Genomic DNA, 56,937 nt, shown 5'->3' on the forward strand with positions numbered 1-56,937 from the left:
TACAAGCCGCCAGCACCGCCCGCCGTGCTCTGGCCGGCTGCACAAACCCAACCCACTTCACGGGCCATCTCAACCGTGGCCGCCAAGCCCACCATGCATTAGATTAAAACTGGGCCACCTGATGGGGGCAGGCCATGGGCCTGATAGCCCGCGATGTGATAAGCTCGCCTAGCAGGTATGATCCCCCCACTGAATTGGTCCACCTTCAAGTATGTCTTGAGGCAAACAGAAGGACCAGAATGCCGAAGAAGCGTCATAAGCCCGAAGAGGTCGTCGCGAAGCTGCGGCAGGTCGATGTACTGATCTCGCAGGGCCAGCCCGTGGCGGACGCGATCCGCTCGGTCGGTGTGACGGAAGTTAGTTACTATCGCTGGCGCTGTGAGTTTGGCGGCCTGAAGACGGATCAGGTGAAGCGGATGACGGAGCTCGAGGCCGAGAATGCCCGGTTGTGCCGCGCTGTCGCCGACCTGACACTCGATAAGCTCATCCCGAAGGAAGCCGCGTCGGGAAACTGGTTCTCTAGTCGGGATCATAGGTTAACTCCCTTGCGTGCGCATCCTGGATCGGCGCGTGAACGGTCTGCGGAGCTCTTGCTTCTCTCCGAGGTCACTCGCTGAAGCGAAAAACGTCGTCGAAAGCTGGCGGCGGCACTTCAGCTCCTGCGCCTCATGGTTCGCTCGGCTACATGGCCACCAGCGCTGGAGTCCTTCGTGCCCGCTCTTACCGCGCGGGCGGCTGCGCAATCCAAGCCGGCCCCGCCGCCCGCGCTGGCGCCGAGGCCGATCTTTCACTATCAATCGGCTCCGACCTCTCGGTGGGGCGCATCAGATGGCGTCGGCGTGACGGATTAGCCCTGCGAAACCAGTACATCGGCCTGACGCAGCTTCGCGACGATCTCTTCGGGTTTATGACGCTTCTTCGGCATTGCGGTCCTCCTGCCGCCAAAAGACCTGCTTCAGGTGGACCAATTCAACGAGGGTGTTGGCGGGTATCGGCGAATGCTCCTTGATAAGAGGTGCTTTATGCCGCTTGCACAACCAAGATCGGGTCGATCGCTTTGCGCAGACCGTCACAGCAGTCAATCATAGAAATCTATCGGCGACCCTGAACCGGGAGCCAGAGAATCAGCCATTTTGCCCCGCTCTTAAAGCCTGTTTGGAAATTCATGGATGGGCGTTTCTTCGCATGAGGTTTGCGCCCATCGCGACGAGGATCATGGTTTTTGAGACGTCGATGCGCCGCTCGTAGTCTCGCACGAGGCGGCGCCAGCGGATCATCCACCCGAAGGTTCGCTCGACGACCCAGCGCCGGGGCAGGACCTCGAAGTCTTTGGCGCCGTCACGGCGACGGATGATCTCGACGACGAAGTCGAGCCATGCGGCCTTGTCCATCAGCTTGAGACGGTCGTAGCGGCATCGGCGACGAGATATTTCACCCAGAGGGCCAGCGGTTGCGGATCGCGTCGAGGATGGTCAGTGCGCCGGCCCTGTCGGAGATGTCGGCGGGCCTCAGATTGACCATCAGCAGGCGCCCATCGGTGTCGACCGCGATATGGCGCTTGCGCCCGACGGATCCTCTTGTTCGCGTCGTAACCCCTTGTCGCGGCGTGCGGAGCCTTGATCTACTGGCTGTCGATGGCCGCGGCTGTCGGGCTCGCCTCACGGCCGGCCCGCTCGCGATCCAGCATCAGTTCGATGTCGTGGATCGTCTGGAACAGGAAGCGCCGCGCAAGCTCCCGGAACCAGACATAGACCGTGCGCCAATGCCCGAAATGAACCGGCAGCATCCGCCAGCCACAGCCCGAACGAACCAGATAGCGTACAGCGTTGATCACCTCGCGGAGCTCGACCTCCGGCGGACGGCCACGCCGTCCGGGCTTCGGCATCAGCGGCGCCAGCCGATCCCATTCCTCGTCCGTCAGGTTAGACGGATAACGCTTCGTCTTTCGGGCGATCTCGGCCATCCGCCTGCGATGCTCTGCCGTCCACATCCACAGCTTGGATCACAGCCAGTCGATCCGAGGAATCCCAAAACTCGAATTTCCAAACAGGCTCTGACAAGCCAATGTTGGAATGAACGAGATTGTGTAGCACTTGACCGGATCGTCCTTTCATTTCATGCAATTCGTCGATTGCTGTGTCACGATTTCATTTTCCCCAGACAAGGACTGATCATATTCAGCAAGTGCTGTCTGAGCGATATTGAGTCCATCAATAAGAAGCGCTTCGGCGTCACTCCGCTCCACCGCTTCAACGTAAACACGTAATTCCGGCGCGTTGCCCGATGCGCGGAAATATACCGTCGTGCCGTCGCCGAGCGTGAGACGCAGCCCATCGCGTCTGTCGCGAGCAGCGACTCCACCACGTGCGGCGAAGACTGCATCGCGATAGGCCGAGTCTCCGGCGTCGAGCCTTGCGATCAGCGCCGCGGTCTTCTCCTGCGGCACCTCCTGCAAACGGTTCGACAGAGCGACGGCGAATTTCTGCTCGGCAGCGAGTTGGCTGAGCGGCTTTTTTGCGCGCACCGCGGATGTCAGTGTGGCCAGGATCGGCAGCATCGCGTCGCGCGTCGGCAGGGCAGCGAGCTTGCGCCCTTCCCGATTGACATCCGAGCCGAGCAGCACGCCGCCATTGGCCTCGAAGCCGACGACGAGCCGTGCACCCTCAGCCCTCGCCGCCGCCATGCCGGCAATGACATAGGGAGAACCGACCCTGGTGCGCACGACCTGCCGGAACAACCCAGGACGTTCCAGCGCCGAGTTCGAGGTCACGGGGGTCACGATCGCGTCTGCGCCCAGGAAGGCTGCCGTCAGCGCGCCGACGAGATCGCCGCGCAGGAACAGGCCCGACTCGTCCGCGACCAGCGGTCGGTCGGCGTCGCCATCGGTCGAAACGATGGCGTCCAGCGGCTGGCTGCTGGCCCAATCTCTTGCAAGCGTCGCGTCCTCCGGGCGCAGCGCCTCGGTGTCGACCGGAATGAAGCGTTCGGCACGCCCGAGCGCGACAGGCTGGGCACCGAGCGCGGCCAGCAGGTCGCAGATCACGTCGCGCCCGACCGAGGAATGCTGGTAAACGCCGACCGTCAGGCCGCGCAGCGCATCGGGGCCGAAGAAGTCGAGATAGCGCGCCCGATACGCCACCAGTGCATCATATACGCGCGCCGGGGCCGGTTCGGTGGGGAGGGCGGACAGAGCGAGGTTCTCATGCCAGGCAAGGATGCGCGCCTCGTCGGCTTTGTCGATCTCACCCTGGCTGCGATAGAATTTCAGCCCGTTGCGGTCGTCCGGGATGTGGCTGCCCGTAACCATGATGGCCGGCGCGGTCACCTGCACGGCGGCCAGGGCCAAGGCTGGCGTCGGCACGTCGCCGCAATCCACCGGGACGAGCCCGGCATCGGCGATGGCGCGGGCACATTGTGCAGCGATCAGGGGGCTCGACGAGCGCAGATCCTGCCCAATCAGCACCTCGCCGCCGGGTCCGGCTGCGCCATCTTCATCGATCATCGCGCAGAAGGCGCGAGCATGACTGTACACCGGCAGCCCGACCAGATCGGTCACGAGCCCGCGCAGGCCAGAGGTTCCAAATTTGAGACTTGTCATCTCATGACCGCCTGTAAATGTCTTCGATGCGGATGATGTCGTCCTCCCCCAGATAGGAGCCGACCTGAACCTCGATGATTTCGAGCGGAATCCTGCCGGGATTGGCCATGCGGTGGACACATCCGATCGGGAGATAGATCGACTCGTTCTCGTGCACGACGATGGTTTCCTCGTTGCGCGTCACCTCGGCGGTACCGCGGACCACGACCCAGTGCTCGGCGCGATGAAAATGCTTTTGGAGGGAGAGAACGCCGCCGGGCTTGACCGTGATACGCTTGACCTGATGGCGTATGCCAAGATCGATCGACAGGTATCTGCCCCAGGGTCGCTGGACCTCGCGGTGGGCTCCGGCTTCCGATTCGCCTTTGGCGGTGATGAGCGCGACCATGTCCTTGACCTTGTCGGCCTTGGACTTGGGCGTCACCAGCACGGCGTCGCGCGTCGAGATCACGGCGATATCGTCGAGGCCGATCACGGCCACGAGTGCTTCCTCCGAGCGGATGAGATTGTTGGAGCCATCGAGCACATAGCCGCGCCCGTCGATGGCGTTGCCGTTCTCCTTCTTGTCCGACAGATCCCAGACGGCGGCCCAGCCTCCGACATCGGACCAGCCGAAGTGGCCGGCGACGACGGCCGCTTTCTGCGTCCGTTCCATCACGGCATAGTCGATGGAGATCTTCTTCGCCGTGGCGAATGACTCAGCATCGAGAAGCAGGAAGTCGAGGTCCCGCTTGGCCTTCGCAACGGCCTCCGCCACGGGCGCGACGATCCCGGGCTCGAACGCTTCGAGCTCGGCGCGCATCGTCGCGGCGTCGAAGATGAAATTGCCGGAATTCCAGAGATAGCCATCGAGCAGATATTGGGCGGCGCGCACCGCGTCCGGCTTCTCGACGAAGGCAGCGACCTGCCGCGCTCCGTCGCCAAGGTCCATGCCCGGACGGATATAGCCATAGCCCGTGGCCGGATTGGTCGGCGGAATGCCGATGGTGACGATGCGCCCCTGCGCCGCGACCACGCCTGCCTGTCGGCACGTCTCGACGAAAAGCGCGCCGTCCTGGACCACTTGATCGGCGGCGAAGACGCCGACGATCGCGCCATCGTCGCGTGCAAGGGCCAGCTCCGTCGCCGTGGCGACCGCAGCCGCGGAATCGCGACGCGTGGGTTCGAGCACGATCTCCGCCGCGATCCCGATCGCCTGCAGCTGGTCCAGCACGGTGAAGCGATATTCGGCGTTGGTGACGACAATGGCATGGCCGAAAACGGATGCATCCGACAACAGTCGGATCGTGCGCTGGAAGGTCGACTCCTGCCTCAGCAACGGGATGAACTGCTTGGGCATCGTGTCGCGCGACACCGGCCACAGCCGCGTACCCGCACCGCCGCACATCACGACAGGGATGATCTTGGATGACATCGGTCAACGGCTCCTAGCCTCAGGGTTCTTAGGCTAACGATGCTGTTGAAAGCAACGGCCGGGGCGAAGCGGCTTCAACGGCGTGGCAAGCCCTTTTCGTTGCAAGAAGCCGGGATGACCGGTCCAAGCCCTTGCCACGGCCCAAAACTGAGTGTCACGGGTTCGGCTCCGGTGCCGCGGCTCGTGTTGTTCCAGCGCGCCTTACCATGTTGTCGTCGCGTCTTTGCCGCTGCGTTCTGCCGCGACCGACTGCAGACATATGCCCACCCTCCAAGCGAGATTACGATCTCGATTTTTCGCGAAACGGACTTGTCTGCACTGCATTACGGAGCTAATCGTCTACCTATTGAAGAATATGTATGTATAAATTCCCAAGAACAACTGCATCGATGGGATCAGATTTCGCTCAGTGTTCAAAAATTCACCTTCAAAGTATACATTCAGAACTCACTACTCGACCCGCACCAGGTTACGGCACCGCAATAAAATGATGCACCTTAGAACTGCACTCAAACTCGATACCTTCAGCATTTCCTCCCTGTCCGCCACCTCAGCCTTTGCAACCGGTGATCCCACTGCCCATTTTTAGGCTCTAACAGCCCCCTTTCGCCTTGGCTAAGCAGCCAAAACCACCCGCTTAGCCGCTCGTTTTGACACGCACAAACTGATTTCCCCCTCGCCCGGATCAGCCCGGAGCGAGATCGACGATGCGCGCCTGTTTTCCACCTTTGGCCTGACATGGAGAGACCAATGACGCGATTAGCCCGCAGCAACCGCCTGATTGAGGCGCCCTCGCCCATCCCGCCACCGGCACTGAGCTTGTTAAGCGCCGCATTGGCCCGCGGCGCCGATGGCGAGATGCTGGAGCGCCTGATCGGCTTCCACGAACGCTCGCAAGCTCTTGAGGCGCGCAAAGCCTTCGAGAAGGCGCTCGCTGCAGCCAAGGCCAAGATCCCGGTGATTGTCAAAAACCGCCAGGCGATGGTGGGCCGACAGCCCTATCGCCATGAGGATCTGGCCGAGATCGTCCGCACGATCACACCGATACTGGCCCGGAACGGGCTGTCCTATCGCTTCCGTTCGCAAACCACAGGCGCCCTCGTCACGGTGGTCTGCGTGATCTCGCATCGCGACGGCCATAGCGAAGAGAACAGCCTTTCAGCGAGCCCCGATGAGAGCGGCGAGAAGAATAGCATCCAGGCGATTGGCTCGGCCCTGACCTACCTGCAGCGGATGACGTTGAAGGCGGCCCTGGGTCTTGCCGCCTCCGATGACGATGATGGTCAGGCCGCAGGCTCATCCGCGCTGATCTCACGCCAGCAGGCGCGCGAACTGCTCGACCTGATCGAGGAAATCGGCGCCGACAAGAATGCCCTGCTGCAGTTCTTTCAGATCAAGGGCGTCACCGACCTGCCGGCAGCGCGGTTTCGGCAGGCGCTCACCATGCTCAACTCCAGGAGGAGCAACTGATGAGCAACCAGCTCGAGATCATCGCTTGCGAGCAAGGCTCGCCCGAATGGATCCAAAGCCGCCTCGGTATCGCGACGGCCTCCGAGTTCGCCACGATCCTGACTAAAGGACGCGGCGGCGCCGAGAGCAGGACCCGCCTCAGCTATCTCTACAAGCTCGCCGGCGAACGCCTCACCGGCGAGCCGATGGACACGATCAGCACCTTCCACATGGAACGCGGCAAGCTGATGGAGGATGAAGCCCGCAGCGTCTACGCTTTCGTCACCGGGGCGGTTTGTGAGCGTGTCGGCTTCCTGCGCCGCGGGCGTGCCGGCGCCTCCCCCGATGCGCTGATCGGCCACGACGGCTTGCTTGAGATCAAGACCAAGCTGCCGCATCTAATGATCGAGACCATCCTGCGCGGCGAGTTCCCGCCTGAGCATAAGGCGCAATGCCAGGCGCAACTCTGGATCGCGGGACGCGAATGGATCGACATCGCGGTCTATTGGCCTGGCCTGCCGATCTTCATCACCCGCGCCCACCGGGACGAGAGCTATATCCGCGAGCTGGCTGAGGCGGTCGACACCTTCAACGCCGAACTCGATCTAATCGTCGACAGGGTCAAATTCTATGGCCTGGCCAAGGCGGCATGATGCCGATCCGCTCGGGACCGATCCATCCATGCGGAGCGGGTCTGGACCCGAAGCGCTCCGCCACACGGCGCGAGCTCTCGCGTGCTCAGAAGGTTGCGATGATCAAGCGTGCCATGACCGGAGCAGGTCGGATCCTCTGCGAAGGCTGCGGGCTCAATATCACCGGCAAGGCGCTCGAGTTCGATCACATCATCCCGGAAGCCCTGATCCTCGAAGAGCGCGGAGCTCGACATCTCGGACGGCCGCGTCCTCGGGCGCGACTGTTGTCACCGCCGGCCCGGCGGCAAGACGGCCACCGACCTCGCCGACATCGCTGAGGCCAAGCGGCGGGAAGCGAAGCATTTGGGCATCCGCTCCAAGCCGCGGCTGACGGGGCCAAGCTTTGTCCTGTCAGAACCCCAGCGCTCCGCCTCCCGGCCACTTAGCAAGCCAGCGGCCTGGCGCCGCGACGATCTGTGACCCCCATTCTTCAGGAACCCATCACGATGACGACCTTCTATCCCGCCATGCCTTACAAAGCCTTCGCTCAGCGGTGGCGGCACGTTGTTGGCGCGGTTCTGTTGAGCGTGGCGATCCCCGCCTGCACGACGCGGTCCGTGATGAACTTCAACCGCTTCGATGGCCGCACCGATCAGGCGGCTGCGGCCCAGTTCCAGCAGGACGATGCGATCTGCAAGGGTGAAGTCGCCAAGGCGCAAGCCATGGCCGCGCCGATCTATATGGGACACAGTCTGGCGGACGCGATGGAAGCGGGCATGCTGGAAGGTCAACGCACCAATGCGCTGAGGCAGATCATGGTCGGCTGCATGGCGCAGCGCGGCTATTCGGTGACGATGGTGACGGTGCCCAGTTGAACGCCCCGCTGGACGACAGGATCGATGCTCATCGTCCACCTCCAGGCACCTCGTCCGGGCCGGCTACGCGCCGGCCCCCCGAAACCGCGACTGCGGCCGTACGATCTTCTGTGGCCTAACGGGAACCACCGGCGTGCGGGCAGTCAGATACTTCAGCGCCTGGCTGGTGGCATCGACCTGGTCATCATGGCGTCCCGTCGGAAAGGCCAGCAGCTCGGAAAGGTAATCGGCAAGCCATTCGGCCTCTTGCGGCAAGAACACCTGCCCGGCCTCGAACCGCGCCGCCTGTGCCAGCAACCGCGCCGTCTTGTCGAACCGTGCGCGCTGCAGCAGCGGATAGAGCTGATGGGTCCGGCGCAGGTCCTGCGACAGCGCCCGGCCGAGCTCGGTATCCTCGATCAGCGTCGCATCGACCTCATGCTCCTCGGCAACCGCGATCATCTTGCGCCTGAGCTCTGGGCTCTCCCAACGTCCGCGCACCACGTCCAACAGATAGTATTGCTGGCCTCGCGCGCCCCAGACGGTGCCGACCGACCAATCCGAGGTCTCCGCCAGCGTCGAGGCGGTATCCCAGGATGCGATCACCATCTCGAACCCTTCGGGCCGGTGCTCGTAAGAACGGATCCAGTCACGCTTGATCGCATTGCCTTCCGCCGGCAGCGGGTTCTGCTGGTACTGGGCTGAGAAGTTCAGGGTCCCTAAATTTCGTTTGGTCGCCTCTAACCAGGCGATGGATTCGCGCCCCGGATGCAGGATCTCGCCTGCCCTGCGACGATAGACCCCGTCCTGTCCCTCCCCGATGCGATAGCTCATATCCTCCATGGCGATCGCGGGGATCGACAGGACCTCCCACTCTTCCTTCTCCAGGACGTGACCGACGAGGTCGTCCTGGTGAAGCCGCTGCATCACGATGATGATGGCGCCGTTGATCCGGTCGTTCAGGCGCGAATACAGCGTCGCATCATAAAACTCGGTCACGCGGCGGCGCTCAGCCGCCGAGAGGACCGCGTCGAGTCCGTTGATGGGATCATCGATGACGATGAGATCGGCGCCGCGCCCGAGCACAGCGCCCCCGACCGAACCGGCAAAGCGCGAACCACGTTCGCTGGTCTCGATTTCGTTCTTGCGGCTGGTCTTGATTTTGAAGCCGGGAAAGAGCCGCCGGAACCAGGGGCTGATCACCACGCTGCGGAAATCCGCAGCGTGCTTGAGCGAGAGCTCGTTAGCATAGCTGACCGCCATGATCCGCTTGCGCGGATCATGGCCCATCACCCAGGCGGTATATGCGATCGTGACACAGATCGACTTGGCCGAGCGTGGCGGCACATTGATGATGAGCCGCTTGCACTCGCCGCGCCAGACCCGCATCAACTGATAGGCAATCGCATCGATATGCCAGTTCGGCAGATAGGGCGTTCCCGGATCCAGTGTCATGAAGCTGCGCGCAATGAAGCTCGACAGATCCTGACGCAGGATCGCATTAAGCAGCAGCCGGTCACGCATCCCAGCCTCCACCGGACCTGCGTTCGCGCGCGAGGAAGCGCGCGATCAGCTGTGCCTCCTCCTCGCTTGTGATCTCCGGCGTGGCTGCCTCGGAAACGGACGTCATCAAGCCGAGCAACTTGATGACATCCTTTCGCGCCGCTGCATCGCCCTTGAGTGCGGCCTCGGTCGTCTTCTGCAGGAAGGCTTCGAGGACCGAAACTGTCCGCAGTTTGCCCTTCTTCATCATCTGGATCGGTTCGGACATCAGCTTGGCGAACTCATCGGCCAAATTGAGTTGTGGCTTGACCTTACGGCGACCAGAGGGATTGCCGCTTCGGCCTTTCTGAAAACGGCTGTGCTGCGGCGGGTTCTTGTACCCGACAGGGGGCTGATCGTTGTTGCGAGACATATTCGCCTCCCACCATCACTGCCCGACCGCCGGCGAGCTGTGCCCACGCTGCATCGCCATCTCTGCAAAACTCTGTCCCGTCTCGGCGTGGCGCGCCTCGCGCTTGAACAGCTTCTCCCAGCGCCGGATCGCCACATCGACATAAAGCGGGTCGAGCTCCATCAAATAGCCCCGCCGCTTGGTTTTGGCCGCCGCGATCAGCGTCGTGCCGGAACCGCCGAACGGATCGAGCACGATACCTTTCAGCTTCGAACCATCCTTGATCGCATCCATGACCATGGTGCAGGGCTTGACCGTCGGGTGAGCGGCCAGGTCCTCCATCCGTCCCCGGCCAAAGCCATTGGCACCGGCATAGCTCCAAAGCGTGGTGCGGTACCGGCCGTGGCGGCCGAGCTCGATGTTGTTGATGTGCGGCACCTTACCCTTCTTCCAGAGCGGGATCAGCTCGGTCTGCGACCGATAGAGCGAGCCCATCCCTGCATTGGTCTTGGCCCAGGTGATCACCGCCTTCAGCTCGTCGAAAGCGGCGTATCCGGCGTTGAGCATCTCGTGGAGATGCGGGCCGTCGATGCAGGTGAAGATCAGAGCTCCGTCCTGGGAAGCGGCGGCAATTTCACCGCAGACGCCCGTCAGGAACCCCCCGTACTCGGGCTTGCTCATCTCGCCCGAGGCCATCGGGAACGGGCGGTGCTTGATCTTGCCGAGCCCGCTGACATGGCCATCGATCCGAACATTGTAGGGCGGATCCGTGAAGCTCATCTGGGCGAACTCGCCGCCCATCAGCCTCTCATAGTCGGCGCGTTCGCGGGCATCGCCGCAGAGGATCCGGTGGTCGCCGAGCAGCCAGAGATCACCACGCTGCGTCACCGCTTCCGCACCGGTCGGCCCGACCGCATCAGCCGGATCGGCCTTCGGAGCCAGCGCCTCATCCGCGCTCAGGATCAGGTCGATCTGGGGCGTCTCGAACCCGGTCAGATCGACCAGGAAATCGATCTCGATCAGCGCACCCAGCTCGATCCGGAGGATATCCTGATCCCAGCCCGCGAGCTCGGCCAGGCGGTTATCAGCCAACGCGAAAGCCCGAACCTGATTGGCGTCGAGGTGGTCCAGGGAAATCGTCGGAACCGCCGACAAGCCCAGGAGCTTGGCGGCTTCAAATCGCCCGTGGCCGGCCACAATGACGCTGTCCCTGTCGACCAGGACAGGTGTCACAAAGCCGAACGCGCTGATGCTCCCAGCGATCTGATGAATCTGCTTTTTGGAATGCGTGCGAGCGTTGCGCGGCGAAGGCGTCAGCTCGCCGAGCGGCCGCTCAACGATTTTTGCTGCGAAGCACGCCACAGCGCTCGTCAACTGGGCGGCCGAGCGCTGAACAACCGTCGAGGCGGGAGGTCGGCAGCGGTGACGCACTTGAGCCGGGATGGTGGAAGTAGCATTCGAGGTCATGATCGACTCCATCTGGAAATCGATCGGATCAACGAGCACCCGCGTTACTCCTCTCCCACAGCGCGGTACGCCGTAGGTTGGGGGAGCAACGAGGGCTGCTCACTGATGTGAAATGCCTCGTTAGATGCCTCGACCCGATCAGGGTTGGGGGCTGAAGTTCGCGACGAATCGCGAACAATCTACATTTAGAAGATGCGCGCGAAGATTGCAATGCGAGAATCAAGGTCGTAAACGGACGCTGTTTTTGTCAGCTGCCGCGTTCTTGCCCGAGCACAAGCCCTTGCTGGATGTTTCGCTGCCAGGCTCATCGATCCCTGTTTCCAAGGTCGAAATTCCCTGCCAATGCAAAATTCCTTCCCTGCTCAACGCAACAGAGTTAATGCAGCCTGAACAGCCGCGCCTTGGTTTAACTATGTGCAAACGCACAGAATGTTTGGCCCACGGCAGCGCGTCCGCCATGGGCGGATTGGGGAATTCCGCTGATCATTCCCTGATCAATCCCTGATACCAGGGATTGAGGAGCTTCCGCGTCGGAGGCCGCTATCCTGGCAGCTCACCTGTGAACCGCCAGCGCTTCATCCTGCGGAACGCCCCCCATCAAGCGTGGGTTGGAAATCATCTACTTTGCCAATCCGGGTGCCTACTCCGGTAAGTCCTATTGTCACCCGACTTGCTTGAGGTCGCACCGCACCGGCAGGCTCCCCTCTCTGCCGTATCATTCATTGCCGGGATGCAGACGGCATGTTGTGCCCGATCCGCCGGCGCTACGATGATGCAGCGCAGGCTCGGGCCGCGCGCGATATAGGCCAGAACAATGAGCGGCCCGCCCTGTCGCGCGACAGGCGCCGGTCGACAGTTACCGCTGTTTCTGGCCTTGCCGGTGAGCAGCTTGTAGGCATGACGCCTTCAAGGCCGCACGAACAGGCCATCGAGGGAGGATCGGGATTCTTGGCGACCGGACGCATCTTTACGACCGCACAAATGGCCGGCGCCGCCCGCAGGCGGCTGCCGCGGGCGATCTTCGACTTCATCGAGGGAGGGGCGGGGGCCGAGATCGCGATCGCGCGCAATCGGTCCCGCTTCGAGCAGATCGCGCTGATGCCGCAGGCGCTGCGCGACTGCGCGGCGGCGAGTGCCGAGGTGACGATCTTCGGCCGCCGCTATGCGGCGCCCTTCGGCGTCGCCCCGATGGGATTTGCCGATCTGGTTCGCCCCGGAACCGACTGCGCCCTGGCTCGCACAGCCAAGGCGCAGAACATTCCCTATGTCCTCTCCACGGCGGCGACGACATCGATCGAGACGATCCAGCCCATTGCGCAGGACAATCTCTGGTTCCAGCTCTACCCGGGAGCCGATGAAGCCATCGCCGCCGGCCTGATCGAGCGCGCGCTCAAGGCCGGCGTCACCACGCTGGTGGTGACCATCGACATCCCCGTTCCGGCCAAGCGCGTTCGCGATCTGAGCAACGGTCTCGCCATCCCCTTGCGGCCTTCGCTGCGCACGATCCTCGATGTCAGCCGGCATCCCGCCTGGCTTCTGCGGGCGGCTTTGGGCGGGCGGCCGGGCATGGCGAATTTCATCGGCGACAAGGGCTCGATGAGCGGCCTGGCCCATGCCGAGTTCGTCTCCCGGCAGCTCTCCTGCCCGGCGCTGGACTGGGGTCGGATCGAGCGCATCCGCAAGGCGTGGCCGCATCATCTGGTGATCAAGGGCATCCTCAATCCGAGCGACGCCCTGGCCGCAGCCCGGATCGGCGCTGACGGCATCGTCGTCTCCAATCATGGCGGCCGCCAGCTCGATGCGGCGCCCGCTCCGATCGAGGTCCTGCCCGTCATCCGTGAGGCCTGCGGCGATAGCCTGACGCTCCTGCTCGACAGCGGCGTGCGCACAGGCGACGACATCGCGCGCAGCCTCGCCAGCGGAGCCGATTTCGTGCTGCTGGGCCGGTCGTTCCTGTTTGCGGTTGCCGCCCTCGGCCTGTCGCAGGGGCCAACGGCGATCATCGACATGCTGAAGGCCGAGCTGGTCAACACCATGATCCATCTCGGCTGCTCCGATCCTGCCGAGCTTGGCCAGGATTTCCTGTGGCCGCAGCCGAGTCTGGGAGCAAACCGATGAAGATCGCAGTCATGGGAGCCGGTGCAGTCGGCTGCTATTACGGTGCCATGCTGGCGCGCGCCGGTCATCAGGTCACGCTCGTTGCGCGGCCGCCGCATGTGCAGGCAATCGCGGCCCGTGGCCTGGTCCTCGAGACGAAGGATTTCACCGAAACCCTGCCGGCGACGGCGACGCCCGATCCTTCGGGCGTGGCGGGAGCCGACCTCGTGCTGTTCTGCGTGAAGTCCGGCGATACCGCGGCGGCCGGCGCGGCCATCGCGCCGCATCTCGCATCGGGAGCCGCGATCCTGAGCCTTCAGAACGGCGTCGACAACGCCGAACGCCTGCAGGAGATCCTCGGGCGTCCGGTGATCGCGACGGCGGTCTATGTCGCGGCCGAGATGTCGCAGCCGGGCCATGTCAGGCATCACGGCCGCGGCGAGCTGGTTTTGGGCGCCAGCCCGGCGAGCCCGGCGCTCGTTGAGCTCTTCGCACAGGCCGGGATCGCAGCCGAGATTTCCGACAATGTCGTCGGCACGCTCTGGAACAAGCTGATCGTCAACTGCGCCTACAACGCGTTTTCGGCGATCCCACAGCTGCCCTATGGCCGGATGGTCGCGGTGGAGGGCGTCGAGGCCTGCATGAGAGATATTGTGGCCGAATGCCTCGCCGTCGCGAAGGCCAGCGCGGTCCGCGTCGACGAAGGCATCCTGGAGAAGGTCATGGCCCTGGCCTCGGCGATGCCGGATCAGTCCTCCTCGACCGCTCAGGATCTTGCGCGCGGCAAGCGTACCGAGATCGATCATCTCAACGGCTATGTCGTGAGGGCAGGCGCGAAGCTCGGCATCGCCACGCCCGCCAACCGCCTGCTGACGACGGTCGTCAAGCTGATGGAGGAGAGCAGCCGGCGCTGAGGAAAGGCGGAGTTCCCGCCTGCTGCCCGGTCCGCTTATGCGGCCCCGTGTTCCTTGTCCTGCCCGAACACCACGTGCCATCCTGTCCGCAAGCCGACCACGGTAACCAAGAAACGGGCAGGAAACGATTTCATGAAGCGCAGAGCATTCCTCAAGGGCGCCGGCGTCGGCGCGGCAGCCGGCATCGCCTCCCCGGCGATCGCCCAGAGCACGCCGTCCATCACCTGGCGCCTGGCTTCGAGCTATCCGAAGTCGCTCGATACGCTTTATGGCGCCTGCAGCTATCTGTCGGATGCCGTCTCGGCGGTGACGGACGGCAAGTTCAAGATCCAGGTCTTCGCCACCGGCGAGATCGTGCCGGCTCTCCAGGTTGCGGATGCGGTCACCACCGGGACCGTCGAGATGGGTCATTCCGGCTCGTATTTCTACACCGGCAAGGACACGGCCTTCGCCTTTGGAACGATCGTTCCCTGGGGGCCGAACAGCCGGCAGATGCAGGCCTGGCTGTTTCATGCCGGCGGGCTGGAGCTGCTCAACGAGTTCTATGCCAAGTTCAACATCTACAACCTGCCGGCCGGCAATACCGGCGCGCAGATGGGCGGCTGGTTCCGTAAGGAGCTGAAATCGGCAGCGGATCTGCAGGGCCTCAAGATGCGGATCGGCGGCCTCGGCGGCAACGTCCTGCAGAAGATGGGCGTGGTGCCGCAGCAGCTTGGAGCCGGCGACATCTACCCGGCGCTGGAGCGCGGCGTCCTCGATGCTGTGGAGTTCGTCGGGCCCTATGACGACGAGAAGCTCGGCTTCGCCAAGGTCGCTCCATATTACTATTATCCCGGCTTCTGGGATGGCAGCGCCGAACTCAGCTTCTTCATCAATCTGGAGAAATGGCAGAGCCTGCCGAAGGTCTACCAGCACGCGCTGAAGACCTGCGCCATGGCGGCGGGGCACGACATGCAGGCGAAATACGACGTCCTGAATCCGGCGTCCCTGAAGCGGCTCGTCGCCGGCGGCGCCCAGCTTCGACCCTTGCCCAACGACATCCTCAAGACCAGCTACAAGGTCACCAAGGACCTCTATGCCGAGATGTCGGCCGCCAATCCCAGCTTCAAGAAGATCTACGACCACCTCTGGGCCTTCCAGCAGGACAGCCTGCGCTACTGGGCGATCTCGGATCTTTCCTACGACTACATGTCGGTCACTGCGCTCCAACAGCGTTGGGCTGACGGCTGATCGACGCTCCTCCAGGCCACGGCCTGCGGCGCGGAGGCCGCTTTCGGCTGCGGTGCCGGCGCGCTATCATGGGTCCATGACGGAAGCGCCGGATCATCGCGATTTCGAGGCTCCGGCGCCATCGCGCCTGGGCATTGCCTTGCTCGCTGGTGGCGCCTCCCTGCTGCTGCTGACCGGCCTGCTGCTCTGGTGGCGCGAGGGCGACCGTCTCTTCACCGACGGCCTGATCGCCGCCATCGTCGCTTGCTTCTGAACATGCCAGCCGGCCTGTCCCCGCGCGAGCCGCAACCAGGACTCCTCCCGTGAACCGCCGCCTCATCCTGCCCGTCCTCGTCTTCCTCATCGGCGCGCTCGCGCTCGCCGCGGCAGCGATCCTGACCTTTGCGCCGGCCCGCCAGGGGCAGTCCGGCACGGCAAGCGTCGGCGGACCGTTCACGCTGACCACGCAGGACGGCAAGCCGCTGACCGACAAGGACCTTCGCGGTGCGCCCTTCCTCGTCTTCTTCGGCTTCACCCATTGCCCGGACATCTGTCCGACCAAGCTGTTCGAGATCTCGGAGGTGCTGCGCGCCGCCGGTCCGAAGGGCGAGAAGCTGCGCGCCCTCTTCGTGACGGTCGATCCCGAGCGCGACACGGCCGAGGTCATGAAGAGCTATATCGGCTCCTTCGACCCGCGCATCGTCGGCCTGACCGGTGACAGGGCCGCGATCGACGCCGTGGTCAAGGCCTATCGCGCCTATGCCCGCAAGGTGCCGCTGAAGGACGACGACTATACCATGGACCACACCGCGCTGGTCTATCTGATGGGCAAGGACGGCAGCTTCGTCGGCGCCTTCAATATCGAGCAGCCGCCGGCCCAGGCGGCGCAGGAATGGCTTCGGCATCTGTGAGGCCTGCCCCCGGGGCGTGCCCCGGGCGCTGCTGGGCTACGCCATGCGTCGTCTTGTTCCAGGAGAAGCGGCGCGCCCGATATTCGTGCAGCGCCATCCAGGCGGCGATGCAGACGAGCCCGTAATAGAGCGGCAGCCAGGGCAGCAGCCTGAGCAGGCGCGGCTGCCCACGCCGCAGTGCCCCGACCGCGGGCGGCAGGAACAGCGCGATCGCCCCGAATATCCATACGACCGCCGCCAGCGTCGAGGAGACGCTGAAGAAGCCGGTAGCAGCGAAGAGCGTGCCCTCGCAGCAGGCCAGGAAGGCGACGATCGCGAAGACGGGATAGGCCAGCGCACTGACCACCGTGCCGAAGCCGAGCGTCAGGAAGGTGAAGGTCGCTGGCAGCCCGGCCTCGCGGACCAGCCGGACCGGATGGCGTGAATGCGTCACCAGCGTCTGCATGTAGCCCTTGATCCAGCGCGAGCGCTGCTTCAGCCAGGCGCGCAGCGTCAGAGGCGCCTCCTCGTAGGTGTCCGACGGCAGGTCGCCCATGCGATAGCCGGCCCGCGCCAGCCGCAAGCCTAGATCGGCATCCTCGGTGACGTTCCAGGCGTCCCAGCCGCCGACCGCCCGCAAGGCATCGGTGCGGAAATGGTTGGAGGTGCCGCCCAGCATGATCGGCAAGCCGGACTGCAGCAGGCCGGGATTGAGCACGTCGAACAGCGCTGCATATTCGAGCGCGAACAGCGCCGGCAGCCGGCCTTCCGCGGCGTGGTCGATCACCAGCCTCGCCTGCAGGCAGACGAGGTCCTCGGGCTCCTTGAGGAAGTGCGCCGCGGCCATCCGCAATTGCTGCGGATCGGGGATGTCCTCCGCATCGAAGATCGTGAACAGCGAGCCGCGTGCCTCGGCCAAGGCGAGGTTGAGCGCTCGCGGCTTGGTGCGCGGTTGGCCGGGCGGCACGACCGTGACGGCGATATGGGCCGGCAGCGAGACCCGTGCCAGCGCGGCCTGGAGGCCAAGATCGTCGGCCTCGATCAGCAGGCGGATGTCGAGCTTGGCGGCGGGGTAGTCGAGGTTCGCGAGCGCGCCCAGCAATTGGTGGAGGACCGCCTCCTCGCGATAGAGCGGCACTGCGACGGTATAGACCGGCAGGCGGCTGTCATCGATCCGCCAGCGATGCTTGCGCCAGAGATCGGGCTCGGGTTGCTCGATCACGGCGGCGAGCCGCAGAAAGATCAGGCCGAGGAAGAGCGGGCCGAGCAGCAGTGCCATCGCGAAGAAGGTTTCCAGCGGCACAAAAATCCCGCCGGCCGCAGCGGCCGCCGCCGCACCCCCCGCCGTGATGCGCTGGCCACGGCTTGCCCCGGTGCGGGCGCTGTCGCGGGCGAGCCCCGCGGCGTCGAGATTGGCGGCATGAATGGCCAGGTCGACACCATTGGCGAGACGCAGTGCTGCACCGAAGCGCCGCGGCGTGACGACGCCGATGTCGTCGCGCTGCCGTGGCCCGGCTTCGAGCATCCGCCGCAATGCAGGCCCCTCCGGCGCCAGCATAAAGCGAAAGCGCCGGTCTGCATCGCCCGTCACCGGCGCGATGCCGCCGTTGAGGATCGCGCCGTAATCGCCGCCGGCCACGAACGCGAACGCGCCGGCATGGAAGGGCAGGCCCAGTTCTGCGGCCAAGGCGCGATAGAAACCCTCCTCGTCGATCAGCCCGCTGGCGAGGAGTTCCCGGGCGACTTCGGTACGCCGGCGCTCGGCGCGCCGCGCCACCCTCGTGAGCTCGGAGAGGGCGATGTCGTGGTGCGCAAGGAAAGCGATCTCGATCGGCAGGCCCGCATAGGCCTCGCCGCCGCCAGATCCGGATCTGTCGCTACCGCTGCCCCCCACTGGCCCGGCCCGCCCCACGCAACGCAAATTCCCGGGACGCTCGCCCGAGTTGACCTATGGTCATATATCTTGCGCGCGGAGTCGAGGGGGCGCAGCGGACCCAGAGGGCTGGCCTCCCGGCCGTCAGGCCTTGGCGAGGATTTCCGCCACCTGCGGGATGTCCTTGTCGCCGCGTCCCGAAAGATTGACCACCATCAGGTGATCCTTCGGCTTCTTCGGAGCGAGGTCGGCGATGCGGGCGAGCGCATGGGCGCTCTCGAGCGCGGGAATGATGCCCTCCAGCCGCGAGATCAGCTGGAAGGCTTCGAGCGCCTCGTCGTCGGTGGCAGAGAGATAGGTCGCACGGCCGGTCTCGTGTAGCCAGGAATGCTCCGGGCCAATGCCGGGATAGTCGAGCCCGGCCGAGATCGAATGCGCGTCGTTGATCTGGCCGTCCTCGTCCATCAGCAGATAGGTGCGGTTGCCGTGCAGAACGCCGGGGCGGCCGCCGGTCAGCGACGCCGCGTGCAGCCCGCTGGGAATGCCGTGCCCGGCCGCCTCGACACCGTAGATCTCGACCGACGGATCGTCGAGGAAGGGATGGAACAGTCCCATCGCGTTCGAGCCGCCGCCGATACAGGCGACGAGCGAATCCGGCAAACGACCTTCCAGCTCCTGCATCTGCTCGCGCGTCTCGTTGCCGATCACGCATTGGAAATCGCGGACCATCGCCGGGTAGGGGTGCGGCCCCGCGACCGTGCCGATGCAGTAGAAGGTGTTGGCGACGTTGGTGACCCAGTCGCGCAGCGCCTCGTTCATCGCATCCTTGAGCGTCTTGGTGCCGGATTCGACCGGCACGACCTTGGCGCCGAGCATCTGCATGCGGAAGACGTTGGGCGCCTGCCGGGCGACGTCGACCGCGCCCATATAGACGATGCATTCCAGCCCGTAGCGGGCGCAGAGCGTCGCGGTGGCGACGCCGTGCTGGCCGGCGCCGGTTTCGGCGATGATGCGCTTTTTCCCCATCCGCCGCGCCAGCAGGATCTGGCCGAGCACGTTGTTCACCTTGTGCGAGCCGGTGTGGTTCAGCTCCTCGCGCTTCAGGTAGATCTTGGCGCCGCTGAAGTGCTCGGTCAGGCGCTCGGCGAAATAGAGCGGCGAGGGCCGGCCGACATAATGCTTCAGCCCGTAGGCGGTCTCGGCGTGATAGGCCGGATCGGCCTTGGCCGCCTCATAGGCCTGTTCGAGCTCGAGGATCAGCGGCATCAGCGTCTCGGCGACGAAACGCCCGCCGAACAGCCCGAAGCGGCCGTTCTCGTCCGGCCCGCTGCGGTAGGTGTTGGGGGTCTGGGGCGCGTTCATGTCCGGCCTGCCTCTGTTGTCGCTGCCGCCGCCGCGGCCCGTGCCGCTGCGACGAAATCCCTGATCTTGCCGATGTCCTTGACGCCCGGCGCGCTTTCGACCCCGGAGGAGACGTCGACGCCCCAGGGCCGCGTTGCCGCGATCGCCTGGCCGACATTCGCCGGATCGAGGCCGCCCGATAGCATGAAGCCCAAAGCCGGGTCGAGCGCGGCCAGCAGGCTCCAGTCGAAGGCCTTGCCATGGCCGCCGGGATAGGCTGCGTCCTTCGGCGGCTTGGCGTCGAGCAGGATGCGGTCGGCGGCCTCAGAGTAGTCCGCGACTGCGGCCAGATCATGCGCCGCGGCGATGCCCAGCGCCTTGATGACGGGAAGGCCGGTCGCCGCCTTGAGGCTGCGGATCTGCTCGGGCGTCTCGCGCCCATGCAGTTGCAGCCAGTCCGGCTTCAGCCTTTCGGCCAGTTCGGCGGCCTGTTCCTGCGAGGGGTCGACGAGGAGCGCGACGATCGCTGTCCTGCCGCGCGCCATCGCAGCCAGCTCGGTGGCCCGCTCCAGGGTGACGAAGCGCGGGCTCCTGGGATGGAAGTTGAGGCCGATCATGTCGGCACCCGCGTCCAAGGCGGCCGCTACCGTTTCGGGCGTGGAGAGCCCGCAGATCTTGATCATCAGGGAGGGACCGGATCGTGACATGCCCCCGCCATACACGAAGACGCGCCGCGCCGCACTTGCGACATGATGCGGGACGAAGCAAAGCTAGTGAGATCAGGTAGCGGCCCGGGTCAGCGGGCCAGCGCTGCGGCGAGGCGGGCGGACGTAGGTTCGGCATGGGGCGGCGCGGTTTCACGATCCTGGCTGGGTTGCTGGCGATGTTCGGCATCACCGCGGCCGGGTTCTACGTCGCCAACCAGCCCCATACGCTGCGCCTCGCAGTCGGCCCGCTCGGCTCCGAGGACGCCCGCATGGCGGCCGGCTTCGTACAGGGGCTCAACCGCGAGAAGGCGCCGGTCAGGCTGAGGCTGATCCTCACCGAGGGCTCGCAGGAGAGCGCGCGCAAGGTCGACGATGGCGAGGCGGATCTGGCGATCCTGCGCCCCGACATCGCCTTGCCTGCAAAGGCGGATACGGCGCTGATCACCCGCCGCACCTTCCCGTTCTTCATCACCGGCAAGGAGACGGCGATCGGCCGGATCGCCGATCTGCGCGGCAAGCGGATCGGGGTGGTCCGCAATCCGCCCGGAAACATCCCCCTGCTCAGGCTCGTTCTCGAGCAATACGAGGTCAGGGCCGAGGATGTGACGATCGTCGGGCTGACGCCGGACGAGATCGTGCCGGCGGCGAGGGAGAAGCGCATCGACGCCTTCTTCTCGGTCAATGCCGTCGGCGCCCGTACCAGCGGCGACGGCACCGGCCGGCTGCGCTCGGCCTGGGGCGAGGATCCCGTGCTGATCCCGATCCGCGAGGCCGATGCGCTGGCAGCCCGCGTCCGCGCCATCGAGACCGGCGAGATCGTCAGGGGCGCGCTCGGCGGTGACCCGCCGCGGCCCTCCGAGAACCTGCCGACCATCGCGATCACCTCGCGGCTCTTTGCTGCCCAGGATCTCGACGAGGACGTCGTCGGCAGCCTCGTCAGCGCCCTGCTCGGGCTGCGTGTGACGCTGGCGGCCGAACTGCCGCAGATCCAGGGGTTGGAGGCGCCGGCGACCGACAAGGACGCGCCCTTGCCGGTGCATATCGGCGCGGCCGCCTTCATCGATGGCGAGCAGAAGACCTTCTTCGAGCGCTATGGCGACTGGTTCTATCTCGGCGTGATGGGGTTGTCCCTGCTCGGCACCGGCGCCGCCGGCGTGCTCGGCCGCGAGAGCGCGGTGCGGCGCAAGCGGGCGATGGCGGGGCTTGACCGGCTGCTGGCGCTGCTGCCGAAGATCCGCGCCACCTCGGACGTCGCGGCGCTCAATCTCTATCGTGCCGAGGCCGATGCGATCCTTCTCGAAGTGCTGGGCGATTTCGGCCAGGGCGATCTTGATTCATCCGCGATAGCTGCGTACCGCTTGGTCTTCGATCAGGTCAGCCGCGCTGTCGTCGAAGCGAAGATCAGGACGACCACCGCGAAGCTCTGAAAGGCATGGCGGAACGGTCGCCTGGACTGGCCGCGCCGGTCGGGATGGAATTCCGCGGGGGACGTTCTTGGCTCGGCACCATACTTTCTTGAACCGGCTCCTGGACCCGAAACCGCACGCGTTCACGCTCAGCAATGCCCTGCTCGGGTGGCATCCCGGTGTCAGGCGGCTCGCGGGCTTCTTCCCGGACTTCGTCTGGCCCGACCCGGGTCGCGTGAGAATGTTCGAGGACAGGCTCTGGAGGCACAGCCTGTCTGCTGCGGCGTATGACGATGTCCGGCCGCAAGTCTGCGATGACAATGTCGATACGCTGAATCCGCTCGATACGGCATGCGAAGCTGGTTTTTCCCGCACCGTCATCGCGGAGATTTCCGGCGTCGTCGTGCCCGGTCATACACTGACTGCCGTCGATGCCGCTTCGGGAAGCCAGATATCACTGGGTCAGCAAGGCAAGGCGCGCTGGTCGTTCGCCTATCCCGGTTTCGTTGCAATGAAGCGGATCACGGTCGACCAACCCTGCCTGGCAATCCCGCCGATCCGCCACTACGGTCATTTGATGACCGACGTGCTGATGCCGATCTGCGAGGCCATCCGGATCGGCGCGATCAGCGGGCGCGAGGAGCTTGTGATTTTCACCGGAGACCATCCGCCGCTGGTCTCTTCGTTCATTGAGGGCATCCGCGCTTCAGGGCTGCGCGTCCGGCAAATGCCGCTGAGCCCGACCGAACACGTCGTCACAGACCGCTACCTCTACGCACGCAGTCATTCGCCGAATATCGAGCAGATCTTTGGCGTGCCCGAGGCCTGCGGGACCGCGCTGGCGCTGTTTCAGGCGGCATATCGCGGAAAGCCCGCCATGGTCGCGCCGCGGCGGCTCTATCTCAAGAGAAAAGGTCACCGCCAGAGAGTCGTCGCTGGCGAGGACGAACTGGTTGCGCTGCTCCAGAAGGCTGGATTTGTGGTGCTGGAACCGGAGTGGGCCAACCACCCGGACCAGATCGCAGCGTGCTCGGGCGCTGACGTCATCGCGGCTGTTCACGGCGCTGCACTGGCCAGTGTGCTGTTTTGCAAGCCTGGCGCTACAGTGATCGAACTGATGGCGACCGATGGCCGTAAATCGACGGGGCTCCACTGGGCGGCGGCGGCAGGCGCGCGCTACGTCCCGGTGTTCGGTGGCAAGGAGGGCGGCAAGCAGTCTTTCGCCATTGATCCGGTCAAGACCGCTCGTGCGATCATCGCAGCGGCGGATAGCGCCCAGCCGCGATGATCGCAGGGATGACGATGAGACGCATTGGCGTTCCGGCGCGCGACCTCATTTGCATGGCGGCTTTCCAGAGCTTCCTTGTGTTCGCCTATTTCGTCAGCAAGAACACCTCGGCGAAGCTGATGATCGCCGCTCTGGTGGTCGTCGTCGCGACGGATGCGACGCTGTTTCGCGAGCGCTTGCCTCGGGCCGTAATGGCCGGCCTGATCGGGGTGGCCGCCTTCGGCCTGTGGTCGGTCGTCGGCCTGATCGTCAACGCGATCCCCTGGTCGCGCGCCGGCGAAACGATGGCGAGCTTCCTGCTGCTCGGGCTCGTCATCCTGGCCGGCCGCCGCCTCTTGGCCTGCTGCGATATGCGCCTGATCTACCTTTCGATCATTGCGATCGCCTGCCTGAGTGCGCTCGCCTCGGTGATGCTGCATCTTGCGGAAGGTCAGGGTTGGGGTGACAGGCTGGTTCCGCTGGGGCGCCCCGGCAACTCCATTCCCGGCGCCGCCGGGTTCTGCATCGCGTTGATCGCGGCGGCGGCGCTCATGCGGGGCGATTTCGCGCTGTCCCGCGTGCAGAAGGCCCTGCTCCTCACGGCACTGGTGCCGCTCCTGACGGCCGTCGTGATGACCCAGAGTCGAGGGCCTATGATCGCAGCGGCGGTCGCTCTTGCCGCGATGCTGGCGCCATGGAGGCTTTCCAGCGGCAGGCTGGCTGCTCTGGCACTGGCGAACTGGGCGCTCGTGACGGGCCTGGTCTTCGCGGATCCCTATCTGCGATCCTTGTTTTGCACAGATCAAGCCAGCTTCTGCCGGCCCTCCGAACGACTCCAGATCTGGGGCTGGGTCGTCGAGAATGTCGCCAAGCATCCGATCAGCGGGCTGACGCCGGTCTATCGCTTCACGGATTCCATTTTCAATCATCCCCATAACGGGCTGCTCGGCACGATGATGTTCTTCGGCGTTCCGGGGCTGGTGCTGTTGCTGGGGCTGGCGTTCGTCTACGGCCGCCACCTCTCCGGCCGCAGCGGCGAGATCGGCCTTTTTGCCTCGGGCGCACTGATCTTCAGCTTCGGCTATATGGGCTCGGACCTCTCGAACCCCTTCGCCTTCGCCAACATGCATTATCTGTTTCTCTGGCTGCCCATCGCCTTCGCCCTTGCGGCTCCGTCCGGGCACGCTTCGCAGACTGCGGGAGCCGCCGCCCGTCAGAGCATTGCGGGAAAAAGTGGGAACCGGTTTTTCGCATAAGCAATGCTCTAAACTTTATAGAGCCGATCACGTCGCACTCGGACGATTCCGTCTGAGTGCGACGTGATCGAGGGAAGTTGCCTTTGGGATTGCCTAATTCCGCCGTTGCGGTTGCCCAAACGGCCTCCAGCGTTTATGTGCAGCGCAACGAAATCCAGATCTCGATCCAATGGGCTGCGCCGACGGGGCTTCGATCCCCGCCGGCTTGTGGCCATGAAAAAGGCCCTGCCCGCATGTCCATGCGCAATATCGCCATCATCGCCCACGTCGACCATGGCAAGACCACGCTCGTCGACAAGCTGCTGCAGCAGTCCGGTTCGTTCCGCGAGAACCAGCGCGTCGCCGAGCGCGTGATGGATTCCAACGACCTTGAGAAGGAGCGCGGCATCACCATCCTGGCCAAGGCGACCTCGGTCGTCTGGAAGGACACGCGCATCAACATCGTCGACACCCCCGGCCACGCCGATTTCGGCGGCGAGGTCGAGCGCATCCTGAACATGGTCGATTCCGCCATCGTGCTGGTCGATGCGGCCGAAGGCCCGATGCCGCAGACCAAGTTCGTGGTCTCCAAGGCGCTGAAGCTCGGCCTTCGGCCGATCGTCGCGATCAACAAGGTCGACAAGCCCGACGCCCGCGTCCAGGAGGTCATCAACGAGGTCTTCGACCTCTTCGCCGCCCTCGACGCCAATGACGAGCAGCTCGATTTCCCGATCCTCTACGGCTCGGGCAAGCAGGGCTGGATGGCGCATGATCCCGCCGGCCCGCAGGATCAGGGCCTGGCCCCGATGTACGACCTCATCCTCAAGCATGTGCCGGAGCCCCGCATCGAGGAGGGGCCGTTCCGCATGATCGGCACCCTGCTCGAAGCCAACCCCTATCTCGGCCGCATCATCACCGGCCGCGTCGTCTCCGGCACGGCCAAGCCGAACCAGACGATCAAGGTGCTCGCCGGCGACGGCTCGACCGTCGAGACCGGTCGCATCACCAAGATCCTCGCCTTCCGCGGGCTCGAGCGCACGCCGATCGAGGAAGCGATTCCCGGCGACATCGTCTCGATCGCCGGTCTGGTGAAGGGCTCGGTCGCCGATACCTTCTGCGACCCGTCCGTGACAGAGCCGATCGAGGCCCAGCCGATCGACCCGCCGACCGTCTCGATGACCTTCATGGTCAATGATTCCCCGCTCGCCGGCACCGAAGGCGACAAGGTCACGACCCGCGTCATCCGCGACCGCCTGCTCAAGGAGGCGGAAGGCAATGTCGCGCTCAAGATCGAGGAGGCTTCCGACAAGGACAGCTACATCGTCTCGGGCCGCGGCGAACTGCAGCTGGCGATCCTGATCGAGACCATGCGCCGCGAGGGCTTCGAGCTCGGCGTCTCGCGTCCGCGTGTCGTGCTGAAGCGCGATGAGGGCGGGCAGCTGCTGGAGCCGATCGAGGAGGTCGTCATCGACGTCGACGAGGAGCATTCCGGCGTCGTCGTGCAGAAGATGTCCGAGCGCAAGGCCGACATGCTGGAGATGCGGCCGTCGGGCGGCAACCGCCTGCGCCTCGTCTTCCACGCCCCCACCCGCGGCCTGATCGGCTATCAGGGCGAGCTTTTGACCGATACGCGCGGCACGGCGATCATGAACCGCCTGTTCCACGACTATCTCCCCTACAAGGGCGAGATCGGCGGCCGCCGCAACGGCGTGCTGATCGCGATGGAGACCGGCGAGGCCGTGGCCTACGCGCTGTGGAACCTCGAGGATCGCGGCCCGATGATGATCGAGCCCGGCTGGAAGGTCTATCAGGGCATGATCGTCGGCGAGCATACCCGCGAGAACGATCTCGAGGTGAACGTGCTCAAGGGCAAGAAGCTCACCAACATCCGCACCACCTCGAAGGACGAGGCGGTGCGCCTGACCCCGCCGATCCGCATGACGCTGGAGCGTTCGCTGGCCTGGATCGACGACGACGAGCTCGTCGAGGTCACCCCGAAGTCGATCCGCCTGCGCAAGGGCGTGCTCGACCCCAACGAGCGCAAGCGTTCGCAGAAGCAGAAGGCCGAAGTGGCCTGAGCCTCTTTGGCTGACGATCGGGTAGAGATTCTCCTGATCACCGGCCCGGCCGGCATCGGAAAGTCGACGCTGTGCTGGGCGATCGGCGATCTGCTGGCCGCGTCGGGCATTCCGCATGCCGCGATCGAGACCGACGAGCTCGACCGCGTCTTCCCCAAGCCAGGCGCCGAGGACCTAGCGGTGTTGGCGCCGGGTGCGCGCGATGTCAGCCAGCTCAATCTGGCGGCGCTCTGGAGCATCTATCGCGCGCTGGGACACAGGCGCCTGCTGATGTCGGGCGTCATGGCTCATGCCGCCTTCGACAAGCGCTGGATTCTCGCGGCCATTCCCGATGCACTGATCACGATCGTTCGACTTCGCGCTGCCGACGAGACGCTGTTGGCACGCCTGGACCGGCGCGAGCACGGCGCCGGTCGCGACGCCCAGATCGAGCGCAGCCTCAGACAGTCGCAGCGGATGCGTCAGGAAGCCGGTGACGGCTTCATCATCGTCGATACCGATGGGCGCGCCCCGGCAGAGCTCGCGCGCAGCATCATCGCAGAGAGCGGCTGGCTCGAAGCGGGCAGCGCTCCCGCGCCATAAGCCCGGTCAGCGGCTCATCAGCAGCGGCAGCGGCGTCGACTGCAGCAGCGAATGCGTGACGCCGCCGAGCAGCCACTCGCGCAGGCGAGAGTGCTTGTAGGCGCCGCAGACGATGAGGTCGGCACCGAAATCGGCGGCGGCCTCGCGGATCACGCCGGCCACGCTGCTGGCCCCTGACAGGGCGACGTTGCGGACCGTGACGGCAGCGCCGTGCCGGGCCAGATGCGGCGCCAGCTCCGCGCCCGGAATCAAGCGCGAAAGCTCCTTCTCGCCGGTGACAGAGAGAATTTCGACCTCGGCGCCCGGCAGGAACGCCCGCGCTTCCGCGACGGTGCGTGCCGCGGGCGCACTGCCGTCCCAGGCGATCAGGAGGCGTTTGGCCGAGAAGGTCTCGGACCCCGGCGGCACGATGATCACTGGCCGGCCGCTGCTGAACAGGGCTGCTTCGATCAGCCCGCGGTCGCGTTCCGCCGCGTCCTGTTCCTGATCGATGATGCTGAGGTCGTGAACGCGGGCCTGGGCGAGCAGCCGATCGCTGAGTTCGGCATAGACCAGTTCCGGTGTCTCGATCGTGCTGTTGACGCCGGCGAGGTCGGCACTCGTCTTGGCGACCTGGGCGAAGCGCTCGGCCAGGGCGGTGATGCGCGCGTTCTCGCTGTTGACGAAGGCCGCTCCGAAATCGCCGACGACCGAGGCCGGCACGGTATAACGCATCGCGGCGGCCTGAATCGTCAGATGGGCGCCGGCCTGCTGGGCGAGCGACAGAGCATAGCCGAGTGCCGCGCTCAGCTCCCCCTGGCCTTCCTCGGTGAAGGCGGTGAAGACGCTCTTGATCGACGGGGTCATGGGATCTCCGTTGTTTGACGGTGGCCGAATGACGATCTTGCCAGACCATTGTGCCGGTGCGTTGCGCTGGGTCAAATCTCGGCCGCCGGAAGGCCTTGCCCATGACGGCTTGGCGATCTGCGCCTGACGCAGTGCGACGATGACGGCGGCCGCGCTTGCAGGTTTCAGCCCGCTCTGGTCCTGTGGGCGACGTCCGGAGGAAGATTACCGCCATGCAATTCCGAAATCTCGGCCGTTCCGGCCTGCGCGTCTCGCTCGTCGGTCTCGGCTGCAACAATTTCGGGGGGCGGATCGATCTGGAGGCGACGCGCAAGGTCGTCGATGCCGCCATCGAGCATGGCATCACCCTGTTCGACACGGCCGACATCTATGGCGAGAAGGCGGGTTCGGAGCTGGCGCTCGGCCAGCTCCTGGGTGCGCGCCGCAAGGACATCGTGCTCGCCACCAAGTTCGGCATGAAGATGTTCCATGGCGGGCAGGGCGGCTCGCGCCGCTACATCGTCAGCGCGCTCGAGGACTCGCTCACGCGGCTGAAGACCGACTGGATCGACCTCTATCAGTTCCACACGCCCGACCCGCTGACGCCGATCGACGAGACGCTGCGCGCCCTCGAGGATCTCGTGACCTCGGGCAAGGTCCGCTATATCGGCTGCTCCAACATGCCGGGCTGGCAGGTTGCGGATGCGCAGTGGACGGCGCGCGACCTCAGGATCGGCGGCTTCGCTTCCGCGCAGGACGAGTACAGCCTGCTCAAGCGCGGCGCCGAGAAGGACCTGATCCCGGCCATCGCCCATTACGGCATGGGGCTGCTGCCCTATTTCCCGCTCGCCAACGGCGCGCTCACCGGCAAGTACAAGCGCAACGCGCCGATGCCGGAAGGCGCGCGCCTGACGAAGCTGCCCGAGCGCGCCGGCCAGATCTTCAGCGAGGCGAACTGGACGAAGATCGAGGCGCTCACGGCCTTCTGCGAGGCGCGCGGCAAGACGCTGATCGAGCTCGCCTTCTCCTGGCTCGCGGCGCAGCCCGTCGTTTCCAGCGTCATCGCAGGTGCGACCAGGCCGGAACAGATCGCCGCCAACGTCAAGGCCGCCGAATGGGCGCTCACCACCGAAGAGCTGGCCGAGATCGACGCCATCACGAAATAGCAGACGCTCCGGGCCGGGTGGCGCCTCATGACATCGCGGCCCGCACGATGCTAGGTATCGCTCATACCGGCCGGGGAGCTCGATCTTGTCCGCATCACGCTCGATCCTGTTGATCATAGGCGGCGGCATCGCCGCCTATAAGTGCCTGGAGCTGATCCGTCGGCTCAAGGATCGCGGGATCGCCTCGCGCTGCATCCTGACCAAGGCCGGCGCGGAGTTCGTGACACCGCTCGCCGTCTCCTCGCTTGCCGGCGAGCGCTGCTTCACCGAGCTGTTCTCGCTGACGGACGAGGCCGATATCGGCCATATCGCGCTGTCGCGCTCGACCGATCTCATCGTCGTCGCGCCTGCGACGGCCGACCTGATCGCCAAGATGGCGACCGGGCTCGCCAATGATCTGGCCTCGACGGCGCTGCTCGCCACCGACAAGCGCATCCTGATCGCGCCGGCGATGAACCCACGGATGTGGCAGCATCCGGCGACGCGGCGGAACATGGCCCAGCTCGAGAAGGACGGCGTACTCGTCGTCGGCCCGAACGCGGGCGCCATGGCCGAGCGCGGCGAGAGCGGGCCCGGCCGCATGGCCGAGCCGCCCGAGATCATCGCCGCGATCGAGCTTGCGCTCGCGGGCGAGGTCACGCCGCCGCAGCGCGCCATCGGCTTCCTCGGCCGGCTGCCCGGCGCTTCCGGCGCGAATGGCGCGCTCGCGGGCCGCCATGTGCTGGTGACCTCGGGCCCGACCCATGAGGCGATCGATCCGGTGCGCTACATCGCCAACCGCTCCTCCGGAAAGCAGGGGCATGCCATCGCGGCCGCCGCGGCCGCCGCCGGCGCGCGGGTGACGCTGGTCTCCGGCCCCGTCTCGCTTCCCGATCCCGACGGGGTCGAGACGATCCATGTCGAGTCCGCCCGCGAGATGCTGGCGACCGTGGAGGCTGCGTTGCCGGCCGATATCGCGATCTTCACGGCCGCCGTCGCCGACTGGCGCGCCGCGGATGCGGCGCCCGAAAAGATGAAGAAGGACGGCGGTGCCCTGCCGCCGCTCGCTCTCGTCGAGAACCCCGACATCCTCGCGACGATCGCGCAGCGAAGGGCCGGACGCCCGGCGCTGGTCGTCGGTTTTGCGGCGGAGACCGAGAACGTCATCGCCTATGCCCAGGCCAAGCTCGCCAGGAAGGGTTGCGACCTGATCGTCGCCAATGACGTCGGCGGCACGGGCGTGATGGGCGGCGACGCCAACACCGTGCATCTGGTGACGCGCGACAAGGTCGAGAGCTGGCCGACGCTGGCCAAGCAGGAGGTGGCGGACCGCCTGATCGCGCATCTCGTCCAGCTGGCGGCGCCGGTCGGCGTTTGAACGCCATGCTGACTTTTCCCGGGAACACGACGTCATCCCGGGCAAGCTGCGCAGCAGCGCCGATCCGGGATCCGTCTTAGAGCTCCGGAGTCTACCCGTGGCGTAAGTTTCTGTCTTGATGTTTATGGTTTAGATTTAATATAACTTGCAGAAATAGACTTCTAGTCAATTTTTGAATTATAATAATATTAAAAGATATTATTAGTATCTCTACGGCAACTTGCGCTGGCGCAAATATCTCGGCCTCTTGATCCATTACATCCGGCCCTGTCGCGCCCCACTGCCGGGGGCGCCCGTGCCGGACGCCCAGATGGATATCGCCACCGACATCGGTCAGCACTTCGCCAAGATCGGTGTCGATCCGCTCAGGCGGGCCTTCCTGTCGCGCCGGGCCGTGATGCCGTTTCGGGGCAAGCGGCGGGTCGCGGCGGAGGACGTGCCGGAGCGCTGGCGGGCCCTGATGGCGGCGGCGAGCCCGCCGCGAAAGCGCCTCGTCTATCTCCACATCCCCTTCTGCGCCAATCACTGCCTCTTCTGCGGTTTCTACCGCAACGCCTACACCGCGCCGCGCGCCGCGGATTACGTCGAGATGGTCCTGGCCGAGATCGCGCGCGAGGCCGGGGCGCCTGCGATCGCCGGCAACCCCGTCCATGCGGTCTATTTCGGCGGCGGCACGCCGAGCGCGCTGACGGCTGACGAGCTCTCCCGGCTGCTGCGCAGCGTCCGTGGCAGCCTGCCGCTCGCGCCCGACTGCGAGATCACGGTCGAGGGGCGGATCGTCCATTTCGATCCGGAGAAGATCGATGCCTGCCTGGAAGCCGGCGCGAACCGTTTCTCGATCGGCGTGCAGAGCTTCGACAGCGAGGTCAGGCGCCGGCAGGGTCGACGCTCGACGAAGCAGGAGGCAATCCGCTTTCTCGAGGATCTGCGGGCGCGCGACCGTGCCGCGGTGGTGATCGACCTGATCTACGGCTTGCCGGGCCAGAGCCCCGAGATCTGGCGCCAGGACCTGGAAACCGCCGCGGCGCTCGAGCCCGACGGCATCGATCTCTACGGGCTGAACGTCATTCCCGGCACACCGCTGTTCACGGCCATCGCGGCCGGCAAATTCCCGACCGCCTCCCGCCTCGACGATCTCGGCCCCTTCTACGAAGCCGGCGCGGCCTTCTTCCGGCGCCGGAACTGGCGGCAGGTCAGCAACAACCACTGGGCGCGCACGACGCGCGAGCGGAACCTGTACAATCTCCTGATCAAGGACGGGGCGGATTGCCTGGCCTATGGCTCAGGCGCGGGCGGTTCGATCGGCCAGACCAGCTACGCGCTGTCGGGCGACATCGAGCTCTATGCCGCGGATATCGGCGCCGGCGCCAAGCCTATCGGGATGATGCTGGAATCCGACGGGCTCGAACTCCTGCGCAACCGCGTGACGGCGGGATTCGAGGTCGGCCATCTCGACCTCGCCGGGCTCGACAGCGCGGCATCGACGCCCGTCACGCCCCTCGTCGCGCCCCTGCTGGCGCAGTGGCAGAAGGCCGGCCTGCTGACCTTCGATGACGGCGTCGTCGAACTCAAGGTCGCCGGCCGCTTCTGGTACGGCAACCTGATCAGCGCCTTCCACGACATCCTGAACGACAGACTGCTCCCCAGGCGGGAAGCGGCCTGACGCCGTTCCAGCGACTTCATCACAACGGAAAACGAGACGAGACCATGCAGACTTCCGATCATGCCGCGAAACTCGATCGCGTCCGGCAGGCGCTGGCGCAGAAGCCCGACGGCATCCTCGAACAGGTGGCGGCGGAGCACGGCGTCCCGCTCCAGGCGGTGATCGAACGCGTCCCCGGAGATGGCACGTCGCAGATCGACGGCGCGCATTTCGTCGATGTGCTGACCGACATTGCCAGCTGGGGCGACATCACCTTCATCTGCCATTCGAAGGATGCGGTGGTCGAGTTCTCCGGCCCGGTGCCGAACGGCAAGATCGGGCACGGCATGTACAATCTTCACGGCGCCGGGGGAGGCCTCAGCGGCCATCTGCGTCACGAGAACTGCAAGGCGATCTTCTTCGTGCGGCGACCCTTCATGGGCGTGGACACGCTGTCCGTGCAGTTCTTCAACGCCGAGGGCGAGGCGATCTTCAAGATCTATGTCGGCCGCGACGCGCAGCGCCAGCTGAAGGCGGAGCAGGTCGAGCGCTTCGCCCGGCTCGAGCGCCGCTTTCCGGCGAGCGCGAAGGGCCTTTGAGATGCGACCGCTGCTGATCTTCGGCGCGACCAGGGGCGTCGGCCTCGAACTGGGGCGGCAGGAGCGCCAGGGTGGACGGCGGGTCTTCGCCTTTGTGCGGCCTGGGTCTGAAAGCGGGCCCCTGTCGGATCTCGGCGTCGAGATCGTTACCGGCGATGCGCTCGATCGCGAGACCGTCGCGGCGGCCTTCGGGCTCGTTCCGGAAGGCGCGGAAGTGGTCTCGACCATCGGCGGGCGGGCGGCGGACGGCCGGCGGGCCGATGACGAGGGCAATCTCAACCTGATCACCGAGGCGCAGCGCGCGGGAGGTATCGCGCGCTTCGTCCTCGTCACCTCGATCGGCTGCGGCGAGATGGCGCCGTTCCGCTCCGCGCGCGCGATCGCGGTCTTCGGCGAGGCGGTCGACGCCAAGACGAAGGCGGAGGAAGCCCTGCGCGCCAGCAGCCTCGCCTGGACGATCATCCGGCCCGGCGGGCTGCTCTCGGAGCCGGCGACGGGGCAGGGTATCCTCTCCACCGATGCGCGGATGCACGGCTTCATCCATCGCTCCGACGTGGCCGAGCTGATCCGCCGCGTGCTGCGCGACCCCGCCACGATCGGCGGCGCTTTCGCCGCCGTCGATGCCGGCAGCGCCCGCACCGTCAATCCCGTCGAGCCCTTTCCGCTGGCCGGCGCGCCGGCACGCTGACGAGGCGGCGACGCCGCCCCGGCCCATGCCGAGACCCACGAAGGGAACGATGCGATGAATGCTCAGATCCTGATGGTCGTGCTGACCACGATGTCCGGTGGCGGCCTCTCATCGGCCTTCGTCGGGACGGGAACCCTGACCGAGTGTCAGGAGCGGCTCGAGCGCGTGCGCCTGATCATAAACCAGGGCAGCGGGGCGGGTCCCTCCAGCCTCGCCAGATCGGGCTGCTTCTCGTCCGCGCAGTCCTTCGAGGATTTCAGCCACGGCCTGCCGGAGGACGCGCCATCCTACGTCTACCGGGTCGTGCTCTCGGGCGAGCGCGCGACCATGACGAAACATGACAGCGCGGCCGAATGCCTGCGGGCCGCCGCCTCCGGCGAAACCGGGGACCAGTACTGCACGCAGTCCAGGCAGAATTTCAGAGAGAACGCCCGATGAGATCGCGAAACCTGCCCCTCCTCGCCCTGCTGGCGAGCGTCTCGCCCTGCGCGCTCGCCCAGGCGGAGGAGGTGACCTTCCTAGACACCATCACCGTGCTTGGCACGCGTACCGCCATGCCCGTGCGCGACAATCCGCGCTCGGTCAGCGTCATCGACCAGGCCACGATCGAGCGCCGGGCGCCGGAGAGCATAGCCGAACTGCTGCGCGACGTGCCCGGCGTCCAGGTTGCGGATGAATCCGTCGCCGGCATGAAGCGCGTCCGGATCCGCGGCGAGTCCTCGCGGCGCGTGACGATCCTGGTCGACGGGCAGGAGATCACCGATCACAGCACGTATGGCACGCCTCTGCTGGTCGATCCGGCCGGGATCGAGCGTATCGAGGTGGTCCGTGGGCCGTCCTCCGTGCTCTTCGGCGCCAAGGCGATCGGCGGCGTGGTCAACATCGTGACCAAGCGAGGGGCCGACAAGCCGATCCAGTTCGAGACAGGCGGCAGCTACTATTCGGCGAGCGAGGGCTGGCAAGGTTTTGGAGCCGTTTCCGGCACGCTCGGCAATTTCGATTATCGCTTCTCCGGCGGCGCCGACCGCCATTCCGACCGCAGCGTGGCGAAGAGCCGCTGGGCGCCGACCGGCAAGCTCGAGGACACCGCGTTCCGGAACGACAATCTCTATGCCCATCTCGGCTACAGGTTCGGAGCCGACAACAACCACTACCTGGCAATGAAGCTGGAACGGCACCGGCTGGAGAGCGAGGGCTGGCCGGGCCGGTCGCCGGGCAGGACTTCAGGATCAACCTGCCCCGGCGCGACCGGACCAAGGTCGGGCTCTTCTACGATGTCGACAACATCAGCGCGACGATCGCGAAGATCCACGCCGACACCTATGTCCAGACCATCGATCGCCTGTTCGAGAACAGGGTGACGGTCCGCTCCGCGGGCGGCCGCAGCGTCGCGGTGAATTCGACCTCGGACGACCGCATCAGCAATATCGGCGGCAACTTCCAGATCGACCTGACGGCCTTCGACCAGCACCGCACGATTCTCGGGCTGCAGTTCCTTGCCGACAAGCTCGACACGAAGAAGGGCAGCACCACGGTGATGACGGGCTACGCGCCGCGCCCGGTCACGACCGCCGGCAGGAGCCGCGACAAGGCCAGCATCAACACGGCCTCTGTCTATGTCCAGGACGAATGGACGCTGCCCTATGACTTCAAGTTCACGGCGGGCGCGCGTCTCTATCACACCCGCACATCCCTCGACGAAACCACCGTCGCCGCCAGGGGCAACCTGCCGTCCAAGGACGATACGGCGGCGGTCAAGTCCTTCGGGCTGACCTGGTCGGGCCTCACCAATACCGTGCTGCGCGCCAGCTATTCGGAGGGTTACATCACGCCGACGCTGCTGCAGATGTTCAGCTCGACCACGGCGGGCGGCCAGGGCGTCACCTATGGCAACCCGGCGCTCAAGCCGGAGACGTCCCGCAATATCGAAGCCGGCGTCCGCTACGAGCATAACGGACTGGTTCTCGATGCCGCGGCCTTCCTGGCCAGGTCGAAGGACTATATCGGCACCACGCGCTGCCTTTCGGTCGGCGCGGCCTGCGTCACGGCCGCGACCGCCTCGAGCGCCGCAAGCTATTATGTCAACGCCGACCAGGCCACGAGCTACGGCCTGGAACTCGTGGCCGAATACAATATCACGGATACCGGCTTTACGCCCTATGCCTCGGCGGCGCTGATCCGCCGCGAGCTGGAATACGCGACCTTCTCGACCTTCAACTCCGATACGCCACTGCTGAGCGGCCGCTTCGGCCTGCGCTATGAGGGCAACTGGCAGTCGCTGCCGTTCTGGACCGACCTCTATGTGCGCGCCGCCAGCGGCAGCCGCCAAACCTATCAGGGGACGGCCGGGCTGGTGACGGATTCGGTCCCGAGCTGGGCCACGCTGAACCTGGCTCTGGGCACGAATTTCGGATCGAACGGCCGCTACTCGCTCGCCGTCGCGGTCAACAACATCCTCGATACGCCCTACAGGCCGACGCTGGGCGAGCTGCCCGGCCCCGGACGCAGCGTCGAGCTGACCGCGAAGATGACGTTCTGACGGAGGTGGAGGGTCCATAGCGCCCTCCTGCTCGGCTCAGGCCCCGCTTGCAGGCGGTGTCTGCCCGCCGTGGCCCGGCAGAGGGGCGATAGGCGCTTCCCGGCCCCCGGCGACAGGCATCGCAAATGTTATTGACGCGCCTTCCGTTGCACCATCACCGTCATGCCCAGGGGAAACGGGGCGGGCATGATGAAGAAGCGGTCGATGGCCTCTTACATGAGGCGCGCGAAACTTCGTGATCTCATCGCAAAAAGAAACCACGAACGGAAGATTGCCGACCGCCTGGCGAAACCAGCAAACGAAAATATCCGAGCGCGGCCGGCCGAGCGCGGATAGCCGCCGCGGGGCGGCTTAAAAGCCCGTCTGACCGAGCGTCCCCCGCCTCCCACGGATCAATGCCGCTTGCTCGTCGCGAGCTTTCGGTTCGCTGTTTCCGAGGCAGAAGCCGTTGCAGCTGCGCGAGATATTGGGGCTACCCCGCTTGCCCGAAGCAATGCCCCTTCGGGGTGCTGGACGGAAGCTCGGCAGCGGCAGCTATTCGATGTCCGGGGGCGGACGAGAACGGTCCGGACGGTCGTCATGGGAGCTTTCAGCCCGCTCATCGGATGCGAGGACTGCGGCGTGCTCGCCGTTCGAATCCGATACCTGGATGGGGCTGCGACGGTGGTGTGCCTGGGGTGTGGAAAGCCTCTGGGAACGGTCTTGGAACTGCGTACCATGCTTCGTGCGGCGCTGGTGGACAAGGAGCAGCAAAACCCCGACGAGCCCGGGCAGCCCATCCGGATTCCGGACCCGAAACCACGGGACGGCGGCTGAAACCAGCTGACTGGAGCCAGCCTGCCGACGAGAGCTGCTTCGGGGGCCGCTTGCACGTCGCGCGTGCACATCCCATGTCCGATAGCTGGGAGATGGGCTAATGGCGAGTGGCTGGGCTCCGGACGGAGCGGTGCAGGATCAGATCGACGTGTCTGTCGCCGATGCGGTGCAACTGGCGCGATCGCGGCTGCCGACCGGCCCAGGCGAGATCCACTGCCAGGAATGTGGCGAGGAGATCGCGGAGGGGCGGCGGAAAGCGATGCCGGGCGCCCGGCTGTGCATAACCTGTCAGTCGGGCCATGACCGGCCCGCATCGGCGTCGAGCTATAATCGCCGCGGCAGCAAGGACAGCCAGTTGCGTTAAGCCGAATGTTTCAAGGGGATTTCGTCTGGTTGGCGTCGGGCTCCGGCCGTGTCGCGCGCTGCTCGAGCAGGCAGTTGAGCAAGTCCTGTTGGTCGGAAAGCAGATTCGCCAGGCGCTCTTCGGCTGCCGCACCATTCGCAACCGCAGCCCTCTCCGTCAGCTCCGAGATGTTTCTCCGCGTCAGGGCGATCCGTTCTTCGAGGTTGTATTTGACGTCAGCCATCGCCTCTCCGTCCTTCCTCATGCTCAAGGCCGCCTGGACGAGCGCTCTTGCGACTGTGGCGCGTTGGACGGCCCCAGCATCATCCCACGGCGCTGGTATCGCGGTCTCGATCTCTTTGGGATGAGTGTCGGGATGGTCGATCGTCTGGAAGACTAGGGGCGCGGGTGCATCCACCTCTGCGCAGACTTCTGCGGGCATGATGCTGCCCATGGCCTTCGCTGCGCCGAGGCGAGCCTGCCTCAATGTGACCCCGATCACAGACGTTGCGCCTGCAAAACCGCACCAAGAGCGGACCACCGGCCGATCACGGCCGGGAATCGTCATCAGCCGGAGCGCAACATGCTCACTCCAATCCGCGGCTTCCTTGGTTTCATCCAACGCATCTGGTGCGCGCTGGCGCTCGGACAGATTCTGCGCGAAGAGTACATCTACGAGGTTCACGGCCCCTTCGTGGCCGTCGCACCGGCGCGACCCAAACGCTCATTCTTCGGGCGGCTGATCGCTCGGCTGGCGGCCTCGATCGGCGGCCTCGCCTTTTGGAGCAGTCGGCACCGCGGGGTTTCCAGCACACGCTGATGGGGTGACACGCGCCGCGATCGTCAGCTGGATGGTCGCCAGGCGGCGGGCCTCGCTCCGAGCGGGATCGTTCGGTCGCGGTTGCAGCGTTCCCCTCAGGGCAGGTTTTCTCGCAGCACGATCTCCGTCCGCGGCCGCTCGACCCCTTGCGAAGCGGGGCGCCCGGCGCGGAGATTGGCGAAGATCGAGACGCAGTCCATCATGGCCGCCTGCGGGTTCTGGGTGATCACCGCATCCATGGCGCCCTCGATCAGCAGGCTGCGCGTATCGGGCGTCAGGCCGTGTCCGACGACGACGACGTCATGCTGGCGCCCCGCCTCCTTCAGCGCCCGTGCGATGCCCTCCGGTCCGCCGCCGATATTGTAGATGCCGGCGAGGTCCGGGTGCTGCGCCAGCAATGTCTTGGTCTGGCGGTAGTTGCGCGCTTCCTCATCATGGCCCTCGCGCAGGCCAACCACCTGGATCATCGGAAAGAGGTCCTGAAACAGGTGGAGGAAGCCCATCTCCCGCTCCTCATGGGCGCGATAGCTCAGGCTTCCGGCGATCATCGCGACCTTGGCCGGCCGCGGCCCGATGAAGCGGGCGAGCAGATAGCCGGCCGTGCGCCCGGCCGAGCGGTTGTCGAGCCCGACATAGGCGACGCGCTTCGTGTTCGCGATGTCGGAGATCAGGGTCACTGCCGGCACGCCGCGCTCGGCCAGCCAGTCCACCGCCTCGCGCACCATGGGATGCTCCAGCGCCATGAAGGCGACGCCGTCGACATCGCGCCCGGCCTGCTTGAGGTGCTGCGCGAGCAGCTCCGGCTTGAAGCTCTCGATGTACTCGACGCGCGCGCGCATGTTGAAGGACGCGAGCTGCTCCTGCGAGCTGGCGATCAACCGGCCCAGCATGGTCAGGAACCGGTTTCTGCCGGCTGGCAGCAGGAAGGCCAGCCGCAGCGGCTTCAGCGCGCTCGCGGGCTGTGCGTCGTCAATGACATAGCCGATCTCCGAAGCGGCTTTCAGCACCCGCTGGACCGTGACGGCGCGCACGCCGGGACGGCGATTGAGCACCCGGTCCACGGTCGCCGTCGAGACGCCGGCACGTTCCGCCACATCGTCGATCCGCATCGAACGGCGACGCTTCGGCAAGTTCTCAGCTTCGCCCAGTGTCATTCAAAAACCATCAAAAGCCATCAAAAATTGAGTTTGCACCCATCATGGCTGCTTCCTATCGTTTGGGGAAGAACACCGCAAACAATCAGATCGCAGAGCGATCCAGGGAGGTAGAGATGACTGTTCTGACCCGTCGCACGGTGCTGCGTACCCTTGCGGCCACGCCGGCCGTCTCGCTGATCGGCATGCCGCACATCGCCCGCGCCGCCGAGTTCGAGCTGAAATACGGCAACAACCTGCCGCTCAGCCACCCGCTCAACATCCGCGCCCATGAGGCCGCCGAGCGCGTCGCCAAGGAAACCAACGGCCGGGTCGAGATCAAGATCTTCCCGAACAACCAGCTCGGTGGCGACACCGACATGCTGAGCCAGGTCCGCAATGGCGGCATCACCTTCTTCACGCCGTCCGCGCTGGTCATCGCGACGCTGGTGCCGGTCGCGGCGATCAACGCCGTCGGCTTCGCCTTCGCCGATTACGACCAGGTCTGGAAGGCGATGGACGGCAAGCTCGGCGCCCATGTCCGCGAGGCGATCTCCAAGGTGAATCTCTTCGCCTTCGAGAAGATGTGGGACAACGGCTTCCGCCAGATGACGACCTCGGGCAAGCCGATCGAGCAGGCCAAGGACATGTCCGGCCTCAAGATCCGCGTGCCGGTCTCACCCCTCTCGATCTCGATGTTCAAGGCGCTCGACGCTGCCCCCGCCAGCCTGCAGTTCTCGGAAGTCTATTCCGCGCTCCAAACCAAGGTGGTCGACGCACAGGAGAACCCGCTGCCGATCATCCAGGTCGCCAAGCTGTTCGAGGTGCAGAAAAACTGCGCCGTCTCGAACCATATCTGGGACGGCTTCTGGTTCATCGCCAACGGCCGCGCCTGGCGCGGCCTGCCGGCCGACATCCAGAAGATCGTCGGCGACGCCATCAACGATGCCGGCGTGAAGCAGCGCGGCGACATCAAGGCGCTGAACGAGACGGTCCAGGCCGATCTCCAGTCCAAGGGCCTGGCCTTCAACAAGACCAATCCGGAGACGTTCCGCGCCAAGCTGCGCGAAGCCGGCTTCTACAAGGAATGGCAGGAGCGCTTCGGTGCCGACGCCTGGTCCCTGCTCGAAGGCGCCGTCGGCAAGCTCGCCTGAGGGCTCTCCCGGGCCTGCACGGCGCAAAACGCATCACAGAAAGCGCCGTTGCCATGGCAGGCCACACCGCGATATCGCCCGACGCCCTGCCGATCCCGACCACCGGGATCGGCAGGATGGCTAACCGCCTCGACCACGTTGTCGGCACCGCCGTCGAGGCCATCGCCGCGACGCTCGTGCTGGTCGAGATCTGCATCCTCGCGGCGGGCGTCACCGCCCGCTACGTCTTCCACGCGCCGCTGGTCTGGTCGGACGAGCTGGCCTCGATCCTGTTTCTCTGGCTTTCGATGCTGGGCGCCGTGGTCGCGCTCAGGCGGGGCGAGCACATGCGCATGACCGGCCTCGTGTCGCGCGTATCGCCTCAGAGCCGCGCGCTGCTCGAGGTCCTGGCGATCACCGCTGCTATCGCCTTCCTGCTGCTCATCCTGCCGCATGCGCTCGAATATGCGGAGGATGAGGTGTTCATCGTCACCCCGGCGCTCGAGATCACCAATGCCTGGCGCGCGGCGGCGCTTCCTGTCGGCATCGGCCTGATGCTGCTGGCGGCTTCCTTCCGCCTGCTGCGCTGCGGCTCGCTGCGCCTGGCCCTGACGGCGATCGCCATCACGGCAGGGTTCGTGCTGCTGTTCTGGCTGGCGGGCCCCGTGCTCAAGCCGCTCGGCAAGCTCAACCTGATCGTCTTCTTCGTCGGCGTCGTCGCGCTCAACGTCTTCTCCGGCGTGCCGATCGCATTTTCCTTCGCGCTCGCCACCTTCGGCTATCTCGCCTGCACCACGACGACGCCGCTGGTGGTGATGGTCGGCCGCCTCGACGAGGGCATGAGCCACCTCATCCTGCTCGCCGTGCCGCTCTTCATCTTCTTGGGCGCGCTGATCGAGATGACCGGCATGGCCAAGGCGATGATCCAGTTCCTCGCCTCGCTGCTCGGCCATGTCCGCGGCGGGCTGTCCTATGTGCTGATCGGCGCGATGTATCTTGTTTCGGGCATTTCGGGCTCGAAGATCGCCGACATGGCGGCCATTGCCCCGATCCTGTTCCCCGAGATGACGAAGCGTGGCGCCGAACCCGGCGATCTCGTCGCCCTGCTCTCGGCCACCGGCGCGCAGACCGAGACGATTCCGCCCTCGATCGTGCTGATCACCATCGGCTCCGTCACCGGCGTCTCGATCGCGGCGCTGTTCACCGGCGGCATGCTGCCGGCGCTGGTACTCGGCATCGCGCTCTGCTTCGTCGTCTGGTGGCGCTATCGGGCTGAGGACCTCAGCCAGGCCGTGCGCTATTCCTGGCGCCAGATCGGCAGGCTCAGCCTGATCGCGCTACCGGCTATCGCCCTGCCTTTCGTCATTCGCGCCGCGGTGGTCGAGGGCGTGGCGACCGCGACCGAGGTCTCGACCATCGGCATCGCCTATTCAGTGCTGGCTGGCCTGCTGCTCTACCGCCAGTTCGACTGGCGCCGCCTGCCGCGCATGCTCGCCGATACGGCGTCGCTCACGGGCGCGATCATCTTCATCGTCGGCTGTGCGACCGCGATGGCCTGGGGCCTGACGCAATCCGGTTTCTCGCAGGACCTCGCCCGCGCCATGGCGGCGGTGCCGGGCGGCACCTGGGGTTTCCTCGCGATCTCGATCGTAGCCTTCATCATCCTTGGCAGCGTGCTCGAGGGCATTCCGGCGATCGTGCTGTTCGGCCCGCTGCTGTTCCCGATCGCCAAGCAGGTCGGCGTGCACGAGGTCCACTACGCGATGGTGGTGATCTTCGCGATGGGCATCGGCCTTTTCGCCCCGCCCTTTGGCGTCGGCTATTACGGCGCCTGCGCGATCAGCAAGGTCAATCCCGACGACGGCCTGAAACACATCGGCGGCTACATGCTCGCCTTGTTCCTGGGCCTGATCCTCGTCGCGGCCGTGCCATGGATCTCCATCGGCTTCCTGAAATCCTGACCTCTCAGCAACCGACAATCACAAGGGAATTCCCATGAGCCGCTTCTTCGGCCAGATCCGCCAGGCGGGCTATGTCGTCCCTGATATCGAGGAGGCGATGGATTATTGGAGCCGCGTGCTCGGCGTCGGCCCCTTCTTCTACAACCCGAAGGTCCCGATCAGGAACTATCGCTACAAGGGCGAGGCCTATGAGCCGCACAACTCGGTCGCGCTGGCCAATTCCGGCCCGCTGCAGATCGAGCTGATCCAGTGCCGTAACGCTGTGCCGTCTATGTACAAGGACTTCACCGATGCCGGCCTGACCGGCCTGCAGCACGTCGCCTACTGGACCTCGGACTACGACGCCGATCTCGAGCGCCTGACGAACCAGGGCTTCAAGGCGGTGATGTCGGGCGAGGTCGGCGAGCGCGGGCGCTTCGTCTATTTCGACACGCATTACCATCCGGGCACCGTGATCGAGCTCTCCGAGGTCGCCGGCCCCAAGGGCGAGATGTTCCGCCTGATCCGCGAGGCCGCCGAGACCTGGGACGGCAGCGACCCTGTGCGCCCCTTCCCGGACCTGAGCAAGCTCGTCGCCGCGGCGGGTTGAAACCACTGCATGCCGCGCGTCATGGTCGGGCTTACCCGACCATCTTTGACACCAGCGCCCTCTGGTCATCAGATTCTCGGGTCAAGCCCGAGAATGACGCTCCATGAACGGCCAGGATGACATCCGATGACCGCCGAACGCTTCGAAGCGACCTACCTGATCGAAACCCCGCTTGATCCGGCCAAGGTCGCCGAGATCATGGCCGGGGAACAGTCGAGCGGCACCTTCACCCGCGTCGCCGGCGAAACCGACGAACTGCGGTCGCGCACCCGTGCCGTGGTGACGGCCGTCGAGGAGCTTGAACCGGCGCAAGCGCCGAGCCTGCCCAATGCCTGGCTCGCCCGCCGGGGAACCGCCGGGCCGTGGCGCCGGGCGCGCGTCGCGATCTCCTTCCCCGTGGACAATGTCGGCGCGAATCTGGCGACGCTGGCTTCGATCGTCGCCGGCAATCTCTACGACCTCGGCGAGGTCACGGGTCTGCGGCTCGACACGATCTCCATTCCCGCTTCCTTCCGTCGCCGCTTCCAGATGCCGCGCCAGGGCATCAGTGGGACGCGCACGCTCACCGGCGTGATGGAAGGGCCGATGGTGGGCTCGATCATCAAGCCCAATGTCGGTCTGAGCCCGCAGGAGACCGCGGCCCTCGTCGGCAAGCTCTGCGAGGCCGGCCTCGATTTCATCAAGGACGACGAAATCTCCGCCGATCCGGTCCATGCCCCGCTGTCGAAGCGCGTGCCGGCGGTGATGGAGGTGGTGCGACGCCATCAGGACCGTACCGGCAAGGCCGTGATGGTGGCCTTCAACATCACCGACGAGACCGACGCGATGAAGTGCCATGCCGATCTGGTGGCTCGCGAGGGCGGCACCTGCGTCATGGCCAGCCTGAACTGGTGCGGCTTCTCCGCGGTCGAGACGCTGCGCCGGTCCACCGATCTCGCCTTGCACGGCCATCGCAATGGCTACGGCGCCTTGTCGCGTCATCCGCTGCTCGGGATTTCCTTCCAGGCCTACCAGACGCTCTGGCGGCTTGCCGGTGTCGACCACATGCATGTCCACGGGTTGCAAGGGAAATTCGCTCAGGAGGACGAAGAGGTCGTCTCCTCCGCCCGCGACTGCGTCACGCCGCTCGGCGTAGGCCTCGACGACCGCGTCCTGCCGGCCTTCTCTTCCGGGCAATGGGCCGGCACGGCACAGCCGACCTGGGACGCCATCGGCCATGCCGACCTGCTCTTCATGGCCGGCGGCGGCATCCTTGCCCATCCGGGCGGCCCGGCGGCCGGCGTCGCCAGCATCCGCCAGGCCTGGGAAGCGGTCGCCGCCGGTCAATCGCTCGCGGAGGCGGCCACGACGCATCCGGAGCTGCGGCAGGCGCTCGATTTCTTCGGCAAGCTCGCGAAGTGACTTCGGCCATGACAGCGGCCCGTCCGTCCTATGGTTGGTATGGCGACGACTTCACCGGCGCGACCGATACGCTGGCCTCGCTGGCGGAGCGCGACATCCGGGCGCTGCTCTTCCTGCGCATCCCGACAGCGGAGCAGCTGAGCGCCGCAGGCCCACTCGACGCGATCGGCATCGCGGGCGCGACGCGGTCCATGGCGCCGGAGGCCATGGCGACGGAACTGTCCGCTGCCGGCGGGTTCTTCGCCCAAACCGGCGTGCGCCTCCTCCACTACAAATGCTGCTCGACCTTCGACAGCGCCCCGCGTGTCGGCAGCCTCGGCGCGGCTGCGCAGTCGCTGCGGCCGCATTTCGCCAACCCCTTCCTGCCGATCGTCGGCGGGCAACCCAATCTCGGGCGCTACTGCCTGTTCGGCAATCTCTTCGCCGCCGCCGGCAGCGGCGGGCCGGTCCACCGGATCGACCGCCACCCGACCATGAGCGCCCATCCGGTCACCCCGATGGCCGAGGCCGATCTGCGTCGGCATCTGGCGGTGCAGGGTTTTGAGCACATCGAGCTCGTCGATTACCGCGGTTATGAGGGCACGGACCCGCAGGAGGCTCTCGCCGCGCGCCTCGGCTCCGATCCGGGCGCAGTCCTTTTCGATGTCTCCCGGATCGAGGACCTCGCCATCATCGGCAAGCTGATGCGGCGGCAGATGGACAAGGCACCGATGCTCGCCATCGGCCCGAGCAGCGTGGCGCAGGCTCTGGCGACAGCCTGGCCGGGCACCCGGCACGGCACCGCCATGCCGGAAGCGACGGCCCGGCGGTCCGGCCCGGTCCTCGCGCTCGTCGGCAGCCTTTCGCCGGTGACGCGGGCGCAGGTCGAGGCGTCATCGAGCTATGAGTGCATCGGCATCGACACGGCGAGCCTGCTTTCCGAGCCGGCCTATAGGCTGGCGCTCCAACAGGACGCCCTTGCAGGCCTCGCAGCAGGCAGCAACGTCATGCTCGTCACGGATCGGCCCTCACAGGCACCCGGCAATGCCGAAAGCGTCGCGCTGGCGACAGGCCGCCTTCTGCGGGACATCATGGGCGCGGCGGCCATCCGCCGCCTGATCGTCGCCGGCGGCGACACCTCGAGCCTCGCGGTCAAGTCGCTCGACATCTGGGGGCTGTCCTACCGCGCCGCGCTCGTCCCGGGCGCACCGCTCTGCCGCGCGCATAGCGAAGACCCGAACCTCGATGGGCTCGAGCTTGTGCTGAAGGGCGGGCAGATGGGCCCGGTCGGGTTCTTCGACGCGGTCGCTGCCTTGTAGCGCGTACGGCGCGGAGGAGCGCTGCGCGCGGTCCTCGTTTGACTCAATTCTGCGGCAGGGTACCGCGCAGGCCGCGCGAGTCGGGCATCAGCGCGGCAAGACGGGCGCCGCCCTGCGGCGGTGCGACGAAGGCGCGGAGCGGCTTCTTCGGCAGGTCGAGATCGAGCGGCCGGCTGGGCGGCAGCGGCGCATTGCTGACGAGATGCACGACCGAAGCTGCAGCCGGGCTGACAGTCGGCTTCGGAGCCGCTGGCGCGAAGGCGAGCGGCGCGGCGGCGAAGGAGGTCTGCACGGTGGAGGCGGCGGTGGCGAGAGGAGCTGGTGCAGGTGCGGAGACCGAAGCCAGCTGATAGCTAGGCTCCTCGATGCGACGCCGCTCGGGACGTTCGCCCTTCACATAGAAAGCGTTGCCGCCCGCCACCGTCACGTAATGCATGTTCTTGTAGGAGAACCGCAGCCCGGCCATGTGGAAGTGCTTGGCATTGGCGACGGCCTCGTGGCGCTTGCCGTCGAGGACGTTGTCCGCGATCGCCTCGATCTTCGGCAGGTCGCGCTGCGCCATCTGGCGAGTCAGCACACCGGGGGCGAATTGGCGCGGTGCGCCGACGACGCCGCAGATCGTCTCGGGATAGCGGGGTGATTCCACCCGGTTCATCACCACCGTGCCGACGCCGAGCAGGCCCGATTCGCTCGAGCGGTTCGATTCGAAATACATCGCGCGGACAAGGCATTCCCTCTCGCGCGGATCGGCCTTCGCCAGGGCGACGGCGCGCTTGCGAGCCTCGTGGGGCTGCTTTGCCGCGGGCGCGGCGGCCGAGGCAGTCGAGGCGGTCTCGACGGGCGACATGCTGCAGGCGCCGAGAGCCGGCGCAGCGAGTGCGATCAGAAGCGGGATCGCCTTGCGGCCGTAGCGGCTCTTATCGATGGAACGGACAGTTTTTGCAGCGATCACGGCCCGCTTCATGCGGCAATCTCCTGATTACGGGATCTGGGCTGCCGCAGACGGCGGACCGTAGTCACCGGAAAGGAATCCTGAATGTCTTACCAGAAAGTTAATTTCGGATGAAAGAGGCAAAGATGCGTGATCTCGGGTCGGCCATCGCTCGCGAGGCTGGAGGCCTGTTCCTGCTCATGCACGCATCTCGCGGTTGCCCCCGGGCAGGCCGGCTCCCGGACATGATCCTACGAAGTCGGCGGTCGGCGCAGGACGGAGCGCGGAGGAACGTCCCCATGTCCCTCCGTCCGGTCCCGGTAGAGGGCGGCGCGCGCAAGCAGCATCAGCGTGACCGGCGTCGTGACGCTGATGAAGACGCCGATGAGGATCTCCTGCACCACGGGGCGCGATTCGAGGACCGTGAAACAGATGATCGAGGCGAGCAGGATCGAACCTGTCCCCCAGCTCGTGCCGAGCGTCGGCGCATGCACCCGCTCGAAGAAACTGCGGAAGCGCAGCGTACCGATCGCCCCGAGCAGCGTCAGCCCCGCGCCAATGAGGACCAGAGCGGACGTCAGCAAGGCCGCCCAGGCGGGCAGGTTCTCGGCATGGCTCATTCGATCACCTCGCCGCGCATGAGGAACTTGGCGAGCGCGATGCTCGAGGCGAAGCCGAGCACGCTGATGATCAAGGCGGCCTCGAAATACAGGGAATTGCCGGAGCGGATGCCGATCGTCAGGATCAGCAGCATGGCGCTGACATACATGGCGTCCAGGCAGAGCACGCGGTCCTGCGCACGCGGCCCGCGGATCAGCCTGTAGGCGCTGCACCCCATCGCGCCGACCAGCATCGTCTGGGCGGCGGTCACCGACCACAACAGGATCGCCGCGGTCATTCGAAAATCTCCATGAGCGGCGCCTCATAGTGGTTCTTGATCAGGGAGACCCACTCGGCCTCGTCGACGAGGTCGAGCACATGCAGCAGCAGGACACCGGAATCCGGAGCGTATTCGACCCAAGCCGTGCCAGGCGTGCTGGTGACGATGCAGGACAATATGGCGAGGCCGGTCCGGTCGCGGAGCTCGATGGGTATGATGACGAAACCGGAGACACGGTCGGGGCGGTTTCTCCGGATGACGAGGCTGGCAACGGCGAAGTTCGATCTCAGGATGTCCAGCATCACCATTCCCAGCAGCTTGGGAATGGGCTGCCATCGCCGGATCCGTGGCTTCGCCGGCTGGAGCGCCGCCATGGCACGGGACGCTCCCATCGCGACGACGGTCCCGAGGAGGAACTGCCCGACCGAGAACGAGGTCAGCAGCAGCCACATCAGAAGCAGCGCGGCGGTCAGGAGCGGATAGGGCAGCACGCGGCTCATCGGGATGCGCCCTGCGGTTGGCCCGTGCCCATGACGCCCTGGATATAGGTCGAGGGGGCGTGCAGGGCATCGGCCGCGGCATTGGTGTAGCTGAGCATCGCGCCGCCCTGCACCGCAAGGTACATGCACAACGCCAGCAGTGCGAGGATCGGCGCGACCTCGACCACGAGCACGCGCGGAATGATCACCTCCAGCGGCGCCCAGAAGGTTCGGATACCGGTACGCATCATCGCGATCAGCGCGGCCAGGCCGGACAGGATGACCAGCGCGACCAGCAGCCAGATATGCCCCGGAATCGCGGCCTGCGCCCCGAGCCCCCCCGGATTCAGCATTCCCGTCAGCATGGAGAACTTGGCGATGAAGCCGGACAGCGGCGGAAGGCCCGCGAGCAGGATCGCGACGCAGCCGAACGAGATACCGAGCACGGCGAGCGCTCCCGGCATAGCGACGCCGACCTCCTCGTCCTCATGCTCCTCGCTCTCGTCGGCCTCGCCGCCATAGGCCTCCAGGGTGACGGCCAGCACGTCCGCCGCAGGTTCGCGGGCGCGCTCGACCAGCTCGATCAGCATGAAGAAGGCCGCGACGCTGAGGGTCGAGCTGACGAGGTAGAACAGGGCTCCGGACACGACCGCGCTGTTGCCGATGCCGACGGCCGCGAGCAAGGTCCCCGAAGAGATCAGCACGCTGTAGCCGGCGAGCCTGCCCATCGCCTGGGAGGCGAGCACCCCGAATGTCGCAAAGGCGATCGTGGCCATGCCGCCCCACAGCAAGACCGTGCCGCCGAAGCCGCCGGCATCCACCGTCGCGGGGCCGAACAGCAGGAGGGACAGGCGCAGCAGCACATAGGTCCCGACCTTGGTCAGCACGACGAAGATCGCGGCGACTGGGGCGGCCGCTGCCATATAGGCGGATGGGAGCCAGAAGCAGAGCGGCCACATCCCGGCCTTGACCAGGAAGGCGGTGCCGAGGATCGCGATGCCTGCGCGCAGCAGCGTCTGGTCCTCGGCGGGCACGGCCGGCAGGCGAACGGCCAGATCGGCCATGTTCAGCGTTCCGGCGGTGCCGTAGATCAGGCTGACGCCGATGAGGAAAAGCAGAGATGCGGCCAGGTTGATCGCAATATAATGCAGCCCGGCGCGAACCCGGAATGCGCCGGAACCGTGCAGCAGCAGGCCGTAGGACGCCGCCAGCGTGACCTCGAAGAACACGAAGAGGTTGAACAGGTCGCCCGTCAGGAAGGCGCCGCCCAGCCCCATCAGCATGAACTGCAGGAGCGTATGGAAATGCGGCCCGGCCGCGTGCCAGCGCGCCGTCGAGTAGACGAGCGAGGCCAGCGCCAGCACGGCCGTGAGCGCGAGCATCAGCGCCGACAGCCGGTCGAGCACGAGCACGATGGCGAATGGCGCGGGCCAGTCGGCAACGGCATAGGCGGTGGAAAGGGCCGGGCCGGCGTCCGGAGCCGCGTCCGCCATGCGCAGCAGAGCGACGGCCGTCAGCAGGAGCAGCACGGTCGAGGCCACGCTGAGCAGCGCCTTCAGCGTATGGCGCAGTTCGTCGATCAGCAGCAGAGCCGCCCCCGTGATCATCGGGAGCAGGATCGGGACGATGAGAAGGTGCTTCGTCCACTCCATCAGCTCGACTCGCGCCCATCGACATGGTCGTTGCGCGTCAGCCCGCGGGCGACGAGCAGCACGACCAAGAGAAGGGCGGTCGTGGCGAAGCCGATGACGATCGCAGTGAGCACGAGCGCCTGCGGAAGCGGGTCGGCATAATCCGCAGGGTTAGCTGCGCTGGCGCCGTCGAGCACCGGGGCCGCGCCGACGCGCAGCCGGCCCATGCTGAAGATGAAGAGGTTCACTGCATAGGAGAGCAGCGAGAGGCCGATGACCAGCTGATAGGTGCGCGGGCGCAGCACGAGCCAGACGCCCGATCCGGTCAGAACTCCGATGGCGATCGCAAGCGTCAGTTCCATCTCTGGCGCTCCTCCTCGAGGCGGGCCGCCACACGCAGGCGGCGGATGGATTGGTGGGCGATGGCGATCAGCATCAGCACCGTGGCGCCGACCACGAGGCTGAACACGCCGAGATCGAACAGGGCGGCGCTCGCCATCGGTACCTTCCCGACGAACGGCACCTCCACATATCGGAAATAGGAGGTGAGGAAGGGGTCTCCCAGCAGGATCGAGGCCGTTCCGGTGAAGGCCGCCAGCAGCAGACCGCCGCCGATCCAGGCCACCGGAAGGATGCGGAGCCTGTCCTCGACCCAAACCGTGCCCCCGGCCATGTACTGCAGGATGAACCCTGCCGCCATCGCGACGCCGGCCGCGAAACCGCCGCCCGGCGCGTCGTGGCCGCGCAGGAAGAGATAGGCGGCCAGCACGATGACGACTGGGAACATCCACTGCATGATCACGGACGGCACGTAGAGATACTCGGCCTTGGTCGCTCCGGCCTCCACCTCGGGCTCGGCTTCCTCGGTGGACCGCTGGACGCGCTGCTGCTCGGGCCGCTCGATGCTGTCGGGGGCCGGGCGGAAACGCCGCAGCAGCGCGAAGACGGTCAGCGCCACGATGCCAAGCACCGTGATCTCGCCCAGCGTGTCGAAGCCGCGGAAATCGACGAGAATGACGTTGACGACGTTGCGGCCGCCGCCTTCGGCATAGGCCTTTTCGACGAAGAAGTTCGCGATCGTCTCCGGCGGCGCGCGCGTCATCACGGCATAGGAGATCGCCGTCATGCCGAGCCCCGCGACGATGGCGATGGCGAGGTCGCGGAAGCGGCGCAGCCGCGGCATCCACCCCCCCGGTTCCGCGACGTCCTGCGAGCGCTTGGGCAGCCAGCGCAGGCCGAGCAGGATCAGCACCGTGGTGACGATCTCGACGACGAGCTGGGTCGCCGCGAGGTCCGGCGCCGACAGCCAGACGAAGGTCACGCAGGTGACGAGCCCCGTCGCGCCGAGCAGGGCGAGCGCCGCGAGGCGGTGGAACTTGGCCTGATAGGCGGCCGCGACCGCGCAGATCATCCCGACCGACCAGAGCCCGGTGAAGGCGAAATCCGTCGCGCCATTGCCGAAGGTGCCGAAGGTGAGGCCCGAGGCGAGCAGCGGCACCGTCCCTGCGGCGACCGCGGCTGCGATCACCAGGCGCATCTGCGGCTGGAGACGCCTCGTGCCGAAGACGTCCTCGATGAGATGCGCCCAGCGCCAGGAGATCGCGACCATGACCCGCTCGAAGATGCGCTGTCCCTGGATCCGGCCAAGAAGCAGAGGACGCTCCGAACGTGCGAGATAAGCGCCGGCGCAGAGATAGAGCAGAGCGCCGCCGGCGAGCGCGACCACGCTCATCGCCAGCGGCAGGTTGAAGCCGTGCCAGATCGCCAGGCTGTATTGCGGCGTTGCATCGCCCAGCACGGACGCGACGGCTACGTGAAGGAACGGGCCGATGGTCAGGGCGGGAATGATCCCGATGACGAGGCACGCGATGACCAGAAACATCACCGGAAACCGCATCCAGAACGGCGGCTCGTGCGGCTCGCGGGGGAGATCCTGGGGAGGCGCTCCCAGGAAGATCGAATGGATCAGCCGCAGCGAATAGGTGACGGCGAGCGCGCTGCCGAGCACGGCCGCGTAGGGGGCGGCCGTGTCCAGCCAGGAATCGGCGTGCGTCTCCACGGCTTCCGCGAAGAACATCTCCTTCGAGAGGAAGCCGTTCAGCAGCGGCACGCCCGCCATCGCGGCGCTCGCCACCATCGCCAGCGTTGCCGTGATCGGCATGTAGCGGAACAGGCCCGAGAGCTTGCGCAGGTCGCGCGTGCCGGTCTCGTGGTCGATGATGCCGGCCGCCATGAACAACGATGCCTTGAAGGTCGCATGGTTTAGCATGTGGAAAATCGCCGCCACCGCAGCGAGCGGGCTGCCGAGGCTGAGCAGCAGCGTGATCAGGCCGAGATGGCTGATCGTGGAGTAGGCGAGGAGCCCCTTCAGGTCGTGCTGGAACATGGCGAGATAGGCGCCGAGCACGAACGACGCCATGCCCGCGATGCCCAGGATCATGAACCATTCTGGCGTGCCGGAGAGCACCGGCCAGAGCCGCGCCATCAGGAACACGCCGGCCTTCACCATCGTGGCCGAATGCAGGAAGGCCGAGACCGGCGTGGGGGCCGCCATGGCGTTGGGCAGCCAGAAATGGAAGGGAAATTGCGCGCTCTTGGTGAGCGTGCCGAGGAGGATCAGTACGAGCGCCGGGACGTACAGCTCATGCGAGCGGATGAGGTTGCCCGACCGGAGGACGGCGTCGAGGTCGTAGCTTCCGACGATATGGCCGAGGATCAGCACGCCGCCGAGCAGGGCGAGGCCTCCCATGCCGGTGATCGTCATGGCCATGCGAGCGCCGTCGCGCGCCGCCTGGGTGTGGTGCCAGTAGCCGATCAGCAGGAAGGAGAAGATGCTGGTCAGTTCCCAGAACACGACCAGGAGGATCAGGTTGCCCGAGAGCACCACCCCCAGCATCGACCCGGTGAACGCCAGGAAGAACATGTAGAACCGGCGGACCGGATCCTCGGCCGAGATGTAGTACCTGGCATAGATGACGACCAGGAGCCCGACGCCACTGACGAGCAGCGCGAAGATCCACGCAAACCCGTCCATCCTCAGGGTGAAGTTCAGCCCGAGAGACGGAAGCCATTCGGCCTGGAGCCGGACCGCGTCCGTGGTGCTCACCGACGGATAGAGCGAGACGGCCAGGATCAGGCAGGCCAGCATGGTGAGCCCGGTGATCCAGGTTGCCGGCTCGCGCGAGCCGCCCGGGGACAAGACCACGGCCAGGCTGCCGATGAACGGCAATGCGAGGATCAGCAGTAGCAGGAAGGGCTCCATCGTTCTCCTTCGCCTGGGCGGCACTGTCCGTTCTTAGGCCATGCAATGCGATCCGCACAACGCCGAGTGGACGGTGAAAACCAGAGATTGCGCGATTTCGCGCGTCGCCGGCGGGCCGACCGCCTCAGCTTCGACCCATGGCACGCGCAGATGTCAGTTCCGCTTGCGCGTAACCGACCGCCGGTTAACAGCCCGCGTAACAAAATTCCACGAGGCGTGGCGACGCATGTGCCGCCCGGCGGCGCCGAGCTGGCCGGGGCGGACCCGTCAGGACGATTGCTGGCCGAGCCCCAGCATCCGCCGGGCCAACCCCGGGTCGCCGCCGCCGGCGAAATCGTCGAAGGCGGTCTCGGTGACGCGGATGATGTGGTCCGCGATGAAGCGCGCGCCCTCGCGGGCGCCGTCTTCCGGAGCCTTAAGCGCGCATTCCCATTCGAGCACGGCCCAACGGTCGTAGCCGTACTGCGCGAGCTTCGAGAAGATCGCCTTGAAATCGACCCGCCCGTCGCCGAGCGAGCGGAAACGCCCGGCCCGCTCGACCCAGGAAGCGAAGCCCGAATAGACGCCCTGCCGGCCGTTCGGCCGGAACTCGGCATCCTTCACATGGAAGGCGCTGATCCGTTCGTGATAGATGTCGATGAAGGCGAGATAGTCGAGCTGCTGCAGCAGGAAATGCGAGGGATCGTAGTTGATCCGGCAGCGCTTATGGCCACCCAGCCTGTCGAGGAAGAGCTCGAAGGTCGCGCCGTCGAACACGTCTTCGCCGGGATGAATCTCGAAGCCGACATCGACGCCATGCTCCTCATAGACGTCGAGGATCGGCCGCCAGCGTCTGGCCAGCTCGGTGAAGGCCTCGTCGACCAGCCCGGCCGGCCGCTGCGGCCAGGGATAGAGGAAGGGCCAGGCCAGCGCGCCGGTGAAGCTGACCGAGCCGTCGAGCCCGAGCCGGCGCGAGGCTTTCGCCGCTAGTTTCATCTGTGCCACCGCCCATTCCTGCCGCTCGGCCGGCTTGCCGCGCAGCTGCTCCGGCGCAAAAACGTCGAAGGCCGCGTCGTAGGCTGGATGCACCGCGACGAGCTGGCCCTGGATATGGGTCGAGAGCTCGGTGATGACGACGCCGTTCTCGTCCGCGATGCCGGCGATCTCGTCGCAGTAATCCTGCGAGGCTGCCGCCTTCTCGAGATCGAACAGGCGCCCGTCATTCGAGGGCAGCTGCACGCCGCGATAGCCGAGCTCCGCCGCCCAGCGGGTGATGGCCGGCCAGCTGTCGAACGGCGCCTTGTCTCCCGCAAACTGCGCGAGAAAGATCGCGGGGCCCTGCATCGTCTTCGGCATCTCGTCCTCCGGTTGGCCGGACGATGCCGCGATCGCCCCTGCTCGGTCCAGACCATGGCACTGCAATTTTGCTCAACATCTTCCGCTATTCTTCAGCCTGAATTAAGCCGAAGTTCGGTCTTGAGCGGGTCGATGCCTCGCGGCAAGCTCCGGGCTAACGACCGCGACAAGGTCGAACGAGGAAACACAGGAGGCCCGTTATCGCTCTGCCCTGGCACGCCTTGAGTCCCGATGAGCTCGCGCTGCTGGAAGCGGCGTTCTGGGCCGGCGGGGTGGCGCGCCATTCGCTTGCGGATACCTTGCAGTTTTCCCGCAGCAAGACCAATGCGCTCGCCGCCGGACTGCTCGATCAGGGCCTGCTCGACGAGGCCGGCGTGCAGCATTCCACCGGCGGCCGCCGCCCGGAAACCCTGCGCGTTCATGGCCGGATCGGCGTGCTGATCGGCGTCGATATCGGCGCGACCAGCCTCGACATCGCGCTGCTGCAGCCGGATCTGAGCGTGATCGCGCGCCATTCGCAGGAGGCCGACGTCCAGGCCGGGCCGGGGCCGATCATGGCGCGCCTGCGCGCGCTGTTGCCCGCCATGCTGGCGCAGAACGGCATCGCTCGCGAGAGCGTCCTGGCGGTCGGCATCGGCGTGCCCGGCCCGGTGAATTTCACGGCAGGCCAGCTCGTCAATCCGCCGCTGATGCCGGGCTGGGACAGTTACGCCATCCGCGACGACCTGCGCGAGATCCTCGACGCCCCGGTCTTCGTCGACAACGACGTGAACCTGATGGCGCTCGGCGTGCTCTGGCGCCAGCGCCGCCAGATCGAAAACTTCCTTGTCATCAAGGTCGGCACCGGCATCGGCTGCGGCATCGTCTGCCATGGCGAGCTCTATCGCGGCGCCAGCGGGTCGGCCGGTGATATCGGCCATATCTGCGTCGACCCGGAGGGCCCGCTCTGCCGCTGCGGCAATCGCGGCTGCGTCGAAGCGATGGCGGCCGCTCCCGCGATCGTCGCCATGGGCGTCGAGGCAGCCGGGTCGGGCCGCAGCGAGGTTCTCTCCCGCAAGCTCGCCGAGCAGGGCGCGCTGCATGCGGGCGACATCGGTGCGGCCTGCCGCGACGGCGATGCCGAGGCCGACGCGATCGTGCGCCGCTCGGGCCGGCTGATCGGCCAGGTGCTGGCGGCGCTGGTGAATTTCTACAACCCCTCGCATGTCTTCATCGGCGGCGGCGTCGCCGCGATCGGCCCGATGTTCCTCGCCGCCATCCGCCAGAGCGTGAACCAGCGCTCGCTTGCGCTCTCGACACGCCATCTCGAGATCACCTCCGCGCCGCTCGGCCCGGAGACGGGGCTGATCGGCGCCGGTGTGCTGGCGATGCGCGAGGCGCTGCGTACGGGGAGCCCGGCATGATCGCGAAAGAGCGGAGTCCGGGCGATCACGGCCTCGCCGTTGCCTTCGACGGCATCGTCAAGCGCTTCGGCCCGGTCGAGGTGCTGCACGGCGTCTCCTTTGCGCTCGAGCCCGGACGGGTCTACGGCCTGCTGGGCGAGAACGGCGCCGGCAAGTCGACGCTGATGAAGATCCTGGCAGGCTACGAGCAGCCGAGCGAGGGCCGCGTCCTGGTCGGCGGCGAGCCCGTTGCGTTCGCCGGTTCGCGCGACGCCGAGAAGCGCGGCATCGTCCTGATCCACCAGGAATTCAACCTGGCCGAGGATCTCTCGATCGCCGGCAACATCTTCCTCGGCCATGAACGGCGCAGCGGCTGGTTCCTCGACGAGGCTATGATGCGGCGCGAGGCTGCCGCGGCGCTGCAGCAGGTCGGGCTCGAGCGCGTTCCGGACACGCCGGTGCGCCAGCTCATCGTCGCGGAGAAGCAGCTCGTCGAGATCGCCAAGGCGCTCTCGCGCAAGGCGCGGCTGCTGATCATGGACGAGCCGACCGCGACGCTGACCCCCTCGGAGGTCTCGCGCCTGTTCTCGCTGATCGAGCGCATGCGCGCCGACGGCGTCACCGTCGTCTACATCTCGCACAAGCTCGACGAGGTCGAGCGCATCACCGACGAGGTGATCGTGATGCGCGACGGCAAGCTGGTCGGGCGCGCGCCGACCGCCTCGCTCAGCCGCCACGACATGGCGACGATGATGGTCGGCCGCGAGATCGCGGACCTGTTTCCCGTGAAGGAGGCTTTCGACGCGGCGGCGCCTCCCGCGCTCGCCGTCGAGAATTTCTCCGTGCCCGGCTGGGCGCAGGACATCTCCTTCGCCGTCCGTCCGGGTGAGATCCTCGGCTTCGCCGGGCTTGTGGGCGCGGGCCGGACCGAATTGTTCGAGGGCATTCTCGGCCTGCGGCCCGGCGGTGGCGCAGTCTCGCTGTCAGGGCGCCTCGTGACGTTGCGCTCGCTCGGCGAGGCCACCCGGCAGGGGCTGAGCTATCTGAGCGAGGACCGCAAGGGCAAGGGGCTGCATGTCGACTTCCCGCTCGCACCGAACCTGACCCTGATGGCGCTGGAACAATATGCCAGACCCTGGCTCGACCATGGCGCCGAGCGCAAGGCGCTGGCGCGCGCGGTCGACGAATTCGGCATCCGCACCGGCTCGCTTTCCGTCAAGGCAGCTGCCCTCTCCGGCGGCAACCAGCAGAAGCTCGCGCTTGCCAAGGTGCTGCATCCCAAACCGAGGGTTGTGGTGCTGGACGAACCGACGCGCGGCGTCGATGTCGGTGCCAAGCGCGAAATCTATTTCCTCATCCAGCGGCTGGCACGGCAGGGACTGGCCGTCGTCGTGATCTCCTCCGAACTGATCGAGCTCATCGGGCTGGCCCATCGGGTCGCGGTGATGCGCGGCGGTCGGCTGGTCGCGACCGTCGCTGGTGACGAACTGACGGAAGAGATCATGATCGCTCACGCCACGGGGAGCCGCCATGTCGCAGCCTGAGACCGCAGCGGCGCAAGCCGCCGACGCGCGCCGCGCCGAGGCCGGCCCCTCCTTCGCGGACCGGCTCGCCAGCTTCGGCCCGGTGATCGGCCTCGTGCTGCTCTGTGCTGCAGGCGCCGGGCTGAACAGCGATTTCGCGACGATGGACAATGCGCTGAACGTGCTCACCCGCACGGCGTTCATCGGCATCATCGCGGTCGGGATGTGCTTCGTCATCATCCTCGGCGGCATCGACCTCTCGGTCGGCTCGATGGCGGCCCTGATAGCCGGCTGCGT

Annotated in this window: 50 protein-coding genes and 2 pseudogenes (1 of these 52 only partly in view); 32 read left to right on the forward strand and 20 right to left on the reverse strand. The window is 66.1% G+C overall.

Features of this window, described 5'->3' with window-relative positions:
• Positions 1-239: 239 nt before the first annotated feature.
• Positions 240-509: pseudogene (locus tag ASE63_RS10590) on the forward strand (transposase); the annotation flags it as partial.
• Positions 510-1,163: 654 nt separating this feature from the next.
• Here ASE63_RS10590 and ASE63_RS10595 read toward each other — a convergent pair.
• The 3 genes and pseudogenes from ASE63_RS10595 to ASE63_RS10605 all read right to left on the reverse strand — a co-directional run bounded on the left by ASE63_RS10595 (position 1,164) and on the right by ASE63_RS10605 (position 5,012).
• Positions 1,164-1,990: pseudogene (locus ASE63_RS10595) on the reverse strand (IS5 family transposase).
• A gap of 120 nt (positions 1,991-2,110) precedes the next feature.
• A complete protein-coding gene (locus tag ASE63_RS10600) occupies positions 2,111-3,598 on the reverse strand; it encodes a phosphomannomutase (RefSeq protein ID WP_056800703.1) in 1,488 nt (495 codons plus the stop codon).
• Position 3,599: 1 nt separating this feature from the next.
• Positions 3,600-5,012, reverse strand: coding sequence for a mannose-1-phosphate guanylyltransferase/mannose-6-phosphate isomerase (locus ASE63_RS10605; protein ID WP_056800705.1), 1,413 nt, complete (start codon positions 5,010-5,012; stop codon positions 3,600-3,602).
• Positions 5,013-5,762: 750 nt separating this feature from the next.
• Between ASE63_RS10605 and ASE63_RS10610 the strand changes: the two genes are divergently transcribed.
• From ASE63_RS10610 to ASE63_RS10620, 4 genes are all read left to right on the forward strand, one after another.
• On the forward strand, positions 5,763-6,482 hold the full coding sequence (locus ASE63_RS10610) for an ERF family protein (RefSeq protein ID WP_162261756.1): 720 nt from the start codon (positions 5,763-5,765) through the stop codon (positions 6,480-6,482).
• Positions 6,482-7,114 carry a lambda exonuclease family protein gene (locus ASE63_RS10615; protein ID WP_056800709.1) on the forward strand — a complete coding sequence of 211 codons (633 nt, stop codon included), beginning with the start codon at positions 6,482-6,484 and terminating at the stop codon, positions 7,112-7,114. Before ASE63_RS10610 ends, ASE63_RS10615 begins: the two co-directional genes overlap by 1 nt.
• Before the next feature lie 98 nt (positions 7,115-7,212).
• Entirely contained in the window at positions 7,213-7,431 is a 219-nt protein-coding gene (locus ASE63_RS27190; RefSeq protein WP_156410295.1) for a hypothetical protein, read from the forward strand.
• A 168-nt stretch (positions 7,432-7,599) separates the two neighbouring features.
• On the forward strand, positions 7,600-7,968 hold the full coding sequence (locus ASE63_RS10620) for a hypothetical protein (RefSeq protein ID WP_056800711.1): 369 nt from the start codon (positions 7,600-7,602) through the stop codon (positions 7,966-7,968).
• Positions 7,969-8,031: 63 nt separating this feature from the next.
• On the opposite strand, the gene terL is transcribed toward ASE63_RS10620, so the two are convergent.
• From terL to ASE63_RS10635, 3 genes are read right to left on the reverse strand one after another with little or no spacing between them, the layout of a single operon-like run.
• A complete protein-coding gene (gene terL, locus ASE63_RS10625) occupies positions 8,032-9,471 on the reverse strand; it encodes a phage terminase large subunit (protein WP_056800713.1) in 1,440 nt (479 codons plus the stop codon).
• Complete coding sequence (locus ASE63_RS10630) at positions 9,464-9,862, reverse strand: DUF5681 domain-containing protein (RefSeq protein ID WP_156410296.1); 399 nt, start codon at positions 9,860-9,862, stop codon at positions 9,464-9,466. The genes terL and ASE63_RS10630 overlap by 8 nt, the downstream gene beginning before the upstream one ends.
• Before the next feature lie 15 nt (positions 9,863-9,877).
• Entirely contained in the window at positions 9,878-11,347 is a 1,470-nt protein-coding gene (locus ASE63_RS10635) for a DNA methyltransferase (protein WP_244491367.1), read from the reverse strand.
• A 942-nt stretch (positions 11,348-12,289) separates the two neighbouring features.
• On the opposite strand from ASE63_RS10635, the gene ASE63_RS10640 reads away from it, so the two are divergent.
• The 5 genes from ASE63_RS10640 (at position 12,290) to ASE63_RS10655 (ending at position 16,439) form a co-directional block, all read left to right on the forward strand.
• A complete protein-coding gene (locus tag ASE63_RS10640; RefSeq protein ID WP_056800718.1) occupies positions 12,290-13,426 on the forward strand; it encodes an alpha-hydroxy acid oxidase in 1,137 nt (378 codons plus the stop codon).
• Positions 13,423-14,319 carry a 2-dehydropantoate 2-reductase gene (locus tag ASE63_RS10645; protein WP_056800720.1) on the forward strand — a complete coding sequence of 299 codons (897 nt, stop codon included), beginning with the start codon at positions 13,423-13,425 and terminating at the stop codon, positions 14,317-14,319. The genes ASE63_RS10640 and ASE63_RS10645 overlap by 4 nt, the downstream gene beginning before the upstream one ends.
• Before the next feature lie 132 nt (positions 14,320-14,451).
• Positions 14,452-15,549, forward strand: coding sequence for a twin-arginine translocation signal domain-containing protein (locus ASE63_RS10650; protein ID WP_056800722.1), 1,098 nt, complete (start codon positions 14,452-14,454; stop codon positions 15,547-15,549).
• A gap of 76 nt (positions 15,550-15,625) precedes the next feature.
• Complete coding sequence (locus ASE63_RS27195) at positions 15,626-15,802, forward strand: hypothetical protein (RefSeq protein WP_156410297.1); 177 nt, start codon at positions 15,626-15,628, stop codon at positions 15,800-15,802.
• Positions 15,803-15,851: 49 nt separating this feature from the next.
• Positions 15,852-16,439 carry an SCO family protein gene (locus tag ASE63_RS10655; RefSeq protein WP_056800724.1) on the forward strand — a complete coding sequence of 196 codons (588 nt, stop codon included), beginning with the start codon at positions 15,852-15,854 and terminating at the stop codon, positions 16,437-16,439.
• Here ASE63_RS10655 and ASE63_RS10660 read toward each other — a convergent pair.
• The 3 genes from ASE63_RS10660 to ASE63_RS10670 all read right to left on the reverse strand — a co-directional run bounded on the left by ASE63_RS10660 (position 16,384) and on the right by ASE63_RS10670 (position 20,339).
• Positions 16,384-18,312 (reverse strand): glycosyltransferase family 2 protein, encoded by a 1,929-nt coding sequence (locus ASE63_RS10660; protein WP_056800726.1) that lies wholly within the window; start codon positions 18,310-18,312, stop codon positions 16,384-16,386. The genes ASE63_RS10655 and ASE63_RS10660 overlap by 56 nt on opposite strands.
• A gap of 123 nt (positions 18,313-18,435) precedes the next feature.
• Positions 18,436-19,653 carry a tryptophan synthase subunit beta gene (gene trpB / locus ASE63_RS10665; RefSeq protein ID WP_056800728.1) on the reverse strand — a complete coding sequence of 406 codons (1,218 nt, stop codon included), beginning with the start codon at positions 19,651-19,653 and terminating at the stop codon, positions 18,436-18,438.
• Complete coding sequence (locus tag ASE63_RS10670) at positions 19,650-20,339, reverse strand: phosphoribosylanthranilate isomerase (protein ID WP_056800729.1); 690 nt, start codon at positions 20,337-20,339, stop codon at positions 19,650-19,652. Before ASE63_RS10670 ends, trpB begins: the two co-directional genes overlap by 4 nt.
• Positions 20,340-20,473: 134 nt before the next feature.
• On the opposite strand from ASE63_RS10670, the gene ASE63_RS10675 reads away from it, so the two are divergent.
• The 5 genes from ASE63_RS10675 to ASE63_RS10695 all read left to right on the forward strand — a co-directional run bounded on the left by ASE63_RS10675 (position 20,474) and on the right by ASE63_RS10695 (position 26,907).
• Positions 20,474-21,766: a TAXI family TRAP transporter solute-binding subunit gene (locus tag ASE63_RS10675; RefSeq protein ID WP_056800731.1), complete on the forward strand. Its 1,293-nt coding sequence runs from the start codon at positions 20,474-20,476 to the stop codon at positions 21,764-21,766.
• A gap of 88 nt (positions 21,767-21,854) precedes the next feature.
• Positions 21,855-23,033 carry a glycosyltransferase family 61 protein gene (locus ASE63_RS10680; RefSeq protein WP_056800733.1) on the forward strand — a complete coding sequence of 393 codons (1,179 nt, stop codon included), beginning with the start codon at positions 21,855-21,857 and terminating at the stop codon, positions 23,031-23,033.
• Between the two features lie 53 nt (positions 23,034-23,086).
• Positions 23,087-24,268, forward strand: a complete 1,182-nt coding sequence (locus ASE63_RS10685) for an O-antigen ligase family protein (RefSeq protein ID WP_210169312.1) — start codon at positions 23,087-23,089, stop codon at positions 24,266-24,268.
• A 233-nt stretch (positions 24,269-24,501) separates the two neighbouring features.
• Positions 24,502-26,325, forward strand: a complete 1,824-nt coding sequence (typA, locus tag ASE63_RS10690) for a translational GTPase TypA (RefSeq protein WP_056800737.1) — start codon at positions 24,502-24,504, stop codon at positions 26,323-26,325.
• Positions 26,326-26,331: 6 nt separating this feature from the next.
• A complete protein-coding gene (locus ASE63_RS10695; RefSeq protein ID WP_056800739.1) occupies positions 26,332-26,907 on the forward strand; it encodes an AAA family ATPase in 576 nt (191 codons plus the stop codon).
• A gap of 6 nt (positions 26,908-26,913) precedes the next feature.
• Here ASE63_RS10695 and ASE63_RS10700 read toward each other — a convergent pair whose 3' ends face one another.
• Entirely contained in the window at positions 26,914-27,753 is an 840-nt protein-coding gene (locus tag ASE63_RS10700) for a universal stress protein (protein WP_056800741.1), read from the reverse strand.
• Between the two features lie 212 nt (positions 27,754-27,965).
• Between ASE63_RS10700 and ASE63_RS10705 the strand changes: the two genes are divergently transcribed.
• The 9 genes from ASE63_RS10705 (at position 27,966) to ASE63_RS10750 (ending at position 36,903) form a co-directional block, all read left to right on the forward strand.
• Positions 27,966-28,898 (forward strand): aldo/keto reductase, encoded by a 933-nt coding sequence (locus ASE63_RS10705; protein WP_056800743.1) that lies wholly within the window; start codon positions 27,966-27,968, stop codon positions 28,896-28,898.
• An 85-nt stretch (positions 28,899-28,983) separates the two neighbouring features.
• Complete coding sequence (locus ASE63_RS10710; protein WP_056800746.1) at positions 28,984-30,255, forward strand: phosphopantothenoylcysteine decarboxylase; 1,272 nt, start codon at positions 28,984-28,986, stop codon at positions 30,253-30,255.
• Between the two features lie 310 nt (positions 30,256-30,565).
• Positions 30,566-31,918: a heme anaerobic degradation radical SAM methyltransferase ChuW/HutW gene (gene hutW / locus ASE63_RS10715; protein WP_056800877.1), complete on the forward strand. Its 1,353-nt coding sequence runs from the start codon at positions 30,566-30,568 to the stop codon at positions 31,916-31,918.
• A gap of 44 nt (positions 31,919-31,962) precedes the next feature.
• Entirely contained in the window at positions 31,963-32,496 is a 534-nt protein-coding gene (gene hutX, locus ASE63_RS10720) for a heme utilization cystosolic carrier protein HutX (RefSeq protein ID WP_056800748.1), read from the forward strand.
• 1 nt (position 32,497) lies between these two features.
• The gene (locus tag ASE63_RS10725) at positions 32,498-33,184 is read left to right on the forward strand and encodes an SDR family oxidoreductase (RefSeq protein WP_056800750.1); all 687 of its coding nucleotides are present in this window, start codon (positions 32,498-32,500) and stop codon (positions 33,182-33,184) included.
• A 54-nt stretch (positions 33,185-33,238) separates the two neighbouring features.
• The gene (locus ASE63_RS10730) at positions 33,239-33,622 is read left to right on the forward strand and encodes a hypothetical protein (protein WP_056800752.1); all 384 of its coding nucleotides are present in this window, start codon (positions 33,239-33,241) and stop codon (positions 33,620-33,622) included.
• Positions 33,619-34,545, forward strand: a complete 927-nt coding sequence (locus ASE63_RS10735) for a TonB-dependent receptor plug domain-containing protein (protein ID WP_056800754.1) — start codon at positions 33,619-33,621, stop codon at positions 34,543-34,545. The genes ASE63_RS10730 and ASE63_RS10735 overlap by 4 nt, the downstream gene beginning before the upstream one ends.
• Positions 34,470-35,723 (forward strand): TonB-dependent receptor, encoded by a 1,254-nt coding sequence (locus tag ASE63_RS10740; RefSeq protein WP_244491371.1) that lies wholly within the window; start codon positions 34,470-34,472, stop codon positions 35,721-35,723. The genes ASE63_RS10735 and ASE63_RS10740 overlap by 76 nt, the downstream gene beginning before the upstream one ends.
• Positions 35,724-36,639: 916 nt before the next feature.
• Positions 36,640-36,903, forward strand: coding sequence for a DksA/TraR family C4-type zinc finger protein (locus ASE63_RS10750; RefSeq protein ID WP_056800760.1), 264 nt, complete (start codon positions 36,640-36,642; stop codon positions 36,901-36,903).
• A 10-nt stretch (positions 36,904-36,913) separates the two neighbouring features.
• On the opposite strand, the gene ASE63_RS28345 is transcribed toward ASE63_RS10750, so the two are convergent.
• Positions 36,914-37,567, reverse strand: coding sequence for a hypothetical protein (locus tag ASE63_RS28345; RefSeq protein WP_244491369.1), 654 nt, complete (start codon positions 37,565-37,567; stop codon positions 36,914-36,916).
• A 230-nt stretch (positions 37,568-37,797) separates the two neighbouring features.
• Positions 37,798-38,811 carry a LacI family DNA-binding transcriptional regulator gene (locus tag ASE63_RS10765; RefSeq protein ID WP_244491370.1) on the reverse strand — a complete coding sequence of 338 codons (1,014 nt, stop codon included), beginning with the start codon at positions 38,809-38,811 and terminating at the stop codon, positions 37,798-37,800.
• Between the two features lie 161 nt (positions 38,812-38,972).
• Between ASE63_RS10765 and ASE63_RS10770 the strand changes: the two genes are divergently transcribed.
• From ASE63_RS10770 to ASE63_RS10790, 5 genes are all read left to right on the forward strand, one after another.
• Positions 38,973-39,989: a TRAP transporter substrate-binding protein gene (locus ASE63_RS10770; RefSeq protein ID WP_056800766.1), complete on the forward strand. Its 1,017-nt coding sequence runs from the start codon at positions 38,973-38,975 to the stop codon at positions 39,987-39,989.
• Between the two features lie 53 nt (positions 39,990-40,042).
• Positions 40,043-41,929: a TRAP transporter large permease subunit gene (locus tag ASE63_RS10775; RefSeq protein WP_056800768.1), complete on the forward strand. Its 1,887-nt coding sequence runs from the start codon at positions 40,043-40,045 to the stop codon at positions 41,927-41,929.
• Positions 41,930-41,963: 34 nt separating this feature from the next.
• Positions 41,964-42,518 carry a VOC family protein gene (locus ASE63_RS10780; protein WP_056800770.1) on the forward strand — a complete coding sequence of 185 codons (555 nt, stop codon included), beginning with the start codon at positions 41,964-41,966 and terminating at the stop codon, positions 42,516-42,518.
• Between the two features lie 126 nt (positions 42,519-42,644).
• Positions 42,645-43,919 carry a ribulose-bisphosphate carboxylase large subunit family protein gene (locus ASE63_RS10785; protein ID WP_056800772.1) on the forward strand — a complete coding sequence of 425 codons (1,275 nt, stop codon included), beginning with the start codon at positions 42,645-42,647 and terminating at the stop codon, positions 43,917-43,919.
• 8 nt (positions 43,920-43,927) lie between these two features.
• A complete protein-coding gene (locus ASE63_RS10790) occupies positions 43,928-45,217 on the forward strand; it encodes a four-carbon acid sugar kinase family protein (protein ID WP_056800773.1) in 1,290 nt (429 codons plus the stop codon).
• Between the two features lie 43 nt (positions 45,218-45,260).
• On the opposite strand, the gene ASE63_RS10795 is transcribed toward ASE63_RS10790, so the two are convergent.
• From ASE63_RS10795 to ASE63_RS10830, 8 genes are all read right to left on the reverse strand, one after another.
• Complete coding sequence (locus ASE63_RS10795; RefSeq protein WP_056800775.1) at positions 45,261-46,181, reverse strand: cell wall hydrolase; 921 nt, start codon at positions 46,179-46,181, stop codon at positions 45,261-45,263.
• A 218-nt stretch (positions 46,182-46,399) separates the two neighbouring features.
• A complete protein-coding gene (gene mnhG, locus ASE63_RS10800; protein ID WP_056800777.1) occupies positions 46,400-46,768 on the reverse strand; it encodes a monovalent cation/H(+) antiporter subunit G in 369 nt (122 codons plus the stop codon).
• Positions 46,765-47,046, reverse strand: a complete 282-nt coding sequence (locus ASE63_RS10805) for a K+/H+ antiporter subunit F (RefSeq protein WP_056800779.1) — start codon at positions 47,044-47,046, stop codon at positions 46,765-46,767. The genes mnhG and ASE63_RS10805 overlap by 4 nt, the downstream gene beginning before the upstream one ends.
• On the reverse strand, positions 47,043-47,528 hold the full coding sequence (locus ASE63_RS10810; RefSeq protein WP_056800782.1) for a Na+/H+ antiporter subunit E: 486 nt from the start codon (positions 47,526-47,528) through the stop codon (positions 47,043-47,045). Before ASE63_RS10810 ends, ASE63_RS10805 begins: the two co-directional genes overlap by 4 nt.
• On the reverse strand, positions 47,525-49,162 hold the full coding sequence (locus tag ASE63_RS10815; RefSeq protein ID WP_056800784.1) for a monovalent cation/H+ antiporter subunit D: 1,638 nt from the start codon (positions 49,160-49,162) through the stop codon (positions 47,525-47,527). Before ASE63_RS10815 ends, ASE63_RS10810 begins: the two co-directional genes overlap by 4 nt.
• Complete coding sequence (locus ASE63_RS10820; protein WP_056800786.1) at positions 49,159-49,500, reverse strand: Na+/H+ antiporter subunit C; 342 nt, start codon at positions 49,498-49,500, stop codon at positions 49,159-49,161. Before ASE63_RS10820 ends, ASE63_RS10815 begins: the two co-directional genes overlap by 4 nt.
• Positions 49,491-52,400: a monovalent cation/H+ antiporter subunit A gene (locus ASE63_RS10825; RefSeq protein ID WP_056800788.1), complete on the reverse strand. Its 2,910-nt coding sequence runs from the start codon at positions 52,398-52,400 to the stop codon at positions 49,491-49,493. Before ASE63_RS10825 ends, ASE63_RS10820 begins: the two co-directional genes overlap by 10 nt.
• Before the next feature lie 267 nt (positions 52,401-52,667).
• The gene (locus ASE63_RS10830; protein ID WP_056800790.1) at positions 52,668-53,735 is read right to left on the reverse strand and encodes a sugar phosphate isomerase/epimerase; all 1,068 of its coding nucleotides are present in this window, start codon (positions 53,733-53,735) and stop codon (positions 52,668-52,670) included.
• A 221-nt stretch (positions 53,736-53,956) separates the two neighbouring features.
• Between ASE63_RS10830 and ASE63_RS10835 the strand changes: the two genes are divergently transcribed.
• The 3 genes in view from ASE63_RS10835 to ASE63_RS10845 are tightly spaced (each overlapping or abutting the next) and all read left to right on the forward strand, a layout consistent with a single transcriptional unit that may run on beyond the window.
• Positions 53,957-55,138 carry an ROK family protein gene (locus ASE63_RS10835; RefSeq protein ID WP_056800792.1) on the forward strand — a complete coding sequence of 394 codons (1,182 nt, stop codon included), beginning with the start codon at positions 53,957-53,959 and terminating at the stop codon, positions 55,136-55,138.
• Positions 55,135-56,661 carry a sugar ABC transporter ATP-binding protein gene (locus tag ASE63_RS10840; protein ID WP_056800794.1) on the forward strand — a complete coding sequence of 509 codons (1,527 nt, stop codon included), beginning with the start codon at positions 55,135-55,137 and terminating at the stop codon, positions 56,659-56,661. The genes ASE63_RS10835 and ASE63_RS10840 overlap by 4 nt, the downstream gene beginning before the upstream one ends.
• Positions 56,648-56,937, forward strand: the beginning of a protein-coding gene (locus tag ASE63_RS10845; RefSeq protein ID WP_056800796.1) for an ABC transporter permease. The gene runs 730 nt beyond the window's last position; the window shows 290 of its 1,020 coding nt (coding positions 1-290); the start codon lies at positions 56,648-56,650; its stop codon lies beyond the right edge, outside the window. Before ASE63_RS10840 ends, ASE63_RS10845 begins: the two co-directional genes overlap by 14 nt.

The organism is Allobosea sp. Root381, from assembly GCF_001429395.1.
In the GTDB taxonomy this organism is placed as follows: Bacteria; Pseudomonadota; Alphaproteobacteria; order Rhizobiales; family Beijerinckiaceae; genus Allobosea.

What these genes read in the sequence shown, in the direction of transcription:
- ASE63_RS10830 (WP_056800790.1), bottom strand. Translation starts at nt 53,735, where the DNA reads ATGCCGAAGACGATGCAGGGCCCCGCGATCTTTCTCGCGCAGTTTGCG.
- ASE63_RS10770 (WP_056800766.1), top strand. Translation starts at nt 38,973, where the DNA reads ATGACTGTTCTGACCCGTCGCACGGTGCTGCGTACCCTTGCGGCCACG.
- ASE63_RS10605 (WP_056800705.1), bottom strand. Translation starts at nt 5,012, where the DNA reads ATGTCATCCAAGATCATCCCTGTCGTGATGTGCGGCGGTGCGGGTACG.
- ASE63_RS10725 (WP_056800750.1), top strand. Translation starts at nt 32,498, where the DNA reads ATGCGACCGCTGCTGATCTTCGGCGCGACCAGGGGCGTCGGCCTCGAA.
- ASE63_RS10765 (WP_244491370.1), bottom strand. Translation starts at nt 38,811, where the DNA reads ATGCGGATCGACGATGTGGCGGAACGTGCCGGCGTCTCGACGGCGACC.
- ASE63_RS10610 (WP_162261756.1), top strand. Translation starts at nt 5,763, where the DNA reads ATGACGCGATTAGCCCGCAGCAACCGCCTGATTGAGGCGCCCTCGCCC.
- ASE63_RS10795 (WP_056800775.1), bottom strand. Translation starts at nt 46,181, where the DNA reads ATGAAGCGGGCCGTGATCGCTGCAAAAACTGTCCGTTCCATCGATAAG.
- ASE63_RS10730 (WP_056800752.1), top strand. Translation starts at nt 33,239, where the DNA reads ATGAATGCTCAGATCCTGATGGTCGTGCTGACCACGATGTCCGGTGGC.
- ASE63_RS10685 (WP_210169312.1), top strand. Translation starts at nt 23,087, where the DNA reads ATGGCGGCTTTCCAGAGCTTCCTTGTGTTCGCCTATTTCGTCAGCAAG.
- ASE63_RS10750 (WP_056800760.1), top strand. Translation starts at nt 36,640, where the DNA reads ATGGCGAGTGGCTGGGCTCCGGACGGAGCGGTGCAGGATCAGATCGAC.
- hutX (WP_056800748.1), top strand. Translation starts at nt 31,963, where the DNA reads ATGCAGACTTCCGATCATGCCGCGAAACTCGATCGCGTCCGGCAGGCG.
- ASE63_RS10640 (WP_056800718.1), top strand. Translation starts at nt 12,290, where the DNA reads ATGGCCGGCGCCGCCCGCAGGCGGCTGCCGCGGGCGATCTTCGACTTC.
- ASE63_RS10825 (WP_056800788.1), bottom strand. Translation starts at nt 52,400, where the DNA reads ATGGAGCCCTTCCTGCTACTGCTGATCCTCGCATTGCCGTTCATCGGC.
- ASE63_RS10615 (WP_056800709.1), top strand. Translation starts at nt 6,482, where the DNA reads ATGAGCAACCAGCTCGAGATCATCGCTTGCGAGCAAGGCTCGCCCGAA.
- ASE63_RS10775 (WP_056800768.1), top strand. Translation starts at nt 40,043, where the DNA reads ATGGCAGGCCACACCGCGATATCGCCCGACGCCCTGCCGATCCCGACC.
- ASE63_RS10790 (WP_056800773.1), top strand. Translation starts at nt 43,928, where the DNA reads ATGACAGCGGCCCGTCCGTCCTATGGTTGGTATGGCGACGACTTCACC.
- mnhG (WP_056800777.1), bottom strand. Translation starts at nt 46,768, where the DNA reads ATGAGCCATGCCGAGAACCTGCCCGCCTGGGCGGCCTTGCTGACGTCC.
- ASE63_RS27190 (WP_156410295.1), top strand. Translation starts at nt 7,213, where the DNA reads ATGATCAAGCGTGCCATGACCGGAGCAGGTCGGATCCTCTGCGAAGGC.
- ASE63_RS27195 (WP_156410297.1), top strand. Translation starts at nt 15,626, where the DNA reads ATGACGGAAGCGCCGGATCATCGCGATTTCGAGGCTCCGGCGCCATCG.
- ASE63_RS10735 (WP_056800754.1), top strand. Translation starts at nt 33,619, where the DNA reads ATGAGATCGCGAAACCTGCCCCTCCTCGCCCTGCTGGCGAGCGTCTCG.
- ASE63_RS10840 (WP_056800794.1), top strand. Translation starts at nt 55,135, where the DNA reads ATGATCGCGAAAGAGCGGAGTCCGGGCGATCACGGCCTCGCCGTTGCC.
- ASE63_RS10675 (WP_056800731.1), top strand. Translation starts at nt 20,474, where the DNA reads ATGGGGCGGCGCGGTTTCACGATCCTGGCTGGGTTGCTGGCGATGTTC.
- ASE63_RS10785 (WP_056800772.1), top strand. Translation starts at nt 42,645, where the DNA reads ATGACCGCCGAACGCTTCGAAGCGACCTACCTGATCGAAACCCCGCTT.
- ASE63_RS10705 (WP_056800743.1), top strand. Translation starts at nt 27,966, where the DNA reads ATGCAATTCCGAAATCTCGGCCGTTCCGGCCTGCGCGTCTCGCTCGTC.
- ASE63_RS10600 (WP_056800703.1), bottom strand. Translation starts at nt 3,598, where the DNA reads ATGACAAGTCTCAAATTTGGAACCTCTGGCCTGCGCGGGCTCGTGACC.
- hutW (WP_056800877.1), top strand. Translation starts at nt 30,566, where the DNA reads ATGGATATCGCCACCGACATCGGTCAGCACTTCGCCAAGATCGGTGTC.
- ASE63_RS10700 (WP_056800741.1), bottom strand. Translation starts at nt 27,753, where the DNA reads ATGACCCCGTCGATCAAGAGCGTCTTCACCGCCTTCACCGAGGAAGGC.
- ASE63_RS10810 (WP_056800782.1), bottom strand. Translation starts at nt 47,528, where the DNA reads ATGAGCCGCGTGCTGCCCTATCCGCTCCTGACCGCCGCGCTGCTTCTG.
- terL (WP_056800713.1), bottom strand. Translation starts at nt 9,471, where the DNA reads ATGCGTGACCGGCTGCTGCTTAATGCGATCCTGCGTCAGGATCTGTCG.
- ASE63_RS10820 (WP_056800786.1), bottom strand. Translation starts at nt 49,500, where the DNA reads ATGGAACTGACGCTTGCGATCGCCATCGGAGTTCTGACCGGATCGGGC.
- ASE63_RS10780 (WP_056800770.1), top strand. Translation starts at nt 41,964, where the DNA reads ATGAGCCGCTTCTTCGGCCAGATCCGCCAGGCGGGCTATGTCGTCCCT.
- ASE63_RS10630 (WP_156410296.1), bottom strand. Translation starts at nt 9,862, where the DNA reads ATGTCTCGCAACAACGATCAGCCCCCTGTCGGGTACAAGAACCCGCCG.
- typA (WP_056800737.1), top strand. Translation starts at nt 24,502, where the DNA reads ATGTCCATGCGCAATATCGCCATCATCGCCCACGTCGACCATGGCAAG.
- ASE63_RS10650 (WP_056800722.1), top strand. Translation starts at nt 14,452, where the DNA reads ATGAAGCGCAGAGCATTCCTCAAGGGCGCCGGCGTCGGCGCGGCAGCC.
- trpB (WP_056800728.1), bottom strand. Translation starts at nt 19,653, where the DNA reads ATGAACGCGCCCCAGACCCCCAACACCTACCGCAGCGGGCCGGACGAG.
- ASE63_RS10620 (WP_056800711.1), top strand. Translation starts at nt 7,600, where the DNA reads ATGACGACCTTCTATCCCGCCATGCCTTACAAAGCCTTCGCTCAGCGG.
- ASE63_RS10645 (WP_056800720.1), top strand. Translation starts at nt 13,423, where the DNA reads ATGAAGATCGCAGTCATGGGAGCCGGTGCAGTCGGCTGCTATTACGGT.
- ASE63_RS10670 (WP_056800729.1), bottom strand. Translation starts at nt 20,339, where the DNA reads ATGTCACGATCCGGTCCCTCCCTGATGATCAAGATCTGCGGGCTCTCC.
- ASE63_RS10805 (WP_056800779.1), bottom strand. Translation starts at nt 47,046, where the DNA reads ATGACCGCGGCGATCCTGTTGTGGTCGGTGACCGCCGCCCAGACGATG.